The organism is Nostoc sp. (assembly GCF_036917435.1).
GTDB lineage: Bacteria > Cyanobacteriota > Cyanobacteriia > Cyanobacteriales > Nostocaceae > Nostoc.
Window position 1 is genome coordinate 1 of the sequence record NZ_JBALDM010000048.1, and the last position, 57,671, is coordinate 57,671.

At 41.4% G+C, this 57,671-nt stretch carries 47 protein-coding genes, 1 pseudogene and 1 riboswitch; of the genes and pseudogenes, 31 read left to right on the forward strand and 17 right to left on the reverse strand.

The window, feature by feature from the left end:
• Nucleotides 1-925: 925 nt before the first annotated feature.
• Nucleotides 926-1,723 carry a sulfite exporter TauE/SafE family protein gene (locus V7K98_RS24065; protein WP_335026448.1) on the forward strand — a complete coding sequence of 266 codons (798 nt, stop codon included), beginning with the start codon at nucleotides 926-928 and terminating at the stop codon, nucleotides 1,721-1,723.
• 48 nt (nucleotides 1,724-1,771) lie between these two features.
• On the opposite strand, the gene V7K98_RS24070 is transcribed toward V7K98_RS24065, so the two are convergent.
• Nucleotides 1,772-2,434 (reverse strand): cadmium resistance transporter, encoded by a 663-nt coding sequence (locus V7K98_RS24070; RefSeq protein ID WP_335026450.1) that lies wholly within the window; start codon nucleotides 2,432-2,434, stop codon nucleotides 1,772-1,774.
• Between the two features lie 558 nt (nucleotides 2,435-2,992).
• On the opposite strand from V7K98_RS24070, the gene V7K98_RS24075 reads away from it, so the two are divergent.
• A complete protein-coding gene (locus V7K98_RS24075) occupies nucleotides 2,993-3,691 on the forward strand; it encodes a cadmium resistance transporter (RefSeq protein WP_335026452.1) in 699 nt (232 codons plus the stop codon).
• Nucleotides 3,692-3,959: 268 nt separating this feature from the next.
• Here the strand turns inward: V7K98_RS24075 and V7K98_RS24080 are convergent, their stop codons facing one another.
• Both V7K98_RS24080 and V7K98_RS24085 read right to left on the reverse strand, forming a co-directional pair.
• Entirely contained in the window at nucleotides 3,960-5,672 is a 1,713-nt protein-coding gene (locus V7K98_RS24080) for a putative bifunctional diguanylate cyclase/phosphodiesterase (RefSeq protein ID WP_335026454.1), read from the reverse strand.
• 574 nt (nucleotides 5,673-6,246) lie between these two features.
• Entirely contained in the window at nucleotides 6,247-6,948 is a 702-nt protein-coding gene (locus tag V7K98_RS24085) for a 5'-methylthioadenosine/S-adenosylhomocysteine nucleosidase family protein (RefSeq protein WP_335026456.1), read from the reverse strand.
• Between the two features lie 173 nt (nucleotides 6,949-7,121).
• Here V7K98_RS24085 and V7K98_RS24090 point away from each other — a divergent pair, with 173 nt between their 5' ends.
• The 3 genes from V7K98_RS24090 to hpnH all read left to right on the forward strand — a co-directional run bounded on the left by V7K98_RS24090 (nucleotide 7,122) and on the right by hpnH (nucleotide 11,876).
• Nucleotides 7,122-9,797, forward strand: coding sequence for an efflux RND transporter permease subunit (locus tag V7K98_RS24090; RefSeq protein ID WP_335026461.1), 2,676 nt, complete (start codon nucleotides 7,122-7,124; stop codon nucleotides 9,795-9,797).
• Nucleotides 9,797-10,780 (forward strand): hopanoid-associated sugar epimerase, encoded by a 984-nt coding sequence (gene hpnA, locus V7K98_RS24095; RefSeq protein WP_335026463.1) that lies wholly within the window; start codon nucleotides 9,797-9,799, stop codon nucleotides 10,778-10,780. Before V7K98_RS24090 ends, hpnA begins: the two co-directional genes overlap by 1 nt.
• Before the next feature lie 76 nt (nucleotides 10,781-10,856).
• Entirely contained in the window at nucleotides 10,857-11,876 is a 1,020-nt protein-coding gene (hpnH, locus tag V7K98_RS24100) for an adenosyl-hopene transferase HpnH (protein ID WP_335026465.1), read from the forward strand.
• Between the two features lie 172 nt (nucleotides 11,877-12,048).
• Here hpnH and V7K98_RS24105 read toward each other — a convergent pair whose 3' ends face one another.
• Nucleotides 12,049-13,941, reverse strand: coding sequence for a protein kinase domain-containing protein (locus V7K98_RS24105; protein WP_335026467.1), 1,893 nt, complete (start codon nucleotides 13,939-13,941; stop codon nucleotides 12,049-12,051).
• Nucleotides 13,942-14,331: 390 nt separating this feature from the next.
• Between V7K98_RS24105 and V7K98_RS24110 the strand changes: the two genes are divergently transcribed.
• From V7K98_RS24110 to V7K98_RS24125, 4 genes are all read left to right on the forward strand, one after another.
• On the forward strand, nucleotides 14,332-15,606 hold the full coding sequence (locus V7K98_RS24110) for a DUF4255 domain-containing protein (RefSeq protein WP_335026469.1): 1,275 nt from the start codon (nucleotides 14,332-14,334) through the stop codon (nucleotides 15,604-15,606).
• Entirely contained in the window at nucleotides 15,603-17,591 is a 1,989-nt protein-coding gene (locus V7K98_RS24115) for an ATP-binding protein (protein WP_335026471.1), read from the forward strand. Before V7K98_RS24110 ends, V7K98_RS24115 begins: the two co-directional genes overlap by 4 nt.
• Before the next feature lie 616 nt (nucleotides 17,592-18,207).
• Nucleotides 18,208-20,358 (forward strand): PAS domain-containing sensor histidine kinase, encoded by a 2,151-nt coding sequence (locus tag V7K98_RS24120; protein WP_335026473.1) that lies wholly within the window; start codon nucleotides 18,208-18,210, stop codon nucleotides 20,356-20,358.
• Nucleotides 20,359-20,609: 251 nt separating this feature from the next.
• Entirely contained in the window at nucleotides 20,610-21,275 is a 666-nt protein-coding gene (locus V7K98_RS24125; protein ID WP_335026476.1) for a GUN4 domain-containing protein, read from the forward strand.
• Here V7K98_RS24125 and V7K98_RS24130 read toward each other — a convergent pair.
• Entirely contained in the window at nucleotides 21,272-22,096 is an 825-nt protein-coding gene (locus V7K98_RS24130; protein ID WP_335026478.1) for an SAM hydrolase/SAM-dependent halogenase family protein, read from the reverse strand. The genes V7K98_RS24125 and V7K98_RS24130 overlap by 4 nt on opposite strands.
• Nucleotides 22,097-22,207: 111 nt before the next feature.
• Here V7K98_RS24130 and pirA point away from each other — a divergent pair, with 111 nt between their 5' ends.
• Nucleotides 22,208-22,363, forward strand: a complete 156-nt coding sequence (gene pirA / locus V7K98_RS24135; RefSeq protein WP_335026480.1) for an arginine synthesis PII-interacting regulator PirA — start codon at nucleotides 22,208-22,210, stop codon at nucleotides 22,361-22,363.
• 64 nt (nucleotides 22,364-22,427) lie between these two features.
• Here pirA and V7K98_RS24140 read toward each other — a convergent pair whose 3' ends face one another.
• The 6 genes from V7K98_RS24140 to V7K98_RS24165 all read right to left on the reverse strand — a co-directional run bounded on the left by V7K98_RS24140 (nucleotide 22,428) and on the right by V7K98_RS24165 (nucleotide 27,204).
• Nucleotides 22,428-23,090 carry a restriction endonuclease gene (locus V7K98_RS24140; RefSeq protein ID WP_335026482.1) on the reverse strand — a complete coding sequence of 221 codons (663 nt, stop codon included), beginning with the start codon at nucleotides 23,088-23,090 and terminating at the stop codon, nucleotides 22,428-22,430.
• 3 nt (nucleotides 23,091-23,093) lie between these two features.
• Nucleotides 23,094-24,266, reverse strand: a complete 1,173-nt coding sequence (locus V7K98_RS24145; protein ID WP_335026484.1) for a DNA cytosine methyltransferase — start codon at nucleotides 24,264-24,266, stop codon at nucleotides 23,094-23,096.
• A gap of 4 nt (nucleotides 24,267-24,270) precedes the next feature.
• Complete coding sequence (locus V7K98_RS24150; RefSeq protein ID WP_335026487.1) at nucleotides 24,271-24,714, reverse strand: GNAT family N-acetyltransferase; 444 nt, start codon at nucleotides 24,712-24,714, stop codon at nucleotides 24,271-24,273.
• Between the two features lie 98 nt (nucleotides 24,715-24,812).
• Nucleotides 24,813-26,600 (reverse strand): aspartate--tRNA ligase, encoded by a 1,788-nt coding sequence (gene aspS / locus V7K98_RS24155; protein ID WP_335026490.1) that lies wholly within the window; start codon nucleotides 26,598-26,600, stop codon nucleotides 24,813-24,815.
• Nucleotides 26,601-26,767: 167 nt separating this feature from the next.
• A complete protein-coding gene (locus tag V7K98_RS24160; protein ID WP_335026492.1) occupies nucleotides 26,768-26,992 on the reverse strand; it encodes a type II toxin-antitoxin system HicA family toxin in 225 nt (74 codons plus the stop codon).
• Nucleotides 26,989-27,204: a type II toxin-antitoxin system HicB family antitoxin gene (locus tag V7K98_RS24165; RefSeq protein ID WP_335026494.1), complete on the reverse strand. Its 216-nt coding sequence runs from the start codon at nucleotides 27,202-27,204 to the stop codon at nucleotides 26,989-26,991. Before V7K98_RS24165 ends, V7K98_RS24160 begins: the two co-directional genes overlap by 4 nt.
• A 132-nt stretch (nucleotides 27,205-27,336) precedes the next feature.
• Between V7K98_RS24165 and V7K98_RS24170 the strand changes: the two genes are divergently transcribed.
• The 6 genes and pseudogenes from V7K98_RS24170 (at nucleotide 27,337) to V7K98_RS24200 (ending at nucleotide 34,472) form a co-directional block, all read left to right on the forward strand.
• Complete coding sequence (locus V7K98_RS24170) at nucleotides 27,337-27,972, forward strand: type I restriction endonuclease subunit R (RefSeq protein ID WP_335026556.1); 636 nt, start codon at nucleotides 27,337-27,339, stop codon at nucleotides 27,970-27,972.
• Nucleotides 27,973-28,026: 54 nt separating this feature from the next.
• Nucleotides 28,027-28,254, forward strand: a complete 228-nt coding sequence (locus V7K98_RS24175) for a type II toxin-antitoxin system Phd/YefM family antitoxin (protein WP_335026496.1) — start codon at nucleotides 28,027-28,029, stop codon at nucleotides 28,252-28,254.
• Between the two features lie 259 nt (nucleotides 28,255-28,513).
• Nucleotides 28,514-30,661 (forward strand): annotated as a pseudogene (locus V7K98_RS28975) (pentapeptide repeat-containing protein).
• A 250-nt stretch (nucleotides 30,662-30,911) separates the two neighbouring features.
• Nucleotides 30,912-32,426, forward strand: a complete 1,515-nt coding sequence (gene crtD / locus V7K98_RS24190; RefSeq protein ID WP_335026502.1) for a C-3',4' desaturase CrtD — start codon at nucleotides 30,912-30,914, stop codon at nucleotides 32,424-32,426.
• 286 nt (nucleotides 32,427-32,712) lie between these two features.
• The gene (locus tag V7K98_RS24195) at nucleotides 32,713-33,837 is read left to right on the forward strand and encodes a saccharopine dehydrogenase family protein (RefSeq protein WP_335026504.1); all 1,125 of its coding nucleotides are present in this window, start codon (nucleotides 32,713-32,715) and stop codon (nucleotides 33,835-33,837) included.
• Nucleotides 33,838-34,082: 245 nt separating this feature from the next.
• Nucleotides 34,083-34,472 (forward strand): hypothetical protein, encoded by a 390-nt coding sequence (locus tag V7K98_RS24200; protein ID WP_335026506.1) that lies wholly within the window; start codon nucleotides 34,083-34,085, stop codon nucleotides 34,470-34,472.
• Between the two features lie 690 nt (nucleotides 34,473-35,162).
• On the opposite strand, the gene ilvD is transcribed toward V7K98_RS24200, so the two are convergent.
• A complete protein-coding gene (ilvD, locus tag V7K98_RS24205) occupies nucleotides 35,163-36,848 on the reverse strand; it encodes a dihydroxy-acid dehydratase (RefSeq protein WP_335026508.1) in 1,686 nt (561 codons plus the stop codon).
• A gap of 105 nt (nucleotides 36,849-36,953) precedes the next feature.
• Between ilvD and V7K98_RS24210 the strand changes: the two genes are divergently transcribed.
• From V7K98_RS24210 to V7K98_RS24230, 5 genes are all read left to right on the forward strand, one after another.
• Nucleotides 36,954-37,838, forward strand: a complete 885-nt coding sequence (locus tag V7K98_RS24210; RefSeq protein ID WP_335026510.1) for a LysR family transcriptional regulator — start codon at nucleotides 36,954-36,956, stop codon at nucleotides 37,836-37,838.
• Between the two features lie 160 nt (nucleotides 37,839-37,998).
• Nucleotides 37,999-38,161: riboswitch (cobalamin riboswitch) on the forward strand.
• Nucleotides 38,162-38,187: 26 nt separating this feature from the next.
• Nucleotides 38,188-38,964 (forward strand): energy-coupling factor ABC transporter permease, encoded by a 777-nt coding sequence (locus V7K98_RS24215; protein ID WP_335026512.1) that lies wholly within the window; start codon nucleotides 38,188-38,190, stop codon nucleotides 38,962-38,964.
• Nucleotides 38,951-39,253 carry an energy-coupling factor ABC transporter substrate-binding protein gene (locus tag V7K98_RS24220; protein WP_335026514.1) on the forward strand — a complete coding sequence of 101 codons (303 nt, stop codon included), beginning with the start codon at nucleotides 38,951-38,953 and terminating at the stop codon, nucleotides 39,251-39,253. The genes V7K98_RS24215 and V7K98_RS24220 overlap by 14 nt, the downstream gene beginning before the upstream one ends.
• Complete coding sequence (cbiQ, locus tag V7K98_RS24225) at nucleotides 39,250-40,062, forward strand: cobalt ECF transporter T component CbiQ (RefSeq protein ID WP_335026516.1); 813 nt, start codon at nucleotides 39,250-39,252, stop codon at nucleotides 40,060-40,062. The genes V7K98_RS24220 and cbiQ overlap by 4 nt, the downstream gene beginning before the upstream one ends.
• Nucleotides 40,037-40,870, forward strand: a complete 834-nt coding sequence (locus V7K98_RS24230; protein WP_335026519.1) for an energy-coupling factor ABC transporter ATP-binding protein — start codon at nucleotides 40,037-40,039, stop codon at nucleotides 40,868-40,870. Before cbiQ ends, V7K98_RS24230 begins: the two co-directional genes overlap by 26 nt.
• Nucleotides 40,871-40,873: 3 nt before the next feature.
• Here the strand turns inward: V7K98_RS24230 and V7K98_RS24235 are convergent, their stop codons facing one another.
• Nucleotides 40,874-41,401, reverse strand: coding sequence for a retropepsin-like aspartic protease family protein (locus V7K98_RS24235; protein ID WP_335026521.1), 528 nt, complete (start codon nucleotides 41,399-41,401; stop codon nucleotides 40,874-40,876).
• Between the two features lie 383 nt (nucleotides 41,402-41,784).
• A complete protein-coding gene (locus V7K98_RS24240) occupies nucleotides 41,785-42,567 on the reverse strand; it encodes a nucleoside phosphorylase (RefSeq protein ID WP_335026523.1) in 783 nt (260 codons plus the stop codon).
• A 391-nt stretch (nucleotides 42,568-42,958) separates the two neighbouring features.
• On the opposite strand from V7K98_RS24240, the gene fusA reads away from it, so the two are divergent.
• On the forward strand, nucleotides 42,959-44,962 hold the full coding sequence (gene fusA, locus V7K98_RS24245; RefSeq protein WP_335026525.1) for an elongation factor G: 2,004 nt from the start codon (nucleotides 42,959-42,961) through the stop codon (nucleotides 44,960-44,962).
• An 80-nt stretch (nucleotides 44,963-45,042) separates the two neighbouring features.
• Here the strand turns inward: fusA and V7K98_RS24250 are convergent, their stop codons facing one another.
• Both V7K98_RS24250 and V7K98_RS24255 read right to left on the reverse strand, forming a co-directional pair.
• A complete protein-coding gene (locus tag V7K98_RS24250; protein ID WP_335026527.1) occupies nucleotides 45,043-45,576 on the reverse strand; it encodes a hypothetical protein in 534 nt (177 codons plus the stop codon).
• A gap of 128 nt (nucleotides 45,577-45,704) precedes the next feature.
• Complete coding sequence (locus V7K98_RS24255) at nucleotides 45,705-45,932, reverse strand: ChaB family protein (RefSeq protein WP_335026557.1); 228 nt, start codon at nucleotides 45,930-45,932, stop codon at nucleotides 45,705-45,707.
• A 228-nt stretch (nucleotides 45,933-46,160) separates the two neighbouring features.
• Between V7K98_RS24255 and V7K98_RS24260 the strand changes: the two genes are divergently transcribed.
• The 9 genes from V7K98_RS24260 to V7K98_RS24300 all read left to right on the forward strand — a co-directional run bounded on the left by V7K98_RS24260 (nucleotide 46,161) and on the right by V7K98_RS24300 (nucleotide 56,814).
• Complete coding sequence (locus V7K98_RS24260; RefSeq protein WP_335026529.1) at nucleotides 46,161-46,538, forward strand: hypothetical protein; 378 nt, start codon at nucleotides 46,161-46,163, stop codon at nucleotides 46,536-46,538.
• Nucleotides 46,539-46,548: 10 nt separating this feature from the next.
• A complete protein-coding gene (locus V7K98_RS24265; protein ID WP_335026531.1) occupies nucleotides 46,549-49,029 on the forward strand; it encodes a caspase, EACC1-associated type in 2,481 nt (826 codons plus the stop codon).
• Between the two features lie 814 nt (nucleotides 49,030-49,843).
• Nucleotides 49,844-50,395 (forward strand): alpha/beta hydrolase, encoded by a 552-nt coding sequence (locus V7K98_RS24270; RefSeq protein WP_335026532.1) that lies wholly within the window; start codon nucleotides 49,844-49,846, stop codon nucleotides 50,393-50,395.
• 103 nt (nucleotides 50,396-50,498) lie between these two features.
• Complete coding sequence (locus V7K98_RS24275) at nucleotides 50,499-51,050, forward strand: HdeD family acid-resistance protein (RefSeq protein WP_335026558.1); 552 nt, start codon at nucleotides 50,499-50,501, stop codon at nucleotides 51,048-51,050.
• A 17-nt stretch (nucleotides 51,051-51,067) separates the two neighbouring features.
• Complete coding sequence (locus V7K98_RS24280; protein ID WP_335026534.1) at nucleotides 51,068-51,226, forward strand: hypothetical protein; 159 nt, start codon at nucleotides 51,068-51,070, stop codon at nucleotides 51,224-51,226.
• Nucleotides 51,227-51,238: 12 nt separating this feature from the next.
• A complete protein-coding gene (locus V7K98_RS24285) occupies nucleotides 51,239-53,341 on the forward strand; it encodes a glycoside hydrolase family 10 protein (protein WP_335026536.1) in 2,103 nt (700 codons plus the stop codon).
• Between the two features lie 43 nt (nucleotides 53,342-53,384).
• Nucleotides 53,385-54,200, forward strand: coding sequence for a class I SAM-dependent methyltransferase (locus V7K98_RS24290; RefSeq protein ID WP_335026538.1), 816 nt, complete (start codon nucleotides 53,385-53,387; stop codon nucleotides 54,198-54,200).
• A 427-nt stretch (nucleotides 54,201-54,627) separates the two neighbouring features.
• Nucleotides 54,628-55,938 (forward strand): efflux RND transporter periplasmic adaptor subunit, encoded by a 1,311-nt coding sequence (locus tag V7K98_RS24295; protein ID WP_335026540.1) that lies wholly within the window; start codon nucleotides 54,628-54,630, stop codon nucleotides 55,936-55,938.
• Nucleotides 55,939-56,073: 135 nt separating this feature from the next.
• Nucleotides 56,074-56,814, forward strand: coding sequence for an SDR family oxidoreductase (locus V7K98_RS24300; protein ID WP_335026542.1), 741 nt, complete (start codon nucleotides 56,074-56,076; stop codon nucleotides 56,812-56,814).
• 104 nt (nucleotides 56,815-56,918) lie between these two features.
• Here the strand turns inward: V7K98_RS24300 and V7K98_RS24305 are convergent, their stop codons facing one another.
• Nucleotides 56,919-57,494 carry a TMEM175 family protein gene (locus V7K98_RS24305; protein ID WP_335026545.1) on the reverse strand — a complete coding sequence of 192 codons (576 nt, stop codon included), beginning with the start codon at nucleotides 57,492-57,494 and terminating at the stop codon, nucleotides 56,919-56,921.
• Nucleotides 57,495-57,671 lie beyond the last annotated feature (177 nt).

Genomic DNA, 57,671 nt, shown 5'->3' on the forward strand with positions numbered 1-57,671 from the left:
GTGTCAACTTAAGCTAAAAGCTCTGTCCCACAGGCGTTTTACCCCCCTTAATCCCCCCTTATAAAGGGGGGAAATGATATTTCCGGTTCCCTCCCCTTTATAAGAATCCGCCCCAAATGCGCGATCCTCTTCAAATCCCGGGGAAATGATATTTCCGGTTCCCTCCCCTTTATAAGGGGAGGGTTAGGGTGGGGTAACGCGGATAGTGATGGGAAGTGAATGAACTCAATATCCAGTTTTTACAAGGGTTTCACGTTAAGTTGACACCAATGGGCACTGCCGTGCCCTTGCACTTCGTGATTAATCTTGTACTGCTATATCTTATTTACCTTGAGGTAATTTTTATCAACCCCTCTTAAGAAGTTTAAGCAACTACGGTGTATTATTCAGAGAATTTAACGATATACAACGCGGATACCCTAGACGTTTGCTCATGTTTACAAGTAAAATACGGTAAGTACATCGTTTTATCGGCTTTTATATGTAAAACCGCAAAAAACCAGTTATATCATGTCCGCTTGATTACTTGTTAAACCCGAAGAACCCCACCCCGCCAAAGCTGCGCTTTGTCTCCCCAGGTGGAGCATCTGGCGTGTGGGGTGCAATAACCGTGGGAATCATAACTAATTAACCGGACATGATATTAGAAGTTGAGTTTAGCAAAGCAACTGACCCATAAGCAGTTATCAAAGTATGTTTCAGCTAAATGCGTCGTACTTCCAAAAACTTCCAGACAGGTTTTAAGTTATCCAATAATCCTCTGTCCTAACTTTTAGCTGCATAAACTTTTTTTTGTGTCACTCATGCCTTGAGAAACACAATAACTTGTTATGACTAGCTCTGTCTAAAACTGGGCTGTACTTCGGCTGAGTTGTTGTTCTCTAGTAGTGAAACTCTAGCTGACTTTCTCAAACCCCCAAAAAGTATGCACTATTTATTACTACCATTCTTAAGCTTCTTTGTTGGCATCATAGTTGGTTTGACGGGAATTGGTGGAGCCTCTCTTATTACCCCAATGTTGATTTTTGTTTTTCAGGTTCCGCCTTCCATCGCTGTCAGTTCTGATGTTGTGGCAGCCACATTGATGAAAATTGTTGGTAGCGTCAAGCATTGGGAACAGAAAACTCTAGACACAGAAGTTGTCAAATGGCTGGCATTGGGGAGTGTTCCAGGCTCATTGTTTGGGGTGGGGATTTTGCACTTTCTGAAACGTACAGGTGAGTATAACTTGGATAACATCTTGCTGCGTTTGCTTGGCATGATGATTTTGCTAGTCACAGTCTTAGCACTAGTGCAATTGTTGCTATTGACTTTTTTCCCCGAATTTAATTTACCCGAACTACCAAAGTTAGACTTAGAAACTAACTTGGGCCGCTTCCTAACAATCACTTTGGGAGCAATTTTAGGCTGTTTCGTTGGTTTAACTAGCGTCTCATCGGGTTCAATGTTTGCCCTAGTGCTGATTGGGTTTTTCCGCCTTGATGCCCGAAAGTTAGTTGGAACTGATATTTCACACGCAGCAATTTTACTGCTGTTTACAGCCCTTGGTCATCTTAGCCTGGGAACTGTAGATTGGAGTTTGGTATTACCTATCTGGTTAGGCTCAGTGCCAGGAGTTCTACTAGGTGCTAAAATTTGCCAAGTCGCTCCCCAGCGCCCGCTACGGTTTATTATTTACGCCATTTTGATGATGGTGAGTTGGAAATTAGTTCATCAAGTGTGATGTGACAAATTTTAGATGCCAAATCCAGCATTCAACATCTAGCATTGATTAACTTTTTACCCAAGGCAGTAGAGTAAATGTACCTCGCTCATACATAATGAATAAACCCAAGCTAATTAACACAAAAGGTACGACAGCTTGGCCGTAGCGATTTAGAATATTAGCAATGGTAGGTTGAAGGCTTAAAAAATAAGCGATCGCACACCAAATCCCTACCATGATAAAAAATATACTTAGAATTACTCCCAAGCTGGCAAGGTCATGACCAGCGAATAAGGGAATATATATACTAATATTGTCACCACCATTTGCGATCGTTACTGCTGCCACTTTATAGGTTTGGGGGTGCAAAACACTCAAAATAAAAGCTAATACAGGGTTAGTCGGTGTGGATTGACTAAAATCACTACTGACTGTTTGAACTGTTGCGGTTTCTTCTTTTCTAGATAGTAATTGCTGAACACCAATTACTATTGGTAGCAGTCCTAGCAATCCTATCCATTCTCGCTGTATGATGAATCCACCAAAAAATCCTGGTAAACTAGCGATGATAATGGCTGCAAAACCCAGATATTGACCGAGTAAGATATGCCGTGGCCGAAAATTAACATCTACCTGAGAAAAAAATATTAACAAGATAATAATGTCATCTATGTTAGTGGCGATGAAGGCAATTATTGCTTCACTGGAGGTCGTCCCTAGCTGACTCATGCTGGATTTTTATAACCTACGATTTATAACCATACCAAATTAACTAATTCGTAATTTGTAATTATAAATGAAACACTCGCGCTTAATTCTCAACTGGGCAGGATTCAATTAATTCGGTATCCATACCACAATTATGTTAAATAGTCATCGTACCTATACTAGACAAACAAGCCATAGTAATCCCAATACTGTTCGGTTAAGGCAAGAGACGCGATAAATCGCCGTCTCTACGAAGCACTGATTATTGTAAAGACGGCGATTTATCGCGTCTTGGGGATCTATTTTTTCATAAAATAACCTTAACCGAACCGTATTGATAGTAATCCGGTTTGATTTCTCAAAATATTCGTAGGATATGTTATGAACCTGGATTAAATAAAATGCAAAACTTCATCCTGTCTCACGATCCCTCTCCTTTATAAGGAGAGGGATTGAGGGTGAGGTAAGCCAGAGACATAAACTGTATGTTATTTAATTCTTGTTCCTTAGCGACAATGGAAATTATTTTAAACTTCTGACACAATTAAGCTTTAAAATTGTCCATATTTATCTTAAAATATGAACGAATTACTTACTGCAATTACTACAGGGGCAATTGCGTTCGTTGCCACTAATATTGATGATATTGCCATTTTATTGTTGTTTTTTTCTCAAACAAATGCTAATTTTCGTCCCCAGCATATAATTGCTGGTCAGTTTATAGGTTTTACAGTTCTGTTAATCCTTAGTCTGCCTGGTTTATTTGGTGGGTTAGTTTTATCCAAAAACTGGATTGGATTACTAGGTTTATTACCAATGTCCATAGGTATCAGTAGCTTGGTGAATCAGCAAGAAGATTCATCACAAGAAGTTGTCGCCACAACAGAAGAAATTGAAGCATCAACAATTACGAGTTTTTTTTCTTCACAAACTTATAGTGTGGCAGCCGTTACTATTGCTAATGGTAGTGATAATATTGGTGTCTATGTACCTTTATTTGCTAGCAGCAACTTAGAAAGTTTTGTGGTAATTATCGGGTTATTTTTTTTATTATTAGGAATTTGGTGTTACACGGCATATAAATTAACTAACTATAGAGTAATAGCTGATTTTTTGACTCGCTATGTTAATAATGCTGTGCCTTTTGTTCTTATAGGATTAGGCGCTTTTATTGTATTAGAAAGTGAAGCTTTGAATTTAATAAAGCTAGCTGCTAGTTGTTTTTGTTTGGTAATTTTGGTTAAAAACGATAAAACTGGCGAAAATTCTAGTAGATAATCAAACAGATTTGAGATTTTGATTTAGAGGATGTCTAAAAGTTGTTTGTAAGATTTTACCCCACCCTAGCCCTCCCCGTATGTATTGGGGAGGGAATTAGATTTTCTGTTTCCCCCGTTTCTAAGGGGATTAAGGGGGGTAAATCCGACTTGTGTATATAGGCAACGGACTTGGAGAGGGACAGTTTTGAACAAAAGTTCAAAGCAGCAAGAGGTTTGTCGAACTCGCGTAAATTTAAAGTGAAATGACTCTCTACTTAAACATCCACCTATGCAGCAATTGTCTCTACCTGCTGAGAACTTTTCTGCAACATGGGGGCAATTATATCAGCAGGCACAGGACGACTGAAGTAGTAACCCTGACCTTCATCACATCCACGCATTTGCAGGTATTCAAGCTGCTCTTGGGTTTCTACACCTTCTGCTGTGATTTTCAACCGCAGGCTCTTTGCTAGGGCAATAATCGCATTGGTGACGGCAGCGCTATCAGGGTTAGACATGACATCCTGCACAAATGACTGATCGATCTTGAGCATATTCACAGGAAAGCGTTTCAAATAATTCAGGGAGGAATAACCAGTACCAAAATCGTCTAGAGCCAAGCAGATACCCAGTTCTCGTAATTGTTTTAAGATTTTAACTGAACGATCAATATTAGCCATCAAGAAGCTTTCTGTCACTTCTAGTTCCAATAAAGATGCTTCAAGTCCAGTTTCTTCAAGAATTTGGTTGACGATCTCAACCAGATACGGTTGTTCAAACTGTCGAGATGACAAATTTACAGATATCCGAATTGGGGTATATCCAGCAAGCTGCCAAGCACGGGTTTGGGCGCAAGCAGTTCGCAAAACCCACTCACCAATTGGTACGATGGCACCATTGGCTTCTGCAATGGGAATAAACTTTGCTGGAGAAATCAAACCTAATGTAGGATGCTGCCAGCGAATCAATGCTTCCATCGCTGTAATTTGTCTGCTATTTAAATCAATCAGAGGTTGATAATAAACCAGCATTTCCCCACGTTCAAGCGCTCCATGTAATTCATTTTCTAAAGTCAGTCGCTCCTGCAACTGAGCATTAATTTCTGGTGAATAGAATTGGTATTGACTACGCCCTTGCTGCTTGGCTTGGTACAGCGCTATATGAGCCTGTTGCAAGAGTTGATCTACGCTATTAGGATCAGTTAGGTTATTAATTGTAATACCAATGCTGACGGTAATATGAATCAAGTTACCCTCTAAAGAAAAGGGTTTGTTCAGGGTACTCAATAGTATCTGAGATAGCTTAATTACACTTTCCAAAGAATTAATATCAATTCGGGACAAGGCAAATTCATCTCCACTCAAATGGGCGATAATATCTGTTTGTGCGGTGCAGGTTGATAATCTTTGGGCAACTGCTCTTAACAATAAATTTGTTGTCTGATGATCCAACCCATGACTTATACCAGTGAAATCATCAATACTGAGCAAAAAGACAGCTATAAGACGCTGGTTGTTTTCAGATTGGGATAAAATCTGATGAAGGCGATCGCGGAACAAATCACGATTGGGTAATCCTGTCAGTTCATCGTAATTAGTGATGTGGTGAATTAACTCATCTAATTTATGAAGGGTTTGTGAGGTATCTGCCATTAACGTACCCGCTTCATCAGCAAATTCTGTGGGCAATTCAGGTAGTGTTTTGGTGTTGAGATAATTTTGTAATGCCGCAGATGTCAAAATGACGGGTTTGAGGAGATGGTTTAGCGCATAGAGGGTGACAGCTGTACCCGCTAATGTAGCTAATAGAGCAATAATCATAACTCGCGCCGCCATCTCGAAGGAATAGGAGTTTGAAATGACGAAACTCAAAAGTAAGGACAGAAGTGGTACATGAGTACCCAAAAAAGCCACCAACATGATTTTAGCGGTGTAACTTTTTTTGAGCCATCTGAAATTAGCTAGAAACGAGTACAGGTAGAGCTTGTGATTTAGCGTCATAAATTCTGTTTGATAGTTGGCAAATTAGTTCCGAGCTATTCTGGCAAAAGAGGATTTTTGAATTCAAAGTAAAAAGAATTAGCTCTTATGGAACCCAACCCAAATTAGGTTATATATTATGTTTCCCAATATTTTTCTACTTGATAGACATAACAATAAAGTTTCTATAAAACTTTTTGCACAAGCAATTGTATAGTCAAAATCCAAATTGTATTTATTATTACACTGACAGTAATTATTCTTTTTTTAATGCAATCTCAAAACAAATATAATTACGATAAATACAAGTATTTTGTATACTTCTATTTCAAAAATTTTGACTTCTCTCAAAAGGCATATTCTTAGAGATGCACAGATGTGCGCCTCTAAAAATTATCTGTATTTGCAGAAATTGCAAACTTTTATATAGGAATCCGGTTTGATTTCTGAAAAGATACGTAGGGTGTGTTAGCGACAGCGTAACGCACCAGACCTGGATAATGGTGCGTTACGAACTTCGTTCTAACACACCCTACAATACCTAATTTTGTTCAAAAATCAAATAGGAGTCTTATATTATTAATTCTGCAACAAATTATTCCAGCCTATTCCCAGAAAAGAGCAGATTTGTAACTTGCTCTAACACCTTTAATGCTGTTAATGAACCTCGAATCAGCCGAGTAGCTGCAAGGGGTTGTCGAAGCATTGTCATCGCTAAAGGAAAAGGGTTTAGGGAACCATCAGAGTTAATTGCTGGTGTGAGATCGGGGATATCGTGCTGACAATTGTCACTGACTACTCGCAACATTGCCACAGATACCTTGGCGGCATTGAAAAACTCTAAAGCAGTAAATCCTTCCATATCAACAACATCAGCCGCCAACGTCTTACCCAAATGGCGTTTTTCGGCGGCAGACCAAATCACGCGATCGCTAGTTAATGATTTGACTAGTGATACTTTATCTGATATGTAAGAGTGTAATTTTGTTGTGAAAGTGCGATCGCATTCTTGCCGCTTCCCTTGATAAACACAATCTTGATACAGCACAATATCACCAACTTTGTAGCGATCGCTCAAGCTGCCACATACACCCATAATCAGCACCCTGGATTTGGGAGCTAAAAATTGTGCATTTCCTGAAGATTTTTGCAGATATTTGAGCAAAGGTTTCATTCCCACAGGTATGGCTACTACCGTTGGTATGGAACCAGTTACGCCACTTAATCCGCGACACACAGCTTTATATTCTGCTCCTTGGGGTACTAAAATTGTATTGATGGGCAAAAAATTAGGCACTAGCTCTTCCAAAAACTCTGACAGAATAATTGCTTATCAAAACCAAGTTTCATATTTAAAAATTTTGCCACATCTGAGTGACAATAAAGAATGTTGCCCTTTTCTGGTCATAAACCCCAGGTGATTGCTGTAGCATGACTAAATAATTGTGCCACCCACGATAATTTTCCAAGATGGTAAAGCCCGATCGCTCAAAATCCGCACGAGAACTCTTCAATATTTCCAAATTAGCGATTCAATTTTCGTGGCTGACGGTGAGTTTTTGGATTGCCGTAACTGTAGCTGGTGTTCTGGCTTTCAGTTCTCTCAAATATGCTTTGTTTCCAGATATTACCTTTCCAGTGGTGGTTGTGAATGCTACAGCCCCCCTGACAACTGCCCTGGATACAGAGGCGAAGCTCACCCAACCTCTGGAAGAACGCCTTCGTTCCCTAGAAGGACTGGAGAATATCCGCTCATCTACCTATCCTAGTCAAACAGCCGTTAGCCTTTCTTTTGCCGTTGGTACAAATTTAGAAACATCAACCAAAAAAGTTGAAACTGCCCTCAAGCAGCTGACTTTGCCTCAAGGAGCGACTTCTAAAATTATTCCTCTGAATCTGAACGAGTCAGCTGCCATTAGTTATGCTATTGAAAGTTCCAAACGGAATCTCACAGATTTGACAAAGTTGGCGCAAGACGAGATTGTAAAGGCGATCGCTAAACTACCAGGAGTCCTAAAAGTCTCCCTGTTGGGCGGTGCTACTGCAACTCTTCCCCTAAATCCATCGAATGTGAGTGCAGCAGCCATCCCCCAAGCAGGGGCAACATTAGTTAGGTTTAACGGCCAAGATGCACTCGCATTTCAGGTAATCAAACGCGGTAACGCTAACACCTTAGAAGTGGTAAGTTTAGTTGAAAAAGAAGTTCAAAGACTACGCTCTACCCTCAAAGATGTCAAACTAACCTTAGCTGCTACCCAAGCAAAATATATCCGCCAAGCCACCCAGTCAACAATCGATGCTTTGTTGGAAGCAGTCTTGTTGTCAATAGTGGTAATTTTTCCTTTTCTGTGGAATTGGCGAGCCACCCTAATTTCTGCCTTGGCAATTCCTACATCTTTGTTGGCGACATTTATCGTCATGGCAATTTTTGGTTTCAACTTAGAAACGATTACACTGTTAGCTTTAGCTTTAGTAATTGGGAGTATCGTTGATGATGCGATCGTGGATGTGGAAAACATCATGCGACACATTGAAGATGGGGAAACTCCTCGCCAAGCAGCGCTTTTAGCAACTAATGAGATTGGATTAACAGTCACCGCCGCCACCTTAACAGCAGTAGCAGTTTTTCTGCCCATAGGTTTGATGGGTGGGGTAATTGGGCAGTTTTTCAAGCCCTTCGGTATAACTGTTTCAGCAGCAATGCTTGCTTCTATGCTAGTTGCTCGGACTTTATCTCCAGTTCTGGCTATTTACTGGCTAAAACCTAAATCCTCTCTCTCTCCGCGTCAGGAAGCAAGGAGTTGGGTAGCTTTTGCTCAATCTTACAGAAACTTGCTGAGTTGGTCTTTAAATCACCGAAAGATAGTTGTCGGATTAGCTGTCCTCAGTTTCATCGCAGGTATAGCGCTGATTCCACTAATTCCCAAAGGTTTTATTCCCAAACTCGATCGCGGCGAATTCAATATTGCTTATACTGCTCCTTTGCCGATTATCCCAGATTTGAGCAATATTCCCAATCCCCAATCCCCAATTCCCAATTCCCAATTCCCAATTCCCAACCCATTAAACGATTCTCTTGAGGTTGCTAAAAAACTGGAAGATGTAGTCAGAAAATCACCAGCAGTTGAAACGGTATTTACTACTGTTGGTTCTCGTGAGGGTGAGCCGAACAAAGGCACACTATATATAAAGTTAAAGGAAGATCGCGCGATCGCAACTGCGGAACTACAAGACCAATTCCGCTCATCTTTACCCATCCTTACTGGGGTAACTACCAGTGTTGAAGATATTCAATTTGTCGATTCTGGCGGTCAAAAACCTCTCCAAATCGCTTTAAGTGGTGACGATCTCCAAGCCTTAAGTAAAGCAGTCAAGGCGATTAAAGAGAGAATTCAAAGGCTGCCGGGATTTGCTGATGTCACAGTTACAGGTGAAACGAATTCACAGGGTAAGGTTTTTCAAATCGAACGGCTGAATAATCAGCGAGTGGCTTATGTCAGTGCTAATCTTGGCAAGGATTTATCTTTAGGTGATGCTACTGATAAAGTAGTGGCTGAAGCTAAGGCGGTGTTACCATCTAATGTTTCCTTAAATTTAGGAGGAGACTCTGCTAGCCAAGGTGAGGTTTTTAGCAGTTTCGGCAGTACTTTAGCTTTATCTGCCCTGTGTATTGTTGTGGTACTATTTTTGCTATTCAAAACCTGGGTAGATCCTCTGGTGATTGGTGTCTCTTTGCCTTTAGCGTTGGTGGGGGCAATGTTGGCATTACTGATCACCAAGAGCGATTTTGGTATGATCTCACTAATCGGTTTCGTCTTCTTGCTGGGGCTGGCCAATAAAAATGCCATCTTGCTTGTGGATTACATCAACCAATTACGCAATGCTGGCACAGAACGCACCGAGGCAATCCTGAACACTGGAATAGTCCGCCTCAGACCAATTATGATGACCACTGCTTCAACTATTTTAGGAATGTTACCGATCGCATTAGGTTTTGGTGCTGGTTCGGAATTGCGATCGCCTATGGCTGTAGCGATCGCTGGTGGACTCGTAACTTCAACCATCCTCAGCTTGATTGTCGTGCCGGTAGTTTACACCATTTTAGATGATTGGTTTCCCCGATTTAAGAAGAGAGGGACAGCTTAATGCAAGTTTTTGTCACAGGGGGTACGGGTTTTATTGGTGCCCACCTGGTACGGTTGTTACTGAAAGAGGGTTACACAGTCAAAGCTTTGGTACGCTCAAGTAGCAATTTAGAGAATCTTCGCGGTTTGGACGTGGAAATTGTCAAAGGCGATTTGAACGATCCAAATCTCTGGCAACAGATGAAAGGTTGTCAATACTTATTTCACGTTGCAGCCCATTATTCCCTGTGGCAAACAGATCGAGAGTTACTTCACCATAATAATGTTCTCGGCACGCGCAATGTCTTAGCAGCAGCTAATCAAGCTGGCATCGAGCGCACCGTTTACACCAGTTCAGTGGCGGCAATTGGGGTAGGATCATCAGGTCAAGTGGTCGATGAAACACATCAGAGTCCCCTAGAAAAGTTGGTGGGTAACTACAAAAAGTCTAAATTTCTGGCTGAACAAGAAGCCATGCAAGCCGTTGCTAGAGGTCAAGAGGTCGTTATAGTCAATCCCAGCAGCCCCATCGGATCGTTGGATATCAAACCTACCCCCACAGGTGATATAATCTTACGGTTTTTACGACGGCAAATGCCCTTTTATTTAGATACTGGTCTGAATTTTATTGATGTGCGGGATGTGGCGTGGGGGCATTTACTGGCTTTGCAACGGGGTAAGTCAGGCGATCGCTATATCTTAGGTCATCAAAATCTCAGTTTCAAAGAACTACTCGAACAACTTGCCGAGATCACCGGTTTGATAGCACCTCAACGAACAGTACCCCCTTGGTTGCCTCTTAGTGTTGCCTGGGTTGATGAAAAGATTCTCGCACCCTTGGGAAAATCGCCCTCAGTGCCATTGGATGGCGTTCGGATGGCAAAACAACCTATGTATTACAATGCTGGAAAGGCCGTACAAGAGTTGGGTCTACCTCAATCTTCGTTGAAAGCAGCACTCGAAGATGCTGTGGATTGGTTTGTTGCTCAGGGCTATGTGAAATGAAAAATATAGCAGACTAGCACAGATGTGCGGCCATAGTGTGGTGTTTTTAGATATATAAAGAGGAGCGATCGCAACAATGGCAGTTAATCTACAACAGGCTATGGATATCGGGAAGTATCTGGTTACTCAACGTTTGAAAGGACGTAAACGCTTCCCCTTAGTATTGATGTTGGAACCTCTTTTTCGCTGTAATCTAGCTTGTACTGGTTGTGGTAAAATCCAACATCCCAAGGAAATATTAAAGCAAAATCTCACCCCAGAACAGTGCTTTACCGCAGTGGAAGAGTGCGGCGCACCGGTTGTATCAATTCCTGGTGGAGAACCTCTGCTACATCCTCAGATTGATCAGATTGTTCAAGGATTAATTGAGCGCAAGAAATATATTTACTTGTGTACCAATGGTTTGTTATTAGAAAAAAACCTAGATAAGTTTCAACCTTCCCCTTACCTAACTTTTAGTGTGCATTTAGATGGAATGCGCGAGTTACACGATCATTGTGTCGATCGTAAAGGTGTTTTTGATATTGCTGTCAAAGCCATCCGCGCCGCTAAAGCTAAAGGCTTTCGTGTCACCACTAACACAACTATCTTTGAGGGGACTGAACCTAAAGATATGCAAGAGTTCTTTGACTTTATAGAAACCCTAAATACTGACGGGATGATGATTTCTCCCGGCTACAGTTACGAGTGGGCACCAGATCAAGATCATTTTCTCCACCGCGAACAAACCCGCACCCTCTTCCGGCAAATTCTGGCTCCCTATAAAGCTGGCGAAAACAATTGGAACTTTAATCACAATCCACTATTCTTAGATTTTCTCACTGGTGAGAAGGACTACGAATGCACTCCTTGGGGTAGCCCTAGTTATAGCGTTCTTGGTTGGCAAAAACCTTGCTATCTATTGAACGAGGGTTATTACTCTACCTTTAAAGAATTACTGGCACAAACTGATTGGAGTCAATACGGCCAGAAGAGTGGTAATCCCAAGTGTGCCGATTGTATGGTTCACTGTGGCTACGAACCCACCGCCGCAATGGATGCAATGCAACCGCAAAATATGGCGCGTGCCCTTGGCAGTGTGTTTGGCAGAAACTAACAAACAGTATTGACCTCTCCCTGGTTTTACTATGCAAAACCTTCCCTCTCCGACTCGGAGAGGGACAGACTTGAACTAAAGTTCAAGGCAGAGAGAGAGATTCGTCGGACTCACGTTAAAGTAGTTGAAAGAACACCCACAGAGGGAAGCAATGTAGTCTTCTCCCTGTAGGTTAGTTCTGAATGCGATCGCTATTAGGTAAATTTTGCTGATTACTTGGTTCTTTACGCGATTGAAATTGAGTATATATATAAGCCACCAATCCTAATGCCAGCGCAACGGCAAAAACCACTCCCAGGATTCGCAAAAAATTGGGAGAGAATTTTGTAGCTATCTGCTCACTTAGCTTTAGTTGATAAATAGTATCATCCGTTGGTACTTGTTTTGGTCTGCCTTGATTGGATGCAGGTCGTGGTTGATACAATGTCACATCTGGTCTGCCTTGATTAGATGCAGGTCGCGGTTGATACAAGGTCTTATCTGGTGGTACTTGTGGTCTGCTTTGATTAGAGCCAGGTCGCGGTTGAAACAATGTTTTATCTGGCGGTACTTGTTGTCCACCTTGATTAGAGCCAGGTCGCGGTTGAAACAACGTTTTATCTGGTGGCACTTGTTGCCCGCCTTGATTAGATGCAGGTCGTGGTTGAAACAACGTTTTATCTGGTGGCACTTGTTGCCCGCCTGGATTAGATGCAGATCGCGGTTGATACAAGGTTACATCCGGTTTGCTGACGTTGGGATTATTTACAGGACTCTGTTGATTTTGTTCAACTGGATTAAACTGCCTTGGAACGGTTTCGTTATTTGAACCTTGGTTGTATCTAGGTTGAGGGGGAGGAACTGTTTCCTCAGATTGGTTTTGCTGAATCGGGTTAAACGGTCTGGGAACAGTTTCGTGATTTGAACCCTGATTATATCCAGATGGGGGACTTAGAACGGTGTCGTCGTTCGATTGTCTGGGAACAGTTTCGTTATTTGAACCTTGATTATATCCAGATGGAGGACGTAGAACGGTATCGTCGTTCGATTGTCTGGAAATAGTTTCGTGATTTGAACCTTGATTGTAGGAAGGTTGCGATCGCTCGCTAGCCTGTCCGGTTACACTAATAGGGCCTGTGACAGATTTTGCAGCAGCTTGCAAAGCAAGATTGAGTTCTTCTACCGTTGCAAATCGGTTAGCTGGGTTTTTGTGGAGGCATTTCATCACCACAGATTCCAATTGTACAGAAAAATGCTCACAACCTGGCTGCGATCGCAGTGGTTTCGGTGGCTCATAAGCATGAGCTAATACCCAAGAAGCCTCGCTGACATGACTACCCTTAATGCTGATTCCAAAAGGGTCAGCAGCACTCAGCATTTCATAAAGGATAATTCCTAAGCTGTAAATGTCACCCCTTGCATCCAAGTTTTTATCACTTTGGATTTGCTCAGGAGGTGCATAACGAAACGTACCAATAAATGTACTTGTGATATTTGTAATATTGGCATTTTCTGAAGATTCACTGCGAATTTTGGCAACACCAAAATCCAAAACCTTCACCCACTCACCTAAATCTGTAGGTACTAAAAATATATTATCTGGTTTCAGGTCACGATGAACTACCTGAATATGCTCAGTGCTTTTTGTGCCATCCCGTTGGAGAGTCACTCCTTGATGGGCAAGCTGTAGACCTTTGCAAACTTGCGCCATAATTTTTACCGCCCGCTCAACAGAGAGCCGCTTTTCGCGTAGCAGTAATTGTCTGAGCGTTTGCCCACGCAAATATTCCATTACATAAAATGGAAAGCCTTCTGGGGTGAATCCACAATCACTAATCTTAACGATATGGTCACTTTGCAAAGCAGCACAAACTGCTACCTCACGCTCAAAACGCTTTCTCATTTCTTGTGATGCCACCAGCGTATCTTTGAGCAACTTTAACGCTACCTGCTGACCTACACGGGTATCCGTTGCCAGGAAGACATCTCCCATGCCACCCCCGCCTAACCGTTTATCTAAACGGTATCGCTCGTTATCACCTACGAAGCGACCAATCCAAGAATTTGAAGGAGGTGGGGATTTCATCTGGGGCAACCCATCCTAGTTATTTTAAAATGTTAACTTTAGTCAGATATATTACTAGTATTGCTATTTTGCTTACTTCGTAACCTCGAACAATATTTAGTAATATATATTACTTACCATTTATCTGATTATACTCAGTTTAACATATTACTAACTCAAAATAATGTTAGCAATTTGATAAAATGTTTAAAGTTAAGACTTATAGCAGTTGAAATTTGCTACTAATGTAAAGTTAAGGTAAATTATACAAATTCTTTAGCTTCAGTAGTACTGATACATTGTATGCCGTGGGGATAATCTCTGTTACAGAATATTTAAAGTTTTGCAAAATATATTCTGTCATTGTACTCTGGCGTGCATGATTAATATGTGCTATTGCCAGGAAAGAGGATGAGTAATGTACTCTCTATAGCCGCCGTGACAGCAGTACTAAAAGTCTTGCTGGAAAATGGCTTAGTCAGCGATCCGATCGCTGCTAGTGTTGGTGATGTGATTGTAACTGCCCTACCGCCCGATCGAATTTCAGTCGAAGCTGATGAACGCGCTCAAATCAACCTCTTTCTCTATCAAGTAACGCAGAATCGGAATGTCGATTGGGTATCACAGGAATTTCGCAGCAGGCATTCGCGTATTAATGGAAACATGCACTCTCAAAGTCCACCACTAGCTCTTGATCTCCATTACTTGCTAACAGCCTACGGGGCCAAGGATTTTCAGGCGGAGCTTTTATTGGGCTATGCAATGCATTTATTACACAAAACACCAGCGATCGCATCAGATATTATTGAAAGTACTCTGATAAATGCATCTACAACTAATACCTCAAGTGCTTTTTCACAAGCTGTCGCAAGTGTGTCTGTATCCGATTTAGCTGAACAAATTGGGCAGATTAAACTGACTCCAGAGTTTTTCAACATGGAAGAAACTTCTAAATTATGGTCTGCTTTACAAACACACTATCGACCTTCAGCTACCTATCTGGCATCAATGGTGTTGATTGAGAGTAGCAAACTTGAAAATTCTGAAGGTTTCTACACAATGCCCTTGTCTCAACCGAGTATAGAGCAAGTCATGACTCCGGCGAAGACCGATAAAATGATTGTTCCGGGCACAACATTAGTAATTCGTGGTAAACGGTTACGCGGTGAGATTACCCGAATCCGCTTGAGTAATACGGAAACTTTGATAGTACCTCATGATGTTAAAGAAACACAAATCAGCTTCTTAGTCCCATCAGATTTGTCTGCAAGTGTGCAAGGTATCCAAGTTGTCCATCTCACAATGGGCAATGGAGGACAAACAGATTATGTCGTTGAATCAAACGTTGTGGCTTTTGTCCTCCATCCAACAATTACCGCATTTGTCGCCCAAGTGGAAAATAGTGGCGACAATTTACGCACAGCAGAAATTACCGTGAAATTCCAGCCTAAAGTTTGTAAATCACAACGAGTAGTTTTGCTACTCAATGAGACATCAGGTAAGAGTCCGGCAGCTTACTCTTTCTTGGTTGCAGCCCGCACCGAAGACACCGATGTAATTACTGTTCCTGTCAAAAACATCAAGCCAGGAAATTATATTGTCCGAGTGCAGGTAGATGGGGCAGAAAGTCCACTGCACAAAAATCAGTCTGGGGCTTATGATTCGCCAGAGGTGACTATTCTATGAATGTCACAAAAAATCACAATTGGGATGAGGCAAATTATCGCTATCTATCGGCAGCCCTCGCCGTGGTGCGTGGTATTTTAGAAAATCACACGGCAAAAGAACAAAATCAATCTGTAGATAAAAATCAAGAGCATTTACAGCAAGTGTTACAGGAAGCTGCGGCTGCAATGCCTGCGCCATCGGCATTAGAAAGAATATGCAAAATATTTAGCCTCTCATCCTTTGAGAGCGATTTGTTGCTGTTGTGTGCAGGTATGGAATTAAATGGAGATTTTGCTAAATTGTGTGCTATGATGCACGGGGATTTACAACGATCTTACCCAACTTTAAGTTTAGCTCTGGCAGCCTTACCTAATGTCCACTGGGATGCGATCGCTCCAAATTCTTCTTTACGTCATTGGCGGTTAATTCAGATTGGCGATGGTCATTCCTTGACACTCAGCCCGGTAAGAATTGACGAACGAATTTTACATTATCTCACGGGCATTCAATATCTTGACGAACGATTAGCTGGCATCATTGAACCACTACAAGAGGTTAGCGATTTAGTCCCCTCGCACCAAGATTTAGCCGAGCGAATAGCAGCAGTTTGGTCGCAAGCTTACAAGGTTAATAGCTTGCCAATTGTCCAATTATGTGGTAGCGAAACTATTAGCAAACGTTCCATTGCCGCGATAATTTGTCAGCTTCAGGGTTTAAACCTGTGGGTAATGCCTGCACAAATGATTCCGTTAGCGCCTAGCGAGTTGGATAATCTCATCCGTCTGTGGACTCGTGAGACGATTTTAAGTAAGTGTGCGTTACTTATAGATTGTAACGAGCTGGATACTAATGATCCAGCGCGGTTAAATGCGATCGCACGTTTCATCGAACGCACCAAGGGTTTTTTAATAGTTACAAGTCGGGAACGCATTGGACTAGGACAGCGCTTGGTAGTTAATTTTGACGTACATCAACCAACTAGCACAGAACAGGGTACAGTTTGGCAAGATGCATTAGGTTCAATTGCACCGCAAATGAACGGGCAAGTTAAAACCCTAGTGGATCAGTTTAACCTCAGTGCCGCAACCATCCGGGCTGCTTGTGCAGAAGCCGCAGGACAGTTAGCCCAAACACCAGAAAATGATATCACTAGCATTTTATGGGATGCCTGCCGTGTGCAAGCACGTCCACGCTTGGATGAACTTGCCCAACGGATTGAGCCATCAGGTGATTGGGAAGATTTGGTATTACCAGAGGCACAGAAACAAGTTCTCCGAGAAATTGCGGCTCATGTACGTCAACGGAGTACTGTATATAACAATTGGGGCTTTGCTGCCAAGAGTGCTAGAGGATTGGGAATCAGCGCCTTATTTGCAGGTGGTAGCGGCACTGGTAAAACCTTGGGGGCAGAAGTACTGGCTCAGAAATTGCGCCTCGATCTCTATCGCATTGACTTATCATCGGTAGTTAGCAAATATATTGGTGAAACCGAGAAGAATTTGCGCCGGGTGTTTGATGCTGCTGAACAAGGCGGGGTGATTTTGTTATTTGATGAAGCTGATGCTTTATTTGGTAAACGCAGTGAAGTTAAAGATGCGCGCGATCGCTATGCCAATATTGAAGTTAGCTATCTATTGCAACGGATGGAAAGCTACCCAGGTTTAGCAGTACTAACTACGAACCTGAAAAGTGCAATCGATACAGCCTTTCTCCGCCGGATTCGGTTCGTAGTGCAATTCCCCTTCCCTGATACAACACAACGAGCCGAAATTTGGCGGCGTGTTTTTCCTGCCGACACCCCAACCGCAGACTTAGATGCTCTGCAACTAGCTCGACTAAATGTCGCTGGGGGTAATATCCGTAACATCGCCTTAAATGCAGCTTTCCTCGCTGCCGATGCCGGGGAAGCAGTGCAGATGAAACACGTATTACGGGCTGCTCAGACGGAATATAGCAAGTTAGAGAAACCTTTAACTGATGCGGAAGTTGGAGGGTGGATGTGATTTTAAATTAACTTATTAGACATCTTCAAAATATTACTATTTTGCAGATATCTAATAAGCTCAAATCATGAAAGCATTACTAACTAAGTAGGTAGGGGTAATTAAATATAAGATCAAACCTCACCCTCAATCCCTCTCCTTAGTAAGGAGAAGGAAGCCGGAGGCAGGGTGAGGTTTGATATTTAATTTGACCCACTTAGTTACAACTTTTGATCAATAAATAAAATTGTTGATGTTGTTTGCAGACAAGATAGTTTACTAAGTAGGTTAATTCAGGCAAATCTAGAAATTCAGGGTGTACTTTTTGATCGAGCTTCAGTAATTGAGGAAGTATCTAGGACTTACGCACTTTACAAAAGAATCATGTTGTGAATCAACGTAAATACGCCATCTCAGGTTTTTATTAATCATTCATTGATGGTAAATAGATCCGCTTCGTAGGGGCAATTGATGAATTGCCCCTACGACGTATCTGGTTTTCCAATCATCTATACTTGGTCTTTTCTGTCAATGCGTAAGTCCTAGTATTTTATGAAAAAGAGGAATGTTACATTATCCAAAGAATAGGGAATCCTAGATTTAAGAGTCAAACAAATCTATTAGTCAGTTAGATAGGATGAACTTTCAACAGCAAGGCATTCAATCGGGTAATGATTTTTCTGCAAGTCAAGTACGAAAAGTTGATGAAGTCAGTAGAAATAGTCAAGAGATTGGGCATCAATTAGCAGAACAAGATTTGAAACAGTTGCAAGATAAATTTTTATTACTTATAGAACGTAATCCTTTGCCTCTAATTGAGTGGAATACGGCATTTCAAGTAATACAATGGAATCCGGCTGCTGAAAAACTATTTGGATACAGCAAAAGTGAAGTACTCGGTTGTCAGCTAGCACAAATAATTGTGTCAGAAAGTGAAAGAGTACAGGTCATCAAAACAATGGAGTTATTAGTTGAAGAAAAAGTGGGAGGTAATAATCTAAGTAAAAACCTGACAAAACATGGAACAGTAATTATTTGTGATTGGTGTCACATTCCTATAACTAACGTTGATGGCGAGGTAATTACTATTATCTCAACAGTACAGGATATTACAAAAGTAAAATCTTTTGAAAGCACTCTGCGCGAAAACGAAAAAACCTATCAGCAAATTCTTGATGCAATTACAGATATGGTGCTGGTTAAAGGTGCTAGATCTCAAATTATTTGGGCAAATAAGGCATTCCGTGATTATTACGGCATGAGTGAGTCACAGCTTCAAAATATGATTGATGCACCATTCAGTGAACCAGATCATACCCTACAATACATCAAAGATGATGCTTACGTATTTGAAACTGGACAGACTCTAGAAATTCCCCAAGAGCCAGTAACTCGGTACGATGGTGAAGTACGCCTATTCCATACAATTAAATCTGCCATCTGTAACGAACTAGGTCAAGTGATCATGACTGTTGGTGTAGCTCGTGATATTAGTGAGTATAAACAAGCCCAAAAAGAACAGGCGAAGTTGTTAGCAATTCTAGAAGCAGCACCAGACTTTATCAGCACTTCTGACTTAACTGGGCGAGTTCTTTACTTTAATAAAGCAGCTCGTAAAATGTTAGAGTTAGGGGAAGAAGAATCACTTCTGGAGAGACATTTTTCCCAAAATTATCCGAAATGGGCAAATGAAATTATCCAGAATCAAGGATTACCAGAATCAGTTCGAGTCGGTGATTGGGTCGGAGAAACGGCTCTTTTAAAAGCAGATGGACAAGAAATTCCTATATCCCAACTGATTATTGCCCACAAATCACCTGGTGGAGAAATTGAATATTTCTCAACGATCGCCAGGGATATCAGCGAACTCAAAGCTGTGGAAGAAACTTTACAGCAAAAAGCGCAAGATTTAGAGCATACTCTTAAAGAACTCCAAAGCACCCAAGCTCATTTACTCCAAAGCGAAAAAATGTCCTCTATCGGTCAATTGGTTGCTGGAGTTGCTCACGAAATCAATAATCCTACGAGCTTTATCTACAGTAATATTGAGCCTGCTAACGAATATATTAAGGATTTGCTCCGTTTGATTCAGCTTTACCAAGAACATTATCCTAATCCCGTAAGGGTGATTCAAGAACAGATAGAAGCCATTGACATAGAATTTTTAATGACGGATTTGCCCAAGTTACTCTCATCAATAAAAATGGGGGCAGATCGGATTAAAAAAATCGTTCTTTCATTACGAAATTTCTCTCGTATGGATGAAGCAGAATGCAAATCTGTGGATATTCACTTAGGTATTGATAGCACTTTAGTAATTCTAGAACATCGCCTCAAGGCACAACATAACCGTCCAGCAATTGAAATCATCAAGGAATATGGCAACCTACCTTTAGTAGAATGCTATGCAGGGCATCTCAACCAAGTTTTTATGAACATTCTGGTTAATGCTTTAGACGCACTAGAACAAAGGGATGCAAAGCGGTCGATTGAGCAGATGCAAGAAGCACCTAGTATTATACGTATTTGTACTCAGGTATCTCCAAAAGGAAAGGTCGTAATTCGGTTTGTTGATAATGGAGTTGGAATTCCAGAGAATGTGCTAAAAAGATTGTTTGATCCCTTCTTTACAACTAAGCCAGTAGGGATAGGTACAGGGTTAGGGTTATCAATTAGCTATCAGATTATAGTAGAGAAGCATAAAGGAAAACTTACATGTTTATCAATACCAGAACAAGGGGCTGAGTTTAAAATTGAGATTCCTATTAGCTTGGCTTCAGGAGACTGATAAGTATCTTATTCTCTCCAAAAAGATGACATTGTAAAATAGACCTGTTAAGAAATAATAGAGAGATAATATAGCGGTTCTCAGTTGAGTAGGTACTGAACCCCACCCCCAACCCTCTCATCGCTTGCGGGGAGGGGCTATGATGTATCTCATGTGATTAGAAAACGCTATATGACAATATATACATCGATGTAGTAGCGGTTAGACTAAATTCATCCTGGGGCATTCAAAGTAATCAGCAGCATCCAAAAATGGCAAAGAATAATCAGACTGTTCTGACACTAACTTTACTAATTACAGCAAGTCTTATCGGTATATTTGCTGTTTTAGGTTGGATTGGATATTCATTAACGCGGTCTAAGTCTGAGAACAAAAGTCCAGAAAACAATGCTTTAGTCAATACAACTGCTAATTCTAGCTCATTGAAACAAGTAGAAATTACTACTGCCCGCAGTGTCGATTACAGCCAGTTGCAGAAATATTTACAAAGCAAAGATTGGCAACAATCTGATCGAGAAACTTACCTAAGAATGCTAGATGTTGCTGGGGCTAAGGCACAAGCAGAGGGTGCTATTGGCAAAGATGAAATGAATGCACTTTCGTGTGTTGATTTGAAAACCATTGACAAGCTTTGGAGTACAGCCAGTGATGGAAAGTTGGGCTTTAGCGCTCAAGAAAAGATTTTGAAGGAACAAAAAAACGACTATCGCAAGATGTATGACGCGGTTGGATGGCAAACCTTAACTGGTGAGTGGCTGATTCAGTGGAACTATAATCAGCAAACTAAAAGATACGAGTATAAACCTGGCAAGGAACCAAACTTTAAAACCTTCCCTCCTGGACATCTGCCAACTGTGGAGAGAGGATATAACTTTGGTGTTTCTTTGGATGTGGCACTCACGAGGTGCGGGATTTAAGTTAGCACAACTTGAAGCGTTTTTTGCCAATCTAAATGTAACTGTAAGTGAGCATTGCCGCTATTAATGGCAATTTCTACCCAGCCGTGACTGCCAACTAAAGCTACTGCCTCTCCCAGGTTGACATCACCGTAAGTTTTACAACCTGGTATACTTAACCCAGCAGCTTGCACATACCAAGTTTTGCCTTGTACGTAACTCGCTGGAATGTTGCTCACTAGGTTGCCAAAGTTGTCAATATATTGAATGCAACCCACTACAACATTGCTTGTCTGCTTGCACTCGGCTATATCTAGTCTGACTAAACTTGCTGGATCAATTTCTTGTCCTAGCTGTTTGAGGGGGACACCACTAGCAAGATTAGCTGCCACTGGTGCAAAGATATCTCTACCGTGAAAAGTTTTGCTTGGTTGAGGAGTTCGCCAATAGTTAAGATTTGTAAGTTCAACGGCTGCGTAGGCGTAGCCCGTCGTAGACATCGCAGGGCTTTGACTAAGTACTCCGCTAAAGATACCATTATCTGGGCCTACTAGAAACCCTTGAGCAAATTCTACTGCGATCGCTCGCCGCTTACTTCCCACACCCGGATCTACTACTGCCAGATGCACTGTCCCAACGGGGAAATAGGGATAAGCATTCATCAAGCAAAACCTGGCTGCGGCGATATCTTGCGGCGGAATTTGGTGTGTTAAGTCTATTACTGTCAGTTTAGGATTGATTTGGGCTATGACTCCCTTCATTATGCCTACATAGATATCGCGATCGCCAAAATCGCTTAAAAAAGTCATGAGTCGTTGTTCACCCATCTTCTTTTCAGACATATTTTTGTTAAAAAATACATTAAGTCATAATATTCTGTAGCAACAGCTACAGAATATGTGTTATGTTAACAATAACAGACATAAAGTGAAATAATTAACAGGGTAATCATTATGAATCAAGGTAGACTACAAAGTGCGAGAAAAGCACGAGAAGCTCACAGAGAGAATATTCAAAAAAGCCTAGAGCATCGCTTGCAAGTAGCCAAAATAAAGGGCGACGAGCAACTGATTCGTCAACTGGAAGCTGAAATGAGGTATTCCAGCTAAATCAAGTTTTCATTGTTCTTAGTTTGTTGTGTAACCCGCTACGGCGGGTTTTTTTTATTCCTCTTCATCCTACCAATAGATTTTCTACACCTACTGTTGTCGTCGTAGTTGCCACCTGGATAATCCTACTGTATTGCAACCGCCACTGTAATGCATTAGAAATTGTCAGGTAGCCAATTTCTGGCGGTTGCTGCAAAATTCTTTCTGCAAGTATTTCACGCCCAATTTCATCTAATGGGAAGTTGCGTTCCTCTAAAAATGCTATTACATCTTCTTTGTTACCATTACGGCGTAAGATTTCTATTAACCCGTAGGTTGTTTGATAATCTCCAGTTCTTTCTCTTGACACAAAGACTATATTCTGGAATTTTAAATTGGCTGTGCGGGAGCTATGCTCATCAATCTTTTCATAAGCCAATATCAGCAGATTATATCCTAATCCATAGACTTTTTGACTGGCATTCCGAAAGGGACAAGAAGATTGGGGCTGACGAATTGATGTCACTTTTAAATCAACTTCTAATCCGGGAAAATCAATTCCTAAAGCGGCGCTACCAAGGGTGTATTCATACTTTGTAGACAAATATTGATTAAAATTCAACTCAACATACGTTCCTACTGCTTTGCCATCTGTAACGCCATACAAATTAGGAATCGGTGTTGCGCTAAGTACAACACAAAAATCTCGTGCAGCAATTTTGAGGGAGGATAAGGTTAGCACTTCCATTTTTTAAATAGCCAAAGTTAATTGTTGCCAACCAGATTTACTCAATTCAAAGTTTTTTTGACCGATTCTTTTGCACACCCACTCTACACAAGCTGGTACGATAGCATTTCCAAATAATGCGTATTGATCGTAAATTCTGGCAACTTGACACCAATCATCAGGAAAACCCATAAGTCTGGCATATTCAATATTAGTTAAACGTCGAAATTTATCACCTACTTGGTAGCGTTCATAATGCCTTGATGTTGAAGCAGTCAATGTTGATGCAATGCCATTAGTTCCAAATATAGTATAACCAAGTCTCGCGCCTCCATCTTGGTTGTACAAAATTTCAACTCCATTACAATAACGATTTACAGGCTTACTTTGCTTAATTCGCTCCAGCGTGTCGGCAGTAAAATCAAACTGAGTATCCACTATTGACTCATCCTGAAGAATATTCTGAAGCTTCTTTCTCGGCTTTATTTCAGGCAATAACGAAATATTTTGAGTGAACATTTGATTTTTATAGGCAATTCCCCAATTATCATTTTTACTTTTCTTTGTCATGATTGGCAACATGTATTTTACCAATGGAGCTTTAATATTTGGTAATAAAATATTGTCTTCTTTGGTCAAAAAAACTGATAGCTTTTCTAGAGTATTAGGCGTTATATCAACTGAGTCTAATTTTGTACCAAAGATAAAAATCCTATCTCTATTTTGAGGGATACCAAAGCTCAATGGGCTTATTATTCGCCATTCAATAAAATAATCTAATTCAGAAAGTGCATTTAAAATTACTCTAAAATGATAGCCATTTTCCATTGTCAAAAGTCTTTTGACATTTTCCAAAAAAAAATATTTTGGCTGCTTCTGATCTAAGATTTCTATAATGCGCTCAAATAGTGTTCCCCTAACTATATCTCTTACGCCAAGTTTTTTACCAGCAGGACTAAACGGTTGACAAGGGAAGCCAGCAGTTAAAATATCATGATTGGGAATGTCTAATATGGAAATTTTGTTGATATCGCCTAAAACAATAGAGTCTTTGCCAAAATTACTTTCATAAACTTTACAACAAAGTTCGTTAATATCATTCGCCCATACTGTTTGAATATTAGCATTTGCCATACCCAGGTGAAACCCACCGATACCAGCAAAAAGCTCTAAGGCTTTGAGTTTGTTTGTTGTCATGCTACTACTGCAACGGTAAAACGTAATGGTAAAACTCTTCATTTTTAATATAATCTCGCGCTTCATAGAGTTTTTGCGCGGTTATGTTAGAAATTTGAGTAGATAGAATTACTCGAATTGCTCCACTTTCTTTTGCGTATTCTTCTGCAAAACTCATCAATAATTTTGCAATTCCCCTCTGGCGATACGACTCTTCTACATACAAATCGTTCAATATCCATACTCGTTTCATTGACACTGAAGAAAAGCTGGGATAAAGCTGAGTAAATCCAACTAATTCCCCATTGTCATTAGCTGCAAACACTAGCGAGTCATTATTATTAAAACGTTCTTTGAGAAACTGTTTAGCAGCTTCAATATTTGATAGCTGATTGTAAAAAATACGATACCGATCAAATAGTACTGAAACACTTTCAAGATGATTAATATTAGCTAAGAAAACTTCCATTGCATTTGAGACTGGGGATTCGACACTGATTGTACTAGGAAGATTTGAATGGGGATTGGTACCCCAACCAAATCTTACTTAGACAATTTATTAGTTCACTAAGACTTTGGTTTATAAGTCGAAGCAACGTGCAATTCTTTCAACTGTTTTGCATCTACACTTGAAGGTGCATCTGTTAACAAACAACGCGCTTGTTGTGTCTTCGGAAAAGCAATGACATCTCGAATTGATTCTTCTCCAGCTAGCAACATCACTAAACGATCTAAACCGTAGGCAATGCCACCATGCGGTGGTGTACCATATTCAAATGCTTCTAAAAGAAAGCCAAATTTACTTTGTGCTTCTTCAGGAGATAAACCAATCGCTTCAAATACCTGCTGTTGAATTTCTCGCTGATATATCCGCAGACTTCCGCCGCCAACTTCTACGCCGTTAAGTATCAAGTCGTAAGCTTGGGCGCGTGCAGTCTTTAAATCGCTCAAATCGTCAGGGTGCGGTGCTGTGAATGGGTGGTGTAATGCTTCTAAGCGCTTCTCATCAGCATTCCACTCGAACATGGGGAAGTCTGTAATCCACAACAAGTTGATTTTTTCTGGATCGATTAAGTTAAACTCTTTAGCGATCGCTTGCCGTAATCTATCTAATGTTTTATTAACTGTAGCAGCTTCCCCTGCCCCAAATAAGAGCAAATGTCCAGCTTTTGCACCTGTACGCCGTAAAATTTCTTCTTTTTGTTCAGCGCTGAGGTTGTCTTTTATCGCCCCAATGGTGTCAATTTCGCCATCATCCCTGACACGGATAAAAGCTAAACCCCTAGCGCCAGCTTCGCTGGCTTCTCTAAATAAGTCACCGCCTGGTTTAATGCGGACGTTAGAAATTACATCGTTACCGTTAGGAATCGGCAGGATTTTGACAACACCACCATTAGTAACAGTGTCTCGAAAGACTTTGAAACCAGAGTCTTTGACAATATCTGAGACATCGGCTAATTCTAAACCATAGCGGGTATCTGGTTTATCACTCCCGTAGCGTTCCATCCCCTCGGCGTAAGTTAGACGAGGGAAAGGGCGCTGTAACTCAATGCCTTTAACGGTTTTGAAAATATGACAAACTAAGTTCTCGTTTAGTTCGATAATTTCTTCTTGAGACATGAAGCTCATTTCCATGTCCAACTGGGTGAATTCTGGCTGTCTGTCGGCACGTAAATCTTCATCACGAAAGCAACGGGCAATCTGATAATATCTGTCTAAGCCGGATACCATCAGCAATTGTTTAAATAGCTGGGGTGATTGCGGCAAAGCATACCACTCACCAGGATTGACGCGACTGGGTAGAACATAATCCCGCGCACCTTCTGGGGTAGAACGGGTAAGTATTGGGGTTTCAACTTCAATAAAACCTTCCAAATCTTCCAGATAACGACGCATGGCTTTAACAATTTGATGACGCAGTTGCAAATTTTGCGCCATGCGTTCGCGTCGCAAATCCAAATAACGATATTTTAGCCGCAAGTCTTCCCGTACTGTCTCGGTATCAGCTACAGAAACTTGGAAAGGTAACTGTTTGCGGACAGCATTGAGGAGTTGAATTTTATCGGCGTAGATTTCTACCTCGCCTGTTGGGATGCGGGGATTGAGGGATTCTTCGGGACGTTGCGTTACCCTACCTGTGATTTCGACAACATATTCATTTCGCAGGGCGTTAGCATCTTCATAAGAGTCTGGGGTGCGTTGCGGATCGCTGACGATTTGAACTATTCCAGTGCGATCGCGTAAATCTAAAAATATCACACCACCGTGATCGCGGCGACGGTCTACCCATCCGTAAAAGGTAACAGTTTCTCCAATATGTTCTTTTCGGAGTTCGCCGCAATAGTGAGTTCGCATAAGTCTTAGTTATTGTTTCCGGGCTAGATTGGGAAGAAAATGTCAAAGCCTTCCCATTATCTAGCATCAATAGTAATTGTAGTAGTTCTGGTGCAATAAAAAATTGAATAATCTCACACTATATATAGAGAAGTCCATGAGACAGGAAGGGTAAGTTTTACCTATTTTTACAATAGTTCCCGGAATTCACCACGGCTAATCTCACAGTCACGGAGTATCTGCGCTAACAAACCAGAACCAATTGTTTCACCAGAATGCACTGGAACAACGCTTCGACGACCATCACTGTGTATTACAAAATGGTGACTTCCTCGGATTCTTGCTACCTCAAAACCTGCTTTTTTTAACGCTGTAATTACTTCTCGCCCAGTCAAACTCGGTAGTTTACTCATACTTGAACAGAAACCCTTTGCACACCGATAAACTCTAATGCTTCGGTGTTTTCTTGTTCAACCTCTAAACAAAGTTCAATAGCTTCTTTAATCCGCTCTATCAGTTCGTCTAGAGATTTGGCTTGGGTATGACATCCAGCTAGACTAGGCACGGATGCAACAAAATAACCCTCAGAGTCGCGTTCTATAATGACATTAAATTCTCTGGTCATCTGGAGGTTCTTGTTTGGTGGTGTAATCTAATTTTAGAGTAGTTGAGTAGCTGCGATCGCCAAAAGAAAAATTTATGCTAATCAAGTTACTTTAGCTGATATGGGCAGAAAGCAACAGGAAGGTGAAAAGCCATAACACACACAGAAGCGATTACCAGCTTAAAAGATGCCCATACCCGATTTGGTGTAGTCCGCATTGAAGACGAGCAGTTTTTCCCAGAGTGGTATGAGGGATTACCTCAAATTACTGAAGCTGAAAAAACCTTACTAGATGTACTGCGGCGCAGATATCTATATCATCGGGCTGAAGGTGATTTGTTAGAGGGGACAGTGATGTTGTTAGTGGTATCTCCATTATTAGCGATCGCAGGATTTTACGATCCTCCTTTTAAAATTGCTGCCGAGTCATCAGTAGAGTTAGTGCTAAATGATGGAGAAGAAATACTGCGTGGACGGATTGAGGTTTTAGTGCTGCAAAATCAGTTGTGGGTGATGGTATTAGAGTCTAAAAAAACTACGCTTTCGGTTTGGTCAGCTTTGCCACAAGCATTAGCTTATTTAATGGCTAACCCTCAACCTGATAAACCTGTGTTTGGGATGTTGACTAACGGAGACAATATTTTATTTATTAAATTGAGGCAAACACCTACTCCTCAATACGAACTATCGCGGGTCTTTGCTCTGTTTACCTCTGCTAGAGAGGTCTATGATATATTGCAAATTCTTAAAAGTATTGGTCAAGCAATGACTACGACGGGTTCCTTCTAACCACCTTGATAAAAAAGAGGTTGAAATTATGGATGTAATTAATGTTAATGGTTAATGGTTCTTCAGTACCTTGATGCTGTCATTAATGAAAGTGCAAAATCTCACACACCAGTAATAATTAGTGGTCATCCAAATCAAGCGGTACTTGTTGCTCTTGAAGACTGGAACGCAATTCAAGAAACGTTGCACATACTGCAAGTTCCTGGAATGCGAGAGGATATTTTTGAAGGAATACGTACTCCTGTTGAACAATCTGTTACCAAAGAAGAACTTGATTCGTAGTGTGGGAATTACGTTTTACTAAGCGGGTACACGGGTAGGGGCACAACATGTTGTGCCCCTACGATTATCTGTACCTCACCAAGTTGTAATCTGCTGTATTGATGAAAATTTCCCAAAATCGGGAATATTGCACAGCAAAGTTGTATAAAATCTCAGTAATACCAATTATTTAAAATTTGTCACCAGATTCAAGCAAACCCAGATTTAATCTGAGTTTCTTAACTACGAATTACGAATTACAAATTACGAATTAGTGATTATGCCGCCAGACTACTCCGGTCAAAATCTTCAAGGTCGCTCTTTTAAAGGTCAAAATTTGACTGGGGCAAACTTTAGCAAGGCAGATATTAGAGGGGCAAATTTTACCAACGCGATTCTTAAAGATGCTGATTTTACAGGAGCTAAAGCCGGATTACAAGATTATTGGGTAATTAGTTGGATAGTAGGTTTGTTTCTTGTTGCATTTCTATCATTGTTTATTTGTGCTACAACCAATGGATTGACTTGGTGGCGTTTGGGTAAGGGAGCATTTCAACAAAATGCTTTTCTTCTCGGTCTAGTTATGATTGGAATGCTATCAGTCTTTATTTTCATCACTATTTGGAAAGGTCTGACATCATCTTTAGTAACTATCATCTTGACTTTGATAGTTTTGGTATTTCCGGCTGCAATTAGCGCCATCCTAAATCTAAATAAATATCAAGTTTTTGGTCGCTGGATACAAGCTATAATTTCATCTATACTTGTTGCAATAGTTATATCTGGAATAGTAGCACTAAGCTTAGTATTATCTAAAACTTTTGCAAAAAAATTGACTGAGATTGTTGTATTAGGCTTCTTGTCTGGTGGAATAACTGGGTCTATAACCAGGGTTTTAATTCGACATGGATGGAAGTATTTATCTTCTGAGCCAATATGGTCTTGGAATTGGGCTTGGGTAGATTTAATTTGGGCTTGCTCTTGGACTTTAATTTTAGTAATTTTAGGTAGCTATATAGGATGCCGGGCTTTAGCTAAAAATGAAAAGCCTAATTTAATTTTCTCAGTTGCGATCGCTTTTGCTGCTACAGGTGGTACAAGTTTTCGTAATGCTGATTTAACTGATGCTGATTTGACTGGTGCAATTCTAATAAATACAGATTTTAGAAAGGTCAACCTAACACGCACTCGTTTTTATGCAGCTAAAAAATTGGACTTTGCTAGAGTAGACCACTCAATATTAGCTAACCGAGGTGTTTTCAATTTGCTAATAACTGGCAATGGTAGAGGAAAATTTTATGCTGGTACTAACTTAAAAGGTGCTAACCTCATAGGTGCAGATTTAAAAGAGGCAAATCTAAAAAATGCTGATATTAGTGAAGCTACTTTTCAAGGAGCTTGTTTAGAGCGTGCAAACCTAACTCTAGCTCAAGCTGTAGGTACTAACTTCACTAGCGCCCAAATGACTGGTGCTTGTGTGGAAGCGTGGAATATTGAAAGTACAACCAAATTAGATAATGTCGATTGTCGCTTTATCTATCTTCTCGAAAACCCTAAACCTAGAACTAATGACCGCGAACGCTGACCCAGTAGTGGCTACTTTCAACCAGGAGAATTTACTAAGCTGTTTGAAGAGGTTTTAAATACTGTTGATTTAATTTTCCGTAATGGCATTGATTGGAAGGCTTTTGTTAATGCTTTTGAAAATGTAAAAAATCAAAATAAAGACACAGAGTTAGCCCTACAGAGTATTGAAAATAAAGGCGATGGCGTTGTTGTCGTTAAGGTTGGTGTACCTGATGGTGCTGATAAAGAAAAGATTCATAGTGATTTTACACAAAATTATCAACTGGCATTGCAAGCTGTAGAAGAAAAATATAAAGCACAACTACAGGCTAAAGATGAGCAGATAGTCGTTTATCGCCAACAAAGTGGAGAGATGACAGAGATTGTAAGATTATTAGCTAATAAACCTATTAATATTCAAGTTGACAATAAAGTAGAGAATAAAAATATGACTAACAGCAATGATGCCAGCCGCAAAATTGAAATTGGCAGTGTTGGCAGAGATTTTAATGCCAGTGGGCAAGCTTTAAATTTAGGTGATATTGTAACAAATACCATCAACGAGTTACCAGCGTCTCCCGAACCAGATAAACCAGGAATTAAGGAATTGTTGACGCAATTGCAAGCAGCTATTGAGGCTGATACAAACTTACCGCAAGAAGATAAAGCTGAGGCATTAGAACAGGTGAAAGCTTTAGCAGAAGCCGGGAAAAGTCCTCAACAAGGGGCAATGCAAAAGGCGGCGAAAACGGCGATAAAGATTTTAAAAGGGACAATTTCTAGTTTACCCAGTGCTACAAAGTTGGTTGAACAATGCAGCAATCTGTTGCCGTTGATTTCCAATTTTCTGGGTTTAGGGTAGCGTGTCAAATGGTGTATACACAAGTCTGAAACAGTCTACTCACTTGCATTTAGGCGTAAATTTACCCCACCCTAACCCTCCCCTTGTAAAGGGGAGGGAACCAGATTTTCCGGTTTCCCCCCTTTATAAGGGGGGATTAAGGGGGGTAATTCAATGACTTGTGTACACCAGCACCCTTCGACCCCATTCAACTTAGAGAGTAAGGTAAAATTATAAGTAAAAGTATTAAGAAATTTAAAGAAACTAATCAATGTCCAGCATACCTCTTGACAAAAGTAACTCTCGTGTTGTCGTTATTGGTGCCGGCATAGGTGGACTGACTGCTGGAGCATTATTAGCTCATAGAGGTTACAGCGTTTTAATATTGGATCAAGCCCTCGTACCGGGAGGCTGTGCTTCCACGTTTAAACGCCAGGGATTTACCTTTGATGTGGGCGCAACTCAGGTGGCGGGGTTGGAACCAGGGGGAATTCACCACCGCATTTTCTCAGAATTGTCAATAGATTTACCAGCAGCAACGCCTTGTGACCCTGCTTGTGCGGTCTATTTACCTGGGGAAAGCACACCGATTAACGTTTGGCGCAACCAAAAGAAATGGCAAGAGGAACGACAAAAACAGTTTCCTGGTAGCGAACCGTTTTGGCAATTGATGGCAACTTTGTTTAATGCCAGTTGGGAATTTCAAGGACGCGATCCGGTGCTACCACCACGTAATTTATGGGATTTGTGGCAGCTAATGCAAGCGGTACGTCCTAGTACATTAATTACCGTACCCTTCACTTTGTTTACGGTAGGAGATGCTTTACGGTTATGTGGGCTGGGAAATGACCAGCGATTGAGGACTTTTTTAGATTTGCAATTAAAGCTATACTCCCAGGTAGATGCAGATAATACAGCATTACTTTACGCCGCCACAGCATTGAGTGTATCCCAACTGCCCCAAGGATTGTTTCATCTCCAGGGAAGTATGCAAGTATTGAGCGATCGCTTGGTACAATCTTTAGAAAGAGATGGCGGCAAATTATTGATGCGCCACACTGTAGAACAAATCAAAGTAGAAAACGGTAAAGCTACTGCTGTAGTCATTAAAAATCAGAAAACTGGCGAAGTCTGGACAGAAGCAGCCGAACACATAGTTAGCAACGTCACCGTGCAAAACTTGGTGCAATTATTAGGAGAACAAGCGCCATCTGGATATAAAAACCGGGTGGAAAAACTACCCCAAGCATCGGGTGCATTTGTGGTGTATTTGGGTGTAGATGCTAGCGCTATTCCAGTTGGGTGTCCTCCCCACCTGCAATTTTTGTATGATGCTGATGGCCCCATTGGCGAGAATAATTCCCTATTTGTTTCCGTCAGTCATCCTGGAGATGGCCGCGCACCGTTGGGGAAAGCGACAATTATTGCTTCTTCATTTGTCGATCCTGCACAGTGGTGGCAGACTGAAGATTATGAAGGACTAAAAGAAAAGTTTACCCAAGAAGCGATCGCTCGTCTTGCCCAATACTTCTATCTCAAACCAGAAACGATTATTTATCAAGAAGCCGCAACACCTCGCACCTTTGCCCATTTCACAGGCCGCGATCGCGGTATAGTTGGCGGTATCGGTCAAAGAATTCCTACTTTTGGCCCCTTTGGATTCGCCAATCGTACACCCATCCAGAATTTGTGGTTAGTTGGTGACTCCACCCATCCCGGCGAAGGTACTGCTGGGGTGAGTTATTCGGCGCTAACGGTAGTTAGACAAATTGAATCCCAAACGTAGTAATTTGTCAAGTTTTTTAATAGTTTGTAGTATAGGTTTTCCTACCTAATCAAATAAGGTAAATCATAGCCCCCTCCTCGCTTGCGGGGAGGGGGTTGGGGGTGGGGTTCTTCTACCTCATTCAACTGAGAACCGCTATAAGCACTTTAGTGCCTAGAAAATAAGGACTAAAGTCCTAACTACGAACTTGCAGAAATTTCATGAAATGGTATAAATCATACTTGTAACCGATGGCAAACAGGACGCAAAACTGATGAAATAAGGTTAGTATTGCGAATCTGGAGTAATGACAGATAACGTTTTAATTCTTGGTGGACGAGGGCGGATTGGTAGCAGTGTTGCTCAGGATCTAGCTACTCATACGCAGGCTCAAATTACAATTACTGGACGTTCTGCGGAGTTTGGCAAGGCTGTTAGCTTGTCTTCAGGCGGACAAGTACAGTTTTTGGTATTGGACTTGGCAGAACTTGACAAGTTGCAAGATGCGATCGCAAACTCTAACTTAGTCATCCATTGTGCTGGGCCATTTCATTATCGAGATACTAATGTTCTTGAAACCTGTATTGCTCAAGGCGTTAATTATGTAGATGTCAGCGATCATCGTTCTTATACCAGCAAAGCTCTCAATTATCATGAACAAGCTGCTGCTGCTGGGGTGACAGCAATTATTAATACTGGCATTTTTCCTGGTATTTCTAATAGCATGGTACGTCAAGGTGTTGAACAATTTGATAAACCAGAAAAAATCCATTTAAGTTATTTAGTTTCCGGTTCTGGTGGTGCTGGCATTACAGTGATGCGGACAACTTTTTTGGGGTTGCAGTATCCTTTTGAGGCTTGGATAGATGGAAAATGGGAGATAATCAAGCCTTATAGTGAAAGAGAAACAGTTGAGTTTCCACCTCCATATCAACGTAGCGGAGTTTACTGGTTTGATATGCCAGAAACTTTTACACTACCCAAAGCTTTCCCATCAGTAAAAACTGTAATTACTAAATTTGGATCTATTCCCGATTTTTACAATCACCTAACTTGGATTGCAGCACATATTTTTCCCAAGTGGTTAATGCAGCGCCGTTACATGATTGAATTCCTATCTCATGTCAGTCATTCGATGACAGATGTCACTAATAATTTTAGTGGAATTGGGGTAGCAGTTCGTTCAGAAGTTACAGGGCAAAAAAATGGTGTAACAGCCGTTTATTGTTCAACCCTTGTGCATGAAAATACAGCAATGGCTTCTGGTTGTGGCACAGGTAGTATTGCCCAATTATTGCTAGAAGGTAAACTCAATAAACCAGGTGTTTTTGCTGTGGAAGAAGCACTGCCAACAAATTTGTTTGAAGAGGTAATGCAAAGCCGAGGAATTAAAATTAATCATAGTTGGTTACAAGATATTTCCAACAAATAAATTACCTAATATTGTAGGGTGGTTATCTTGTCCACCTTTATCTGTCAGTAGGCAAGACTTAATTATTACACTAAATCCTAAAACGTTAAGATAGCATTAACTGAACTATAGGTAAAAATTAATATACCTTGCGATAGAAGGAAAAACTGTACTTAAACATTTAGGATGCCTGTGAGCCTTAAAGATTGAATATATTTATAGATAATCAAGGCTTACAACATAACAAAACTTAGGAGAAGTTTTCCATGCAAAAAATTCTATTAACTTTCAAACAAGTATTACGTTCAAGCTTTTTAGTTGTTTGCTTGATGCTTTGTATTAGCTTATCAAGTTCATTTATTTTTGTTCAGCAAGCTAGTTATGCAACTACTCTTGAAGAATTAAAGCTAATTCCCCCAGAGTATAAACCAAATTATGAAGAAAAAATTAACCGCGCTAACGAATTTGACCCAGGTGTTGGCGTTCAAGAAGAAGAACGACAAGAAGCTTATGAGCAAGCGATAAAAGATTCAAAAAACCTTAATACTATAGAGAAAACTTACGAAAGAAATTTGAAGGCTGAAAAATCACAAAATCCCCCAGAAACTTTTGGCGAAAAAGCAAAAGAAGTTCTTGAAAAGGTGACAGGTAAATAGGGAATATAGACCAATACGGTTCAGTTAAGGCTAAAACTTTTTGTCAACGTTATTTTTTTTAACGTTCGCGGAGTGTGCCGGAGGCATCACCGCAAAGGACGCAAAGGACGCGAAGGAAGAGAAGGAAAAAATGCTTAACTGAACTGTATTGGAATATAGACTGTAAGATTCAAAGTCTCTCCAGTTTCACTAGTACAGCACGGCGTAAATAAGCCGCCCATTTAAAATCGCCATAAATCTTACAAAATCAGCGTTCTTTCTTTTTACTTTTGCCTTTTTACTTTTGCCTTGTTGTACACTAGTACTCTGCCAAGAAATAATTGACGAATAAATCTTCTGTAGAGACGGCGATTTATCGCGTCTGTCAAACCGTCAAAAAGGGTTTGACAGACCACTAAGCTGTCGTGCATTTAATTTGCACAGCTAGGGCGGGCAAGATGCCCACCCCACAAGAGATTCATTTTTTTGAGGATGCAAATTAATTAAAGTATTTTCAGCTTAATACTCTGTTGGACGAAGTTTGAAGGATAAAAAAACAAACCGCAAAGGGCGCATTCGCGCAGCGTCTCGTCAGAGAAGAAGGGAAAAAGAAATCAAAAGTGTGTTTACCAAGCAAAGTTGGCTTGAAAGAGTACTAGTACTCGCAGGGTAGGGGCGAGGGGCGAACCTCAAACCTTACCCGATTATCATTTAAAACAAATCCAAATCTGTCACAGCCCCAAGACTGCTAGAAGATACCAATTTGGCATATTTCGCCAACACGCCTTTGGTATAACGTGGTGCGGGGGGTTGCCAGTTTGCACGGCGGCGAGCTAATTCTTCTTCAGATATGTTCAACTGCAATAAACGAGCAGGTGCATCAATGGTAATACTATCGCCTTCTTCTACAAGAGCGATCGCACCACCAACTGCTGCTTCTGGTGCAACATGACCAACCACCATACCATAAGTCCCGCCAGAAAAGCGTCCGTCGGTAATTAACCCCACAGCATCACCCAAACCAGCACCGATAATTGCTGAGGTGGGAGCCAACATTTCCCGCATCCCAGGGCCACCTTTAGGCCCTTCGTAGCGGATGATGAGAATATCACCAGCTTGAATTTTACCCGCCAAAATTGCATCTAAAGAGGCTTCTTCTGATTCAAACACCCGTGCAGGCCCAGTAATTACTGGTTTTTTCACTCCGGTAATTTTGGCGACAGCCCCTTCCGTTGCTAAATTACCTCTGAGGATAGCTAAGTGTCCTTGGGCATACATTGGGTTATTCCAAGTCCGAATCACATCTTGGGTGGCAGATGGTTCTTCTGGGATGTCTGCTAATATCTCTGCAATGGTTTGACCACTGATTGTTAGGCTATCACCATGCAATAAGTTATGCACCAGTAACATCTTCATGACTTGGGGAATGCCACCCGCTTTGTGTAAATCTGTAGCGACATATTTACCACTTGGTTTTAAATCGCACAAAACTGGAACACGGGCGCGGATTGTTTCAAAGTCATCCAGAGTTAACTCTACATTAGCAGCACGAGCGATCGCTAAAAAATGCAATACGGCATTGGTCGAACCACCCACCGCCATAATCACAGAGATAGCATTCTCTATAGATTTGCGGGTGATAATTTGGCTGGGTAAGATTTGTTTGCGAATGGCTTCGACTAACACAAAGGCTGATTTTTCCGCGCTATCAGCTTTTTCGGCATCTTCGGCTGCCATTGTGGAAGAATAGGGCAAACTCATTCCCATTGCTTCAAATGCTGAAGACATGGTGTTAGCTGTGAACATTCCTCCACAGGAACCAGCACCAGGACAAGCGCGACTTTCAACTTCTAATAGTTCCTTTTCGTCAATTTTCCCTGCACTATATTGACCAACGGCTTCAAAAGAACTGACAACAGTTAAATCACGTCCGTTGTAATGACCGGGTTTAATTGTGCCACCGTAAACGAATATTGCAGGGATATTCATCCGCGCGATCGCTAGCATTGCCCCCGGCATATTTTTATCACAGCCACCAATGGCTAGCACACCATCCATACTTTGTCCAGTACAGGCGGTTTCAATGGAATCAGCGATAACTTCGCGCGACACTAGGGAATATTTCATCCCTTCAGTTCCCATCGAAATCCCATCGCTAATGGTAATCGTGCCAAACATTTGGGGCATCGCCCCGGCGGTTTTAACGGCAGTTTCTGCCCTTAGTGCCAGTTGATTTATTCCCATATTACAGGGAGTGATCGTACTGTAACCGTTGGCAATACCGACAATGGCTTTATTAAAATCTTCATCTTTAAAACCAACTGCACGTAGCATAGCTCGATTTGGCGATCGCTGCACGCCTTGCGTTACAACTTGGCTTCTTAAATTTTCCGACATCGTTACATCATCCTCTGACTTTCATGTATGAGTATCATAGATAGCAATTTTTTAGATGTCCAATATATATTTATGAATAATTGAGACTTATAAAATGTCAAAACTATGGAACTGCGACACCTGCGCTACTTCATGGCTGTAGCTGAGGAACTGCACTTTAGTAGAGCCGCAGAGCGACTTCACATCGCTCAACCTCCCTTAAGCCAGCAAATTCAGCAGCTAGAAGCAGAATTAGGGGTAGAACTTTTTCAACGCAAAACTAAACGACAGGTGCAGCTAACGGAAGCTGGACAAGTATTATTGCAAGAAGCTTATCAATTGTTCGCCCAACTAGAGAAGGCAATTTATCTGACTCAACGGACAGGTAGGGGTGAGAAAGGACAACTGCGAGTAGGTTTCACAAGCTTGGTAACTTACGATTTGCTGCCTGTGATTTTGCGGCAGTTTCGAGAACAGTTTCCAGAGGTAGAGTTAGTATTGCAAGAATTAACGACAACTCAGCAAGAACAAGCGCTATTCAATCACCGCATCCATGTAGGTTTTGCCCATCCACCTTTAGAAGACAACACTTTCAATCAAGAATGCATTCAGCAAGAAGGACTAATTGTAGCAATGCTCGTAACTCATTTCTTAGCTAGACAAGAAAATATTTCAGTGCGATCGCTCTTGAACGAAAATTTTATTATCTTCCCCCGCCATTTTGGCCCCGGACTTTACGATCAAATCCTAAGTCTTTGCCAGCAAGGGAATTTTAACCCAAAAGTGACGACAGAAGCAATCCAAATGCAGACAATTATCGGGCTAGTGTCAGCAGGAATGGGGATTGCGATCGTACCGTCTTCTTTGCAAAATCTTCAAAGGGCTGGTGTAGTTTACCGCGCTTTAGAAGAAAAAACACCATTAGTAGAAACGGCTGTAGTGTGGCGACAAGAAGATATGACACCTGTTTTACGGGAATTTCTACAAATTGTCAGAAGTGTCTGTGGTTAATTAATCAGTAGCACAAGAAAATAGTCATGTTGATTTTTTTATCATCCGCAATGGAATCAGGATGGAAAAATACTTCACATAATCTACGTCTCATTATCCAAGTTACTGTCTGGGTGCAAATTCGATTTGTAAAAAATAGCTATTCAAAATTGGTAATGGTGATATAGTTACTCCAATCGGTTCTGATGTAGAGCAGCCAATGGCTAACGCCACGCTGCGCTGTCGGACGCAAGGGGGAAAGTCCGGTGTAAATCCGGCGCTGTCCCGCAACTGTGAGCCAAAATTAGGTGAGTCAGGATGCCCGCCGATGGGAACCAATATATTTCGATAAATCTGCGAGGTACAGATTATGAAAAGAAAAAAACAGGCGTTAGTCAGTCTAACCCTGATGGCAGTTATCAGTTTTTACTTAGTAGTTGGTTTACCCAAACCCGCTTATGCCATGCACATTATGGAAGGTTTTTTACCAGTGCAGTGGGCGATTTTTTGGTGGGTTGTGGCATTACCATTTTTTTTATTAGGATTGCGTAGTCTAACTCGCATTACCCAAGCTAACCCGGAATTAAAACTACTATTGGGCTTGGCTGGTGCTTTCACCTTTGTGCTGTCAGCGTTGAAGATTCCTTCTGTCACAGGTAGTTGTTCTCATCCGACAGGGACAGGGTTAGGTGCGGTGCTGTTTGGCCCTCTTACCATGACGGTTTTAGGTAGCTTGGTGTTGTTATTTCAAGCTTTGTTACTGGCACATGGCGGCTTGACGACGTTGGGGGCAAATGCTTTTTCGATGGCGATCGCAGGGCCATTTGCAGCTTATTGGATATATAATCTGACAATGAAGTTGGGTGGTAAACAAAAAATCGCCATATTTCTCGCAGCTGCGATCGCAGATTTACTCACCTACGTTATCACATCTATTCAACTCGCTCTAGCTTTTCCTGCCCCCGTTGGTGGATTTATTGCTTCATTTACCAAGTTCGCCGGAATTTTTGCTATAACTCAAGTTCCCTTGGCAATTAGTGAAGGATTACTAACTGTATTGGTGTGGAACTGGCTGCAATCTTATAATCCTCAAGAATTGGAACTGTTGCAATTAATTAAGCGAGGAAATGGTAATGAGTCAATCTAAAAAAGGGTTGAGTAACTGGCTGTTGGTAGTAGCTGTCTTAGCTTTAGCAGTTGCACCATTAATATTTGTGCGTGGTGGGGAATTTGCCGGTTCTGATGACAAAGCTGAAAAAGCAATTACTGAAATACAACCTGGATATAAACCCTGGTTTAAATCATTTTTTGAACCAGCTAGTGGGGAAATAGAAAGCTTATTATTTTCTTCGCAAGCGGCTTTAGGTGCGGGAGTCGTCGGTTATGCAATTGGGTTGTATAAAGGACGTTCCCAACAACAAAAACGTGAAGAATGAGTCTGCAACTAGACACTTTAGCTTACACAAATCGACTGCGAAGATTACCACCAGAACATAAAATAATTTTTGCATTTACTACTCTTGCAATTTCCCTTGTTACCCATCCGCTAGTGCAAATTTTGATAGCGCTTTGGCTGGGCATTTGGACAGTTATTTATGCAAGAATTCCGGTTGGTGTTTATTTTCGGTTGTTAATGTTCACCATAGTTTTTTGTTTGACAAGTTTACCAGCTTTGATGGTAAATGGAGTTGCAATTACTGATTTGCCCAAGGTGCAATTAGACTCGTGGTATGGATTAACTCTCGGACACTTCTATATTTATATCAGTCATAGTGGCAGTATCCAAGCATTGGGAATTTTAACTAGAGCATTAGCTTCTGTTTCTTGTTTATATTTTCTCATGTTAACCGTCCCTTTCCCGGAGATATTACAAACTCTGCGTTACTTACGATTTCCTGTGCTTTTGAGCGATTTGTTATTACTAATGTATCGGTTTATTTTCATCCTACTAAACACAGCTACTGAATTGTTAACAGCACAAAATTCACGTGGTGGCTACCGTACTTGGCGTAGTGGGATGAAAAGTTTAGCACTACTAATCGGACAACTATTACAGCGAACCTTACAACGATATAGTCAGTTCTCTCTCGGACTGGAATCACGGGGTTTTGTGAGTGAATTTCGGGTTTGGCATCCCCGCCGTTATCATCCTCAAAGAAGATATATCATCGAAGCTATTTTAGGCTGTGTAGTATTAATAGCATTGGACTTTTGGCGGAATGCAGGAATATTTACTCGAATTTGAGCAGGTATATTACACCTATCCCGGCGCACAGCAATCAGCTTTGAATGGTCTAACAATGAAGATTCCATCTGGCAAAAGGTGTGCATTGATTGGTCAAAATGGTTGTGGTAAAACTACACTATTTTTATTAGCTAATGGGTTATATCAACCTAATTCTGGTATTGTCCGTTGGCGTGGTGAACCGTTAAGTTATAACCGAAATTATCTTAGTAAGTTACGGCAGAAGGTTGGGTTAGTATTTCAAGATCCAGAACAACAATTAGTAGCTTCTACTGTTGAAGAAGATATATCTTACGGTTTGTGTAATTTGGATTTACCAGAATCGGAAATTAAAGATCGGGTAGAACAAGCATTAATTGAATTTGGGCTAACTGCTTTAGCAGAAAGACCAGTACATCATCTGAGTTTAGGGCAAAAGAAGCGAGTTTCTATAGCAGATGTGATGGTGTTGCGGCCAGAACTTTTGGTGCTGGATGAACCAACAGCTTATTTAGATATCAAACATACTAGAAACTTGATAGCAACGATGAAAAAAATTCATCAAGATGGAACTACTTTATTGATGGCAACCCATGATTTAGATTTAGTCTATCGGTGGGCAGATTGGGTTTTTGTTATGGATAAAGGGCGACTGATGCTTGAAGGAAAACCACAAGATATATTTAGCCAGCATCAACTTTTATCGGAGTTAGAATTGGGTGTACCATTCATATATGAAATGTTATTTGATGGGCTATCTGCTGAGGAAGAAATAGTTATAGAACGAGTGCGACAGCGAATATTAGAGCAATTTCGGAATATCCTGTGAAGATTAACGATGATGAAATTCCACCTCTTTCTCCAGAATCTTGATATCATAACCACCAAAGAAATCGTGGCCCAGTAAGCCGATGCTGGCTTTAGGTGCGATCGCAACCTGAAGATTATTAGCTGTAACTCCACCTGCTGCAACAGATTTTACCTTACCTGTTGGAAATTCTACCTCGCTACCATCGGCAATTTGAGCTTGCATTGTACCTGTAGCCTGGAGTTCAAGTGTATTCGCCATACTTTGAGTGATAATGGTTCCACTAGCACCTGTATCTACAATCATTTCAAAGGTTTTTTTGTTGTTAAAGGTAACGTCAATTACAGGAGTTCCACCAAAGCGGCGTTTGATTGAAACTCGAAAAACTCTGTCGTCTGAAGGTGCTGCTATATTGCCACAAAGCCTTTCTAATCCAACGGTTTTACCGGAGGAAGTTACCATATAACATGTTCCTGGATCGTCAGCTATTGCCTGATGAGATAATGATAAAAATATCACCGTCGGTATTAGTGTAAGCGCAGTCAAACTCATGGTTTTAATCCCATGCCTAAAAATGTTATTCATATTATCTGATTCTCCAATTTTTTCGATATTTATTACAGCTATTTTCAGATAAATAGACGATGAGGCAAGGGCACAGCATTGCTGTGCCCCTACGACAGATATATTTCAAATACATGAAATCTGCTATAATTTCTAAATTAATTTTAATATTAACAAAAAATATTACTGGCATCCTTGCAAACGTGTGTATTTTAGGGTTAATTATTGAAGTTTTGTACTTTTATTTATATATTTAACTAATATAAAATTACCTATTGCTCAATATATATTAGCTATAATTACTGATTGAAAAATTAAAGATTAGGTAAAGGGATGATAAAACTACTGAAAGTTGATTTATCAAGTAAATATTAATTAGCTGGCTCAAAGGTTGCGGCTGTATGTACAGCAGTTGCGATCGCATTTTTCACGGCAATATCTTTCTGCTCTAAGATGATATTTTCACTCACAGTCCGCCCAGCGACTACACCGCAAATAGCAGCAGCAGCAAAATTATACACACCTGCCATTTTAAAAAGCGTGCCGCATTCCATCTCATAATTCAAGATATTCAAGCGCCGATATTCTTCTGTAATACCATGCAGCGATCGCATTAAATTTGGATTTGCTGAATCAGTGCGTTCTTGTCCTTCATAAAAAGTATCAACTGATGCCGTAATTCCTATGTAATGTTCAACCTTTAATTCTCGCGCGGCTTTAACTAAGGCGACTGTCAAAAACGGATCGGCTGCGGCTGGATATTCCACAGGTGCAATGTCATAAGCTGCACCTTGGCGACATAATGCGGCACTACTAATAACGACGCTACCGACTCGTATATAAGGTTGAATCGATCCGCAAGTTCCAATACGAATAATTTGCCGGATTCCTACTTGGATTAACTCATTCACAACAATACTTAATGAAGGCGCACCCATACCACTAGTAGCTGATAAGATGCTGCGACCATTTGGTAAGTATCCCACATAGCTGTTGAGACCGCGATTTTCGGACAATAGGCGGACATCTTGGAAATAAGTTTGGGCAATTAGACGCGATCGCTCTGGATCGCCAGATAATAGGGCAATGCTGGGAGGTGATGAACCTAAATCATCTTGCCCAAAGCCAATGTGATAGAAATGTTTATTTGCCATTCGATTTTAGATTTTGGATTATATTAGGAATAAGAATTAAATAACATCCAGTTTATACCTCTGGCTTACCTCACCCTCAATCCCTCTCCTTGTAAAGGAGAGGGAAGCTAGAGACAGGATAAAGTTTTACATTTTATTTAATCCACGTTCCTTACTTATTTGAACCATATCTGTCATAGGGGCACAGCAATGCTGTGCCCTTACCGCGTGGTCTATTTACCTAAAATCTCCTCCTTCCCATATCTGAAGTTGTCTTTCAGCCACAACTATGCAATTGATAAACGGTTTTTCTGTATTATGAGCCTTGTCTTTTCTTTATACTACATATATAATACAAAATATATCACCACATAAGTGGTGGCTGTTTGTCCCTTGAACAAAAGGAAATTTTATGATTCCCCGAACACGAATCCGAAATATTGGTATCTCTGCCCACATCGACTCTGGTAAAACTACACTATCAGAGCGAATTCTCTTCTACACGGGCAGAATCCACGCTATTGAGGAAGTGCGGGGAGGCGGCAAAGGTGCAACGATGGACTTTATGCCGGAGGAAAAACTACATGGCATTACCATTACCTCTGCTGCTACTACCTGCGAATGGCACGATACCCAAATTAATCTGATTGATACACCAGGACACGTAGATTTCACCATTGAAGTGGAACGCGCCCTGCGGGTATTAGATGGGGCGGTGATGGTGCTGTGTGCTGTAGCAGGTGTGCAATCTCAGTCCATTACAGTAGATCGGCAAATGAAGCGCTACCGTGTGCCGCGTTTGGCGTTCATCAACAAAATGGATCGAACGGGGGCAGATCCATTTCGTGTAGTACAGGGAATACGCGATCGCTTGCAACTCAATGCAATGTTGATCCAGTATCCTATCGGCAGTGAAGACCAATTCCAGGGAGTAATTGACCTGGTAGAAATGACTGCTGACTATTTTGAGGGTGAAAACGGGGAAAACCACGTCAAAAAGTCAATTCCCGAACCTCTTAGAGATGAGGCAGAACAGGCACGTGACAAGCTGCTAGATGCTTTATCGCTATTCTCAGAACCGATGACTGAGATGTTACTGGCAGGTGAGGAGATTCCCAAAGCATTAATTTGGGAAACCATCCGAGAGGCAACCTTGAGTCTAGAATTCACACCTGTATTACTGGGTTCAGCATTCAAAAATAAAGGAGTACAAAACTTATTGGATGCAGTTGTACTCTATCTACCATCTCCCGTGGATAGGGAAGTTGTCAAAACCGTAGAGTCGGTAAGTGTCTACCCTAACCCCGATGCTTCTTTGGTGGCATTGGCATTTAAACTCACCGTTGAGTCCTTTGGGCAGTTGACCTATACCCGGATTTACTCTGGGACGCTGAAACCAGGCGATACCGTCTACAATTCGCGGACTGAACAACGGGTGCAAATCGGTCGTTTGGTGAGAATGCACGCCAATAAGCGAGAAGAGGTCAAAGTTGCGGTAGCAGGAGATATTGTAGCTCTGTTGGGTGTAGATTGTGCTTCTGGTGATACATTCTGCTCCGGGGAACCACTGGTATTCCTAGAGAAGATGTTTGTGCCGGAACCAGTGATTACGCTGGCAATTACGCCTAAGAAACAGGAAGACAGCGATCGCCTTTCTAAGGCACTCAATCGCTTTCAAAGGGAAGATCCCACTTTCCGGTTAAGTATCGATCCTGAATCAGGCGCAACTCTAATTTCTGGGATGGGCGAACTCCACTTAGAAATCTATCTCGAACGCATCCAACGGGAATATAATGCCGAGGTTTATGTTGGTAATCCCGCCGTAGCCTACCGAGAAACCATTGCACAACAAGCTACCTTTGACTACCGATTCAAGAAACAGTCAGGCGGCCCGGGTCAATACGCCCATATTACTGGGTGGATTGAACCCACAGATGAGCCGTTTATCTTTGAAAATCGCGTGGTTGGGGGTGCAATTCCTAAAGAATATATCTCTGCGTGCGAAAAGGGTTTCCGTGAGGCGATGGAATCAGGAAAGCTGGAAGGTTATCTGGTAACTGGGGTGAAAGTCGTTTTGGATGGTGGTTCTTATCACCCAATTGACTCTTCAGAATTGGCTTTCCGGTCAGCGTCCCATCAAGCAATTGAAGGTGCGATCGCTAAAGCCAAACCCTACATCCTTGAACCCATCATGCTTGTTGAGGTGGAAACACCCAACGAGTTAATAGGAAGAGTTCAGGGTGACTTATCCTCCCGTCGCGGTTTGCTGTTGGGTTCCGAGACAATGCAGGGATACACGGTGATTCGGGCAGAAGTTGCACTGGCGCGAATGTTTGGGTATTCTACAGAATTGAGATCGCTTACTTCTGGTATGGCAACTTTTTCAATGGAGTTTGCCTGCTATCGCCAGTCTTGAACCTATTTGTGAAAATTTGCGGTGTTTAGATCCCCGACTTCTTTAAGAAGTCGGGGATCTAACTTTTCACCAGTAGATATTTAATTCCTCAAAAGTTTGCTCTTTTGTGAATAGTCTGTATAGCCTTGAATATTTTCTGGTTCAAATTCACGGAGTACGCGCGTAGCTTCGCGTGTTAAATCTTGATTCCCAGTAACTACAATTAAATATTTACCAGCATTCAAACGGTTACGATAGGGTAAAGCATCACCACTGCCAACTGTTATACTGGTTCCTCCACCGATTAAACTAGCGCCCAAACCACCGGCTATACCTCCTAATATCCCAGCAAGAAACTCATTGCCAAATCGAGGAAACTGGGGAAATATTTCAACTTCTGTAAGATAATTGAAAACATAACCTACAAAAAATCCAAAAGGTACAAGCCACCAAAAGAGCCGAGTTGATTGTTTGCGGGCTTGCTTGTCGGGATCAATCATTCCAAATTCATCAGCACTTAAATAACCATCGCCCAAAATATTGACTTGTGAAGTTGGCAAGCCTGCTTTTTCGAGAGCAGAGTAGGCGGCTTCTACTTGTATTCGATCTGGTAAAACTGCAACAAGGTAATTCATAAGACCAAACTTCCTTCTTAACAAAGATTTTTTGTGCAGCATCAATAAAACTGTTAAATGCAATCTGAGCTATTGTGATTAGGATTTACGCAAAACTACACGCGGTAGGGGCAATTCATGAATTGCCCCTACCGGAAACTCAAGGTTTGGGTTATTTTTTGCGTAAGTCCTGCTGATTTTTTATGCCCGTGTCTATCGCTGCCTTTTTCATAATCCCGCTTTACTGCACTCCAAGCAACACGAAAAGCACTTTCTTCTTCGCCATATTCTTCTTGAGCATTATTAAATACAGCCCAAAAAATTTCTTGAGCGTGCTTAGGTAAGTTATCTTTGACTGAATCAGGTAAGTGTGCAATTTGTTTGTAATGTCATTTTGCTTGCGGAAAACACTAAAATGATAAAGTTGAATGGCATTTTGAGAAAGCATTTAAATATTTTGAGCAAGTAAACAGGCTTTTTGATAAAGCAATTAGGCTTTTTGATAAAGTAATCAGTTTACGACAATCCAGACCGGAATTATTACTAGTTGGATTGTATAAGATACTTATGATAATTTAAGCATTAACCACAATTAGAGGTTGAAAATGGCGAGTACATCCAACGTCCAGATTACCATCGCCCTGCGAGAGGCTAGTTTAGATGACGATGAACTACAAGCTGAAACGCAGAGACTATTGCAACAGATGTTGGAACTGGACGAAGTGGAAGATGCTAGTCTTTTCCGGGAAGCAGAAGCACCGGCAGGGAGCAAGTCATTTACAGGGCTGGCTGTGGGTTGGCTAACAGCGCAGATAAATGCCAAGAATATTAAAGCATTAATGGGATTTTTAAGCGATCACCTTGGCAGCAAAACTATTGAACTAGAAATTGAGGCTAATGGCAAGAAACTGAAAGTCAAAGCCAGCAGCCGGCAAGAGTTAGAAGCAGCAATAGAGGCAGCACAGAAATTCGTAGCAGGGTAAATTATTTCAAATGGCGAAATTAGCATTGCTGATTGGGGTGAGTGAATATGAGCCTGGGTTAAACCCGCTACCTGCTGCTGTGAAAGATGTTGAAGCAATGCAGCAAGTGCTGTTACACCCAGAAATGGGCGGCTTTACTGAGACAGATATTATGGTGCTAAAAAATCCCCAGCGCCAAGATATGGAGGAAGCTATCGAAAATCTATTTGCCCATCGTCAAAAAGATGATTTGTTAGTTCTCTTTTTCTCCGGTCATGGCATTAAAGATGACACGGGCAGACTTTTCTTAGCAACCCGCACCACACGCAAAACTCCCAGAGGAGATTTAATTCGCTCATCAGCAGTAGCAGCCAGTGTTGTCCATGAAAGCATGAGCCGCAGCCGTTCTAAGCGGCAAGTTATCATTTTGGATAGTTGTTTTAGTGGCGCTTTTGCTGAGGGTTTATCAGCAAAGGATGACGGTACTATAAATATTCGTGAGCAATTAGGCGGTGAGGGGCGGGCTGTTCTCACTTCATCTAGTTCAACTCAATATTCCTTTGAGCAGCAGGGGTCAGACCTCTCAATTTATACTCGTTATTTGATAGAAGGAATTACAACAGGCGCAGCCGATTTAGATGAAGATGGCGTTGTCTCCATTGACGAGTTGCATGAGTATGCCAGCCGGAAGGTTAGAGAAATGCAGCCGACGATGAAGCCAGAAATCTACACAAGTAGAGAAGGCTTTAAGATTCGACTTACAAAAGTTCCTCAAGGCGATCCTAAGCAGAAGTATCGTAAAGAGGTAGCGCGATACAATAACCGTGGAGAAATTCCTTTTGTAGGTCGCAAGATTTTAGATGCACAGAGAAATCGTTTGGGACTATCTGAGGTAGAAGCAACTGCAATTGAAGATGAAATGTTGGCAACTTCTCGTCAAGAATTTAGAGGAAAATTACAGCGATATGAAAGAGACTTCACTGAGGCACTCCAGCAGACAATAGCCGTCAGCGCAGATGATCTTAATTCATTAAGACAGAATCTTCAGCAAATATTGGGGCTGAGGAATGAGGATACAATGCAAATTGAGGCGCGAGTTACTGCACAAATTGCAGCCTATAAACAGCATCTACGAGAGTATGAGCAGGCATTATCTGAGGCAATGCGACAACAGTATCCTCTTAGTCAAGCCACTCGCCAGAGCTTCCAGCAGATGCAGCAGGAATGGCAACTCACTAATAAAGATATAGCTTCACTTGAAAGCCTTGTTACTGCTGAGATAGAGGCATATCGGCAAAAATTGCAGCAGTATGAACAAGCATTTATCACAGCAACGCAACAGGAATATCCTCTGAGGGAAGCAAAGCAAAATGAACTACGAAAACAGCAGCAAATTTTAGGTTTGAAAGACGAAGATATTGCCCCTATAGTAGAGCGAATTACTGCTGAGATTCAAGCCTACCAGCAAAGATTGCAGCAGTATGAGCAAGTTTTAACTCAAGAAATTCAGCATGGATACCCGTTTAGTGAGGAGATTCGTAAGGAATTAAAGCGATATCAGCAGGTTTTGGAACTCAGGGATGAAGAAGTAGCACGAATTGAAGAAAAAGTTATTCGACAAAGAGATGTAAATACACCCCTAATCCAGGTAAAAGGTGAAGCTTCTAAAGAAATTATTGTGAACTCACCTAACAAATTGTGCCTATTTGTTGGCGGGAGTATTTTTGCTGTGTTTGCTCTAGTTATAATATTCTATTCCATACCAAAAACACCACAGTTATCACAAAATACCGAATCTCAACCTAGTGCCAGTCTATCCATCTCTTCTATAAATTCTCAGATGAATGCTGAGAATTTCTTTAATAGAGGAAATGATAAGAGAGAGAAAAAAGACTATCAGGGAGCGATAGAGGATTATAGCCAAACTATCAAAATTAATCCCAACTATGTTGATGCCTACAACTACCGGGGTGTTGCCCGCTCTGCTCTTGGAGACAACAAGGGTGCGATAGAGGATTACAACCAAGCTATCAAAATTAATCCCAATTATTATAAAGCCTACAACAACCGGGGTATTGCCCGCTCTGCTCTTGGAGATAAAAATGGCGCGATAGAGGATTACAACCAAGCTATCAAAATTAATCCTAACCTTGATAAGGCCTACAACAACCGGGGTCTTGACCGCTCTGCTCTTGGAGATAAAAATGGCGCGATAGAGGATTACAGCCAAGCTATCAAAATTAATCCTAATTATGCTGATGCCTACTACAACCGGGGTAATGCCCGCTCTGCTCTTGGAGATAAAAATGGCGCGATAGAGGATTACAGCCAAGCTATCAAAATTAATCCTAATTATGCTGATGCCTATTACAACCGCGGTAATGCCCGCTCTGCTCTTGGAGATAAAAAGAGCGCCATAGAGGATTTTCAGAAAGCGGCAGACCTTTATAAGACCCAAGGAAAGACGGCATATTACACTGATGCAATAAACAGACTCAATAAGCTTCAGTAATAGCTAAATTATTACAAGATTTCAGAATAGAATATTTCTTCATTAATCACTGTTCATTGTTTCAAGACTAACCGATAAATTAAAAGTAAATATAACTATAATAACATCACCTTTTACAAATCCTGCCATGTTGCATTTTCCTCTGGTCTTAACCAATCTTTTTGTAGTGATAATTCACTCATAATGGTGATTTATAACGTTTTATTTTTTGGTACTTGGCTTATAATATATAAGCAATATAAGCAAAATCTAAAATTGTCTTGTTTTGTGCTTTAGGAATATCTAAAATAATACTTATCATATCGGTTTTTGAATAAAAATATAAAATCAAATAAATTCTGCAACTGTGAAAATTTGTATCATACTCAGCACCGATCGCACCTGACAGTTGTTATTATATTTGCGCTCCTAGATCCCCGACTTCTTCAAGAAGTCGGGGATCTGAGCCTCTCGGTGGAGAGTAAATCAAATAGGATTTATATTTGCGATCGCAACTCCTGATTGCCTTAAAATTAAATTTGTACCCTCTGAATGACCCTCTTCAACCCATAGCAGGAGTATCATTTTCCATTAAGCGCCTACTATGAACGACTAGGAAATCAAATTCCAGTATATCTGCCTTTGAAATTATGGACTGGAAGTACAGGTGGAAAAATGGCTATAAACCAAGCCGAGATGAAAAAGTCTTTGCAACAAGTTGGCTGTAGGGAGATACATTTTTACGCCCCTACAGCAGGAATTTTTGTAAAATAATATAACGCTTGGGCATTTTCTGCCTACGTATGCTCCACACCATTATAAAAAGTTCGACAAAATGCAGATTTCTCAAATTTTCAATCGATTGAACAATAGCAAATTCACTAAATTGCTCAGTCAAACACTAGCTTTAGGCGTAGGTGCTATTGTTCTTCTCTCAAGTACTAATGCGAATGCTGCCGAGCAAGTTGTTTTAAAGTATGGTACTTTTCAGGGAAAAATCTCTGTTCAAGAATTAAGTCAGTTTACAGAAACTGGCAAGACTACCCCGACATTACAAGCTTATTTAGAGGCAGCTAAACAAGACCCAGAAGTAGCCCGTAAAGCCTTGAAAGCCCCAATAAAAGCCGATCCTGCCTTTTTAAATAATTTGCTGTCTAGCTGGGCAGGGCCAATTTTAGTTAACCAAATTGGTGAGGTAGTTCACCCTTCCACTGGACAACTAGATCAGCAGGCGCTGCGAAGTGCTTTAAGTGCATCTATTCAACAAAATGGTGAAGTTACACTCCTTGGAGCCATTCAAAATTATCCTAATACTTCTGTTGAACTTGAAGGCGATCGCCTCATCTCCGTTTATGAACGCCTAAGCAGTCTTGCAAAACTCTTATGAGGGGTAGCTACTGCTGAAATTTAATACCCATGAGTCTATCTTAGGGTTCTATACTGTGACTGAAAAATTATCTAATCTAATTGTAGAGTTAGAGAAAGTTTATATGACTACCAACATTTCTAGAGATATTAACAAGGATCTTAATGGGTCACTCATAAGTGGTGTTCTCCTAAGTATTTTGGGGGTGATTGCGATCGCAGCGCCTAATTTCACCACCCTATTCACCGAAACTTGGATTGCGGCAATTTTGATTTTCGCCGGATTTACAAAACTAGTGTACGCCACTCAAACCCGCGATCGCGGAGGTTTTATTTGGAAACTTCTATTGAGCGGACTCTATATTGCAACGGGTATAATGCTGTTTGTTTATCCTTTAACAGGTATTCTCACACTGACTCTGTTGCTTGGAACCTTTTTGCTAACTGAAGGTACATTCGAGTTAATTCTGGCATTCCAGTTACGTCCACAACAAAACTGGACGTGGGTACTAGGTAATGGCATTATTACGCTAGTCTTAGGCGCAATGATTTGGTTCGAGTGGCCTTTCAATGCACCCTGGCTTCTCGGCACACTAGTTGGTATCAGCATTATTTTCAGTGGCATTTCCCGCGTGATGTTATCGTTAAACGCGCGTTCAACCTCAAATCCTACTTAGTAAATAGGGAATGGGGAATGGGGAATAGGAAAGAGCAATTATCAATGCCCAATGCCCAATGCCCAATGCCCAATTCCCAATTCCCAATTCCCAAACAAAGTTTACAAGACATTGCAGCAGCGATCGCCAAGAAAATTGTTAAATTAACTAAGGAAATCAAAATCAAGGCCAGCTAGCTGCAATCAACAATGGTATCTATTGCTACTTCCTTCTCGGATATTCAAAACCATTGGGCACGCTTATTTATTACAGCCTTAGCCCAACGTGGTATTCTCAGTGGGTCGCCTAATGGCACATATCGCCCCGATAACTCCCTCACCCGCGCTGAATTTGCCGCCATCGTCGCCAACGCATTTGGCACAATTACCAAGAAGCGGCAATATATCCCCTTTGTTGATGTACCTACGAATTATTGGGCAGCAGCTGCCATTCAAACAGCTTACGAAAAAGCATTTGTTAGCGGTTTTCTTGATAAAAGTTTCCGCCCCGCCGAACGAATTACTAGGGCGGAAGTTTTAATTTCCTTGGTAGCGGGCTTAGAAATTGCCACTAAGGTTAAACCCGATCTCCTCTCAGCACTGCCACAAATTTATCAAGATTCTATTCAGATTCCTGCCTATGGTAGAAATCAAATAGCTATTGCTACAAGCGCTGGATTAGTGGTTAGTCACCCAAATATCAAATTACTCAACCCCAATCTTGCAGCCACCCGTGCAGATGTAGCAGTAATTATTTATCAAGCTTTGGTGTATTTAGGTAAAGCAGAAAAAATTGCCTCTATTTACTTAGTTCAGCCGCCAACACCAACGCCAACACCAATACCAACGCCAATACCAATACCAACGCCAACACCAATACCAACGCCAACGCCAACGCCAATACCAACACCCGCACCTGTTGGTAGCGTTAAGGTTAATCATAGTCGGGAATTTCGGGGGGCCTGGGTAGTATCTGTGTGGAATGGTGATTGGCCTTCCAAAGCAGGACTTCCTGTTGCTCAACAGAAAGCTGAACTCACTGAGATTATTACTAAATTACAAGAGCTAAACTTCAATGCCCTGATCTTTCAGGTGCGACCGGAGGGAGACGCTTTATATGAATCGCAATTAGAACCTTGGAGTGCTTGGATTACAGGAACTCAGGGGAAAGCACCAGAACCATTTTACGATCCTTTAGCGTTTGCGATCGCAGAATGTCACAAGCGCAATATTGAACTTCATGCTTGGTTCAACCCTTACCGAGCCAGCACTTCCACCGATCCAGCTAAAACAGTGCGTCCCCACATCGCAGCTACCAATCCAGAAAGCGTTTATTTGTGGAAAACTCAACGCTGGATGGATCCAGGACTGAAAATAGTTCAAGATAGAGCTTACAACGTAATTATCGATGTAGTGAAGCGCTACGACGTTGATGGCATTCACTTAGATGATTATTTCTATCCATATCCCATCGACGGACAACCTTTCCCTGATGAAAAAACCTACGCTGCACATAAAGCAGTCGGTGGTACACTCAGCCTTGGCGACTGGCGACGCGACAATGTTAACAGAATGGTACAGCGCCTCTGGCAGGGAATTAAAACAACCAAATCGGACGTGAAATTTGGTATTAGTCCCTTTGGGATTTATCGCCCCGGACAACCCACTGGTATTACTGGGTTAGATGCTTACAATGTGCTATATGCCGACTCAAAAAAATGGTTAGAAGAAGGTTGGATTGATTATATTGCGCCTCAACTTTACTGGCGCACAGACCAAACACAACAAAGTTATTCGGCATTGCTACAGTGGTGGACACAGGTAAACACAAAGCAAAGACACGTTTACGCTGGTAACAATTTGACAGAACCAAGCAACAAGAGTCGAGAGAGTGATGAGATTGAAAAGCAGGTGAAAATTAGTCGTAGCCAAGCTGGACGGTTGTCACTGGGGAATATCTTCTTTAATCTCGCTGTTTTGACGCAAAATAGTCAGGGCATAGCTGATAAATTCCAAAGTCTGCTTTATAACAAACCTGCGCTACCGCCAACTTTGCCTTGGCAAGATACAACACCACCCCCTCCACCCATTGGATTACAAGTCAATAACCGCAAACTGAGTTGGCAGCCTGGAGATAATCAACCAGTTCGTTCTTGGACACTTTATCGGCAAGCTGGCGATACTTGGACAATTCAACGAATTTTGTCTGCTGGTACAACCTTTGCTACTGTGCAACAAGCAGGCACTTATGCCGTATGTGCGGTAGATAGATTGGCCAATGAGAGTGCGGGAACAGTGATTACAGTAAGTTAAGCAATTAGCGTGATTTGAACCATTGAGTGACCAAAACTAGCTTATGCAAGACTCTAGACAAGAAATAAATGCCAGAGCTTCTATGAATTTGGAACAGCGAAGGAATTGGTATTCTCCCGTTGCTGATGTTTATTACAAAGCCAGACCACAATATCCAAAGGAACTAATCGATCGGTCTGTCATTTTAGCTCAACTTGACTCAGATGCAGCGATTCTTGAGGTCGGTTGTGGCCCAGGAAATGCGACGGTAGCTTTTGCTCAATTTGGTTTTTCAATGAGGTGTATTGAGCCAAACCAAGATTTTTGTCATTTGGCACAACGCAACTGTGCAACCTATCCAAACGTTGCAATCCACAACACCTCATTTGAGGAGTGGGAACTGGAAGCAAAACAGTTCAATGCCGTTATATCTGCTAATGCCTTTCATTGGATACCGTCAGAGATTCGGTATGCCAAGGCAGCGACGGCATTACATGACAACGGGTGTCTCATCCTGCTATGGAATCTAACCCCTGAACTAAAATACGAAGTTTACCAAGCAATCTTTGAAGTGTATCAAGCCTATGCTCCCTCACTTGTCCGGTATGAAGGTGCGAAAACTCAAGCGGAAATTTTGAGAGGGTTTGAACAAGACATTCTAGACTCCGGTTATTTTAAGGAGTTGGTGACTGAGCAAATCGCGTGTGAGATTACGTACAGCATTGATGACTACCTTAAGCTATTAAGTACGATGAGGAGACTGGAGCCAAAGGTGAAGGAGTTGCTATTTGCAGGATTGCGGGAAAAGCTAAGGAACTTTGGAGACAGTGTACAACTCTCGTTTCTTTCTGCTGTTCACGTTGCCCGAAAAGATGGATAAGCTGTATCAAGCAACCCGCGATCCTACCCTACGTAACTGTTGGTAAAGCTTTTGTTGACTTGCCAGAAGCAGAGTTTAGCCGTTAATTCTTTAATCGTAAGCCTGACAATAAAGACTTTTAAGGGATTGAGCTATGGTCAACTAGCCGTATTATTAACTCACATATTGACTGACTCAGCGAAATAACTGACTTTCTACGGTGGGATTATGGGTATGCTAGCACCACCAAAGCTTGTCTATAATAACTGGATGGAAAATTAGGGATTCACCTTTGGGTAGATTTAGACAGAATCATCAAAACTGTATATTTGGATGGGGTAACACATAATTTGTCACAAAACCTCATGCTAAATCAGTAATTTCAATATCAACAGATGAAATTTTGATGTAATTGTAGTTAATTTATCCCTTAAGTTCCTCATAAGCCATGACATCCCCTGAGCCTCAAACTGATCGTGGAGACGAAACTCCACAAACCTCATTTGAGCCACCTTCTGGAAAACGGCGGTGGCTTTGGTTATTTTTACCTGCACTATTATTGTTAGGGGGCGGAACAGCCCTAGTTTGGCGTTTGCTCACTCCGCAAAATTCAACGCCTGCAACCGCTAACGTTCAACCTCAAGGGGTAAGGGTCAAAATATCCACAGTACAAAGCGGCATAATAGAGGAAAGTTCAGATTTTATTGCTAGCCTAAAATCTCAGCGCTCAGTCACAATCGGGCCGAGAATTCAGGGCCAAGTTACCCAAATATTTGTCAAACCGGGAGATCCAGTTGTCGAAGGAGCGCCAATTATCCAAGTAGATCGTACAGCACAATCTGCGATCGCTCCTAACAATGCTCCACCTCAAGCATTTTTATTGCAACTAGAAAATGCCCGTACTATACTCAAATCTCTGGAAGCCCAACGATCATCTTATGTTGCGAATGTGCAATTGTATCAGCAAACCTACGAAAAGTATTCTATCCTAGCTGAACAAGGAGCCATCTCTCGACAGACTCGCAATCAATTTGCCGATCGGCTTGCCAATGCTAAAACTAGTCTTAATGCAATTGATTCCAGGATTCAAGCACAAACAGCCAACATTAGGCAAGCTGAAAAAACCTTGCCGCAAGCTAATGTAAATACTCAAACACAACAAATCCAGTCTGACAAAATTACTGCTCCCTTTAATGGCACTGTCGGTAACATGGCTGTGAAAGTAGGTGATTTAGTTAATACTTCTACACAATTAGTTAATATCACCCAAAATCGACCTTTAGAATTGAACATCTCTGTGCCATTACAGCAAGGGCTGCAATTGCGTAAGGGAATGCCAGTGGAAGTAATGAATACACAAGGTCAAAAACTGGGTAGAAGTAGGGTATTTTTCATTGCGCCTACTGCTAATAATGAAACACCAGGGATACTTGTTAAAGCACTTTTTGACAACCCTAACGGTCAATTACGTGCAGATCAATTGGTAAGGGCTAGATTATTTTGGAATCAGCGCCCCGGAATTTTAATCCCCACAACAGCAATGACTCGTGTCGGTGGCGATACTTTTGTGTATGTAGTTGAAACCGAAATATCTCCCCAAGGTTTATCTCAACAAGTAGCTCGACAAAGGCGCGTGAAGCTAGGCGAAATCAAAGATAATAATTACCAAGTGATTGAAGGATTACAGCCAGAAGATAAAGTTATTATCTCAGGGTTGCTCAATCTTAGAGATGGTGTTGCGATCGTTCCAGAATCTTAAATTAACTACCCAGACCTGAACGAATTAGGTCTGGGTTTTTGCCTCCAGACTAGTAAATATCGCTAAATTTAACCTTGCTATTGTACTTTAACAGCAGATAATCACCTTGGCAAACCAAAAAAACTAGATTAATTTATGTCATCTTTAACAGGGAAAGTTGCAATTATTACTGGTGCATCGCGGGGAATTGGACGTGCCATCGCACTAAAATTAGCTGGTAACGGCGCATCTATTGTCGTCAACTATGCAGGTAATGTAGTCAAAGCGCAGGAAGTTGTTGCAGAAATTGAAAAGTTGGGAGTAGAAGCGATCGCTATTCAAGCCGATATTAGCAAAGTACCCGACATCCAACGGCTGTTTGAGCAAACACTTCAACGCTTTGGCAAAGTTGATATTTTGGTAAACAATGCCGGAATCGCCTTCTATAAAGCGATTACTGAGGTGACAGAAGAAGATTTCGATGCGATTTTTGCTATTAACGTCAAAGGTACTTATTTTGCTTGCCAACAAGCCGCGCAACATTTATCAGAAGGCGGACGGATTATCAACTTTTCTTCATCAACTACAGTGATGATGCTGCCAACTTATAGTGCTTATGTCGGAACCAAAGGCGCTGTTGAACAAATCACGCGGGTACTAGCTAAAGAATTGGGTGCAAAAGCGATCGCAGTTAATGTTATTTCTCCTGGCCCCACCGATACAGAACTGTTTCGAGAAGGCAAAACCCAAGAACAGATAGATCGCTTGGCTCAAATGGCTGCTTTTGGCAAACTGGGAGATGTGCAAGAAATTGCCGATGTAGTAGCATTTCTCGCTAGCGATGAAGCCAGATGGATTACTGGGCAAAACATTCGTGTAAACGGTGGAATCGCGTGAGGCGATCTCAGCTTTTCTCACACGTGTTTTATGCGGCGACGGATTTTGCCGTTATGATGTTTTTTGTGTTTAGGTATTGCACTTGTAGGTAATTCATCATTAGCTTAGGAAGTCAGAGTCTTCTCAATGCGACGGTCAGGGATAAGCCAAATAATTGCAACTAAAACGTATAATGCACAGGCAAACCATGAGTTCAAAAAGGCAAGTGCAATTGCTACAGCATAGAACACCACCGATATTTTTCCTTTGAAATCTTCACCAACTGCGATCGCTAATGTTGAATCTCTACCGTGATGAGAAATCAGGGCGCGGGTAAGAATGTAGTATGCGATCGCATTCAACAACAACACCGTACCATAGAGTGCAACTGGCGTAGCGGCAAAGTGATTTTCGCCCATCCAGCCTGTGACGAAGGGAATTAGCGACAACCAAAACAGCAAATGCAGATTAGCCCAAAGGATACGTCCATTAACCTGTCGGACTGCTTGTAGTAGGTGATGGTGATTGTTCCAGTAGATGCCGATATAAATAAAACTCAGCACATAACTCAGAAATACTGGGATAAGCGGACGCAGCGCGGCTAAATCGAACCCATGCGGCACTTTGATTTCTAGCACCATAATGGTGATGATGATGGCAATCACTCCATCACTAAAAGCTTCTAACCTCCCTTTGCCCATATCCGCATTCCTTTTGTATTTACTTGAGGTTAAGTTATGACACTCTGTACTTTATCTTACTAAAAGTGACCACATCAAACCACTCGATTAAAATACTAAACTATTCCTCCAACTTGATTCTACAGTGGGTATTCTTATTGACCTGATAAACTTTTAGTCAGGTTATCAGTAATGTCT

Excerpts from the sequence above, each read along its gene's own strand:
- V7K98_RS24090 (WP_335026461.1), top strand. The coding sequence starts at position 7,122 with ATGGTAAAGCCCGATCGCTCAAAATCCGCACGAGAACTCTTCAATATT.
- crtD (WP_335026502.1), top strand. The coding sequence starts at position 30,912 with ATGTCCAGCATACCTCTTGACAAAAGTAACTCTCGTGTTGTCGTTATT.
- V7K98_RS24165 (WP_335026494.1), bottom strand. The coding sequence starts at position 27,204 with ATGACCAGAGAATTTAATGTCATTATAGAACGCGACTCTGAGGGTTAT.
- V7K98_RS24290 (WP_335026538.1), top strand. The coding sequence starts at position 53,385 with ATGCAAGACTCTAGACAAGAAATAAATGCCAGAGCTTCTATGAATTTG.
- fusA (WP_335026525.1), top strand. The coding sequence starts at position 42,959 with ATGATTCCCCGAACACGAATCCGAAATATTGGTATCTCTGCCCACATC.
- V7K98_RS24285 (WP_335026536.1), top strand. The coding sequence starts at position 51,239 with ATGGTATCTATTGCTACTTCCTTCTCGGATATTCAAAACCATTGGGCA.
- V7K98_RS24240 (WP_335026523.1), bottom strand. The coding sequence starts at position 42,567 with ATGGCAAATAAACATTTCTATCACATTGGCTTTGGGCAAGATGATTTA.
- V7K98_RS24075 (WP_335026452.1), top strand. The coding sequence starts at position 2,993 with ATGAACGAATTACTTACTGCAATTACTACAGGGGCAATTGCGTTCGTT.
- V7K98_RS24105 (WP_335026467.1), bottom strand. The coding sequence starts at position 13,941 with ATGAAATCCCCACCTCCTTCAAATTCTTGGATTGGTCGCTTCGTAGGT.
- V7K98_RS24215 (WP_335026512.1), top strand. The coding sequence starts at position 38,188 with ATGAAAAGAAAAAAACAGGCGTTAGTCAGTCTAACCCTGATGGCAGTT.
- cbiQ (WP_335026516.1), top strand. The coding sequence starts at position 39,250 with ATGAGTCTGCAACTAGACACTTTAGCTTACACAAATCGACTGCGAAGA.
- V7K98_RS24175 (WP_335026496.1), top strand. The coding sequence starts at position 28,027 with ATGGTTCTTCAGTACCTTGATGCTGTCATTAATGAAAGTGCAAAATCT.
- V7K98_RS24200 (WP_335026506.1), top strand. The coding sequence starts at position 34,083 with ATGCAAAAAATTCTATTAACTTTCAAACAAGTATTACGTTCAAGCTTT.
- V7K98_RS24235 (WP_335026521.1), bottom strand. The coding sequence starts at position 41,401 with ATGAGTTTGACTGCGCTTACACTAATACCGACGGTGATATTTTTATCA.
- V7K98_RS24140 (WP_335026482.1), bottom strand. The coding sequence starts at position 23,090 with ATGGAAGTGCTAACCTTATCCTCCCTCAAAATTGCTGCACGAGATTTT.
- V7K98_RS24125 (WP_335026476.1), top strand. The coding sequence starts at position 20,610 with ATGGCAAAGAATAATCAGACTGTTCTGACACTAACTTTACTAATTACA.
- V7K98_RS24130 (WP_335026478.1), bottom strand. The coding sequence starts at position 22,096 with ATGTCTGAAAAGAAGATGGGTGAACAACGACTCATGACTTTTTTAAGC.
- V7K98_RS24305 (WP_335026545.1), bottom strand. The coding sequence starts at position 57,494 with ATGGGCAAAGGGAGGTTAGAAGCTTTTAGTGATGGAGTGATTGCCATC.
- V7K98_RS24250 (WP_335026527.1), bottom strand. The coding sequence starts at position 45,576 with ATGAATTACCTTGTTGCAGTTTTACCAGATCGAATACAAGTAGAAGCC.
- V7K98_RS24265 (WP_335026531.1), top strand. The coding sequence starts at position 46,549 with ATGGCGAAATTAGCATTGCTGATTGGGGTGAGTGAATATGAGCCTGGG.
- V7K98_RS24145 (WP_335026484.1), bottom strand. The coding sequence starts at position 24,266 with ATGACAACAAACAAACTCAAAGCCTTAGAGCTTTTTGCTGGTATCGGT.
- V7K98_RS24065 (WP_335026448.1), top strand. The coding sequence starts at position 926 with ATGCACTATTTATTACTACCATTCTTAAGCTTCTTTGTTGGCATCATA.
- V7K98_RS24080 (WP_335026454.1), bottom strand. The coding sequence starts at position 5,672 with ATGACGCTAAATCACAAGCTCTACCTGTACTCGTTTCTAGCTAATTTC.
- V7K98_RS24210 (WP_335026510.1), top strand. The coding sequence starts at position 36,954 with ATGGAACTGCGACACCTGCGCTACTTCATGGCTGTAGCTGAGGAACTG.
- V7K98_RS24070 (WP_335026450.1), bottom strand. The coding sequence starts at position 2,434 with ATGAGTCAGCTAGGGACGACCTCCAGTGAAGCAATAATTGCCTTCATC.
- V7K98_RS24195 (WP_335026504.1), top strand. The coding sequence starts at position 32,713 with ATGACAGATAACGTTTTAATTCTTGGTGGACGAGGGCGGATTGGTAGC.
- V7K98_RS24120 (WP_335026473.1), top strand. The coding sequence starts at position 18,208 with ATGAACTTTCAACAGCAAGGCATTCAATCGGGTAATGATTTTTCTGCA.
- V7K98_RS24160 (WP_335026492.1), bottom strand. The coding sequence starts at position 26,992 with ATGAGTAAACTACCGAGTTTGACTGGGCGAGAAGTAATTACAGCGTTA.
- pirA (WP_335026480.1), top strand. The coding sequence starts at position 22,208 with ATGAATCAAGGTAGACTACAAAGTGCGAGAAAAGCACGAGAAGCTCAC.
- hpnA (WP_335026463.1), top strand. The coding sequence starts at position 9,797 with ATGCAAGTTTTTGTCACAGGGGGTACGGGTTTTATTGGTGCCCACCTG.
- V7K98_RS24295 (WP_335026540.1), top strand. The coding sequence starts at position 54,628 with ATGACATCCCCTGAGCCTCAAACTGATCGTGGAGACGAAACTCCACAA.
- V7K98_RS24115 (WP_335026471.1), top strand. The coding sequence starts at position 15,603 with ATGAATGTCACAAAAAATCACAATTGGGATGAGGCAAATTATCGCTAT.
- V7K98_RS24275 (WP_335026558.1), top strand. The coding sequence starts at position 50,499 with ATGACTACCAACATTTCTAGAGATATTAACAAGGATCTTAATGGGTCA.
- V7K98_RS24260 (WP_335026529.1), top strand. The coding sequence starts at position 46,161 with ATGGCGAGTACATCCAACGTCCAGATTACCATCGCCCTGCGAGAGGCT.
- aspS (WP_335026490.1), bottom strand. The coding sequence starts at position 26,600 with ATGCGAACTCACTATTGCGGCGAACTCCGAAAAGAACATATTGGAGAA.
- ilvD (WP_335026508.1), bottom strand. The coding sequence starts at position 36,848 with ATGTCGGAAAATTTAAGAAGCCAAGTTGTAACGCAAGGCGTGCAGCGA.
- V7K98_RS24150 (WP_335026487.1), bottom strand. The coding sequence starts at position 24,714 with ATGGAAGTTTTCTTAGCTAATATTAATCATCTTGAAAGTGTTTCAGTA.
- V7K98_RS24270 (WP_335026532.1), top strand. The coding sequence starts at position 49,844 with ATGCAGATTTCTCAAATTTTCAATCGATTGAACAATAGCAAATTCACT.
- V7K98_RS24300 (WP_335026542.1), top strand. The coding sequence starts at position 56,074 with ATGTCATCTTTAACAGGGAAAGTTGCAATTATTACTGGTGCATCGCGG.
- hpnH (WP_335026465.1), top strand. The coding sequence starts at position 10,857 with ATGGCAGTTAATCTACAACAGGCTATGGATATCGGGAAGTATCTGGTT.
- V7K98_RS24220 (WP_335026514.1), top strand. The coding sequence starts at position 38,951 with ATGAGTCAATCTAAAAAAGGGTTGAGTAACTGGCTGTTGGTAGTAGCT.
- V7K98_RS24110 (WP_335026469.1), top strand. The coding sequence starts at position 14,332 with ATGAGTAATGTACTCTCTATAGCCGCCGTGACAGCAGTACTAAAAGTC.
- V7K98_RS24280 (WP_335026534.1), top strand. The coding sequence starts at position 51,068 with ATGGGGAATAGGAAAGAGCAATTATCAATGCCCAATGCCCAATGCCCA.
- V7K98_RS24230 (WP_335026519.1), top strand. The coding sequence starts at position 40,037 with ATGCAGGAATATTTACTCGAATTTGAGCAGGTATATTACACCTATCCC.